Origin of the sequence: Henriciella sp. AS95, assembly GCF_038900055.1 — a bacterium.
In the GTDB taxonomy this organism is placed as follows: domain Bacteria; phylum Pseudomonadota; class Alphaproteobacteria; order Caulobacterales; family Hyphomonadaceae; genus Henriciella.
In genome coordinates this window covers 3,732,892-3,785,351 of sequence record NZ_JBBMQM010000001.1, presented here as the reverse complement: position 1 = coordinate 3,785,351, position 52,460 = coordinate 3,732,892, and the positions used below count along the sequence as shown (strand labels likewise).

The 52,460-nt window shown below is 58.2% G+C and carries 49 protein-coding genes (1 of these 49 running past the window's edge); 26 read left to right on the top strand and 23 right to left on the bottom strand.

The window, feature by feature from the left end:
• Positions 1–101 precede the first annotated feature (101 nt).
• Both WNY37_RS18320 and WNY37_RS18315 read right to left on the bottom strand, forming a co-directional pair.
• The gene (locus WNY37_RS18320) at positions 102–1,283 is read right to left on the bottom strand and encodes a glycosyltransferase family 4 protein (RefSeq protein ID WP_342974852.1); all 1,182 of its coding nucleotides are present in this window, start codon (positions 1,281–1,283) and stop codon (positions 102–104) included.
• Positions 1,283–3,751, bottom strand: a complete 2,469-nt coding sequence (locus WNY37_RS18315) for a glycosyltransferase (RefSeq protein WP_342974851.1) — start codon at positions 3,749–3,751, stop codon at positions 1,283–1,285. The genes WNY37_RS18320 and WNY37_RS18315 overlap by 1 nt, the downstream gene beginning before the upstream one ends.
• Before the next feature lie 181 nt (positions 3,752–3,932).
• On the opposite strand from WNY37_RS18315, the gene WNY37_RS18310 reads away from it, so the two are divergent.
• From WNY37_RS18310 to WNY37_RS18290, 5 genes are all read left to right on the top strand, one after another.
• Positions 3,933–4,778 (top strand): sulfotransferase family 2 domain-containing protein, encoded by an 846-nt coding sequence (locus tag WNY37_RS18310; protein WP_342974850.1) that lies wholly within the window; start codon positions 3,933–3,935, stop codon positions 4,776–4,778.
• A gap of 24 nt (positions 4,779–4,802) precedes the next feature.
• Positions 4,803–5,648: an ABC transporter permease gene (locus tag WNY37_RS18305; RefSeq protein ID WP_342974849.1), complete on the top strand. Its 846-nt coding sequence runs from the start codon at positions 4,803–4,805 to the stop codon at positions 5,646–5,648.
• A 2-nt stretch (positions 5,649–5,650) separates the two neighbouring features.
• On the top strand, positions 5,651–6,448 hold the full coding sequence (locus tag WNY37_RS18300) for an ABC transporter ATP-binding protein (RefSeq protein ID WP_342974848.1): 798 nt from the start codon (positions 5,651–5,653) through the stop codon (positions 6,446–6,448).
• Between the two features lie 156 nt (positions 6,449–6,604).
• A complete protein-coding gene (locus WNY37_RS18295; protein ID WP_342974847.1) occupies positions 6,605–9,796 on the top strand; it encodes a glycosyltransferase in 3,192 nt (1,063 codons plus the stop codon).
• A 76-nt stretch (positions 9,797–9,872) separates the two neighbouring features.
• Positions 9,873–10,604 (top strand): hypothetical protein, encoded by a 732-nt coding sequence (locus WNY37_RS18290; protein ID WP_342974846.1) that lies wholly within the window; start codon positions 9,873–9,875, stop codon positions 10,602–10,604.
• A gap of 28 nt (positions 10,605–10,632) precedes the next feature.
• Here WNY37_RS18290 and WNY37_RS18285 read toward each other — a convergent pair whose 3' ends face one another.
• Positions 10,633–10,872, bottom strand: a complete 240-nt coding sequence (locus WNY37_RS18285; protein ID WP_342974845.1) for a hypothetical protein — start codon at positions 10,870–10,872, stop codon at positions 10,633–10,635.
• 212 nt (positions 10,873–11,084) lie between these two features.
• Here WNY37_RS18285 and WNY37_RS18280 point away from each other — a divergent pair, with 212 nt between their 5' ends.
• From WNY37_RS18280 to WNY37_RS18270, 3 genes are all read left to right on the top strand, one after another.
• Positions 11,085–11,660 (top strand): glycosyltransferase, encoded by a 576-nt coding sequence (locus WNY37_RS18280; RefSeq protein WP_342974844.1) that lies wholly within the window; start codon positions 11,085–11,087, stop codon positions 11,658–11,660.
• Positions 11,661–11,735: 75 nt separating this feature from the next.
• Positions 11,736–12,632: a sulfotransferase gene (locus tag WNY37_RS18275; RefSeq protein WP_342974843.1), complete on the top strand. Its 897-nt coding sequence runs from the start codon at positions 11,736–11,738 to the stop codon at positions 12,630–12,632.
• Between the two features lie 27 nt (positions 12,633–12,659).
• Positions 12,660–14,060: a hypothetical protein gene (locus WNY37_RS18270; RefSeq protein ID WP_342974842.1), complete on the top strand. Its 1,401-nt coding sequence runs from the start codon at positions 12,660–12,662 to the stop codon at positions 14,058–14,060.
• Positions 14,061–14,096: 36 nt separating this feature from the next.
• Here the strand turns inward: WNY37_RS18270 and WNY37_RS18265 are convergent, their stop codons facing one another.
• Both WNY37_RS18265 and WNY37_RS18260 read right to left on the bottom strand, forming a co-directional pair.
• Positions 14,097–14,717 (bottom strand): sulfotransferase family 2 domain-containing protein, encoded by a 621-nt coding sequence (locus WNY37_RS18265; protein ID WP_342974841.1) that lies wholly within the window; start codon positions 14,715–14,717, stop codon positions 14,097–14,099.
• 154 nt (positions 14,718–14,871) lie between these two features.
• Positions 14,872–16,221 (bottom strand): DUF2793 domain-containing protein, encoded by a 1,350-nt coding sequence (locus tag WNY37_RS18260; RefSeq protein ID WP_342974840.1) that lies wholly within the window; start codon positions 16,219–16,221, stop codon positions 14,872–14,874.
• A gap of 268 nt (positions 16,222–16,489) precedes the next feature.
• On the opposite strand from WNY37_RS18260, the gene WNY37_RS18255 reads away from it, so the two are divergent.
• Together WNY37_RS18255 and WNY37_RS18250 are read left to right on the top strand one after the other, a co-directional pair.
• Positions 16,490–19,105: a glycosyltransferase family 4 protein gene (locus WNY37_RS18255; protein ID WP_342974839.1), complete on the top strand. Its 2,616-nt coding sequence runs from the start codon at positions 16,490–16,492 to the stop codon at positions 19,103–19,105.
• Between the two features lie 57 nt (positions 19,106–19,162).
• Positions 19,163–20,605 carry a tetratricopeptide repeat protein gene (locus WNY37_RS18250; protein ID WP_342974838.1) on the top strand — a complete coding sequence of 481 codons (1,443 nt, stop codon included), beginning with the start codon at positions 19,163–19,165 and terminating at the stop codon, positions 20,603–20,605.
• A gap of 123 nt (positions 20,606–20,728) precedes the next feature.
• Here the strand turns inward: WNY37_RS18250 and WNY37_RS18245 are convergent, their stop codons facing one another.
• The 3 genes from WNY37_RS18245 to WNY37_RS18235 all read right to left on the bottom strand — a co-directional run bounded on the left by WNY37_RS18245 (position 20,729) and on the right by WNY37_RS18235 (position 23,897).
• Positions 20,729–21,685, bottom strand: coding sequence for an FKBP-type peptidyl-prolyl cis-trans isomerase (locus WNY37_RS18245; RefSeq protein ID WP_342974837.1), 957 nt, complete (start codon positions 21,683–21,685; stop codon positions 20,729–20,731).
• Positions 21,686–21,726: 41 nt separating this feature from the next.
• The gene (locus WNY37_RS18240; protein ID WP_342974836.1) at positions 21,727–22,596 is read right to left on the bottom strand and encodes an FKBP-type peptidyl-prolyl cis-trans isomerase; all 870 of its coding nucleotides are present in this window, start codon (positions 22,594–22,596) and stop codon (positions 21,727–21,729) included.
• An 86-nt stretch (positions 22,597–22,682) separates the two neighbouring features.
• A complete protein-coding gene (locus WNY37_RS18235; RefSeq protein ID WP_342974835.1) occupies positions 22,683–23,897 on the bottom strand; it encodes a threonine ammonia-lyase in 1,215 nt (404 codons plus the stop codon).
• A gap of 157 nt (positions 23,898–24,054) precedes the next feature.
• On the opposite strand from WNY37_RS18235, the gene kdsA reads away from it, so the two are divergent.
• Positions 24,055–24,909: a 3-deoxy-8-phosphooctulonate synthase gene (kdsA, locus tag WNY37_RS18230; protein WP_342974834.1), complete on the top strand. Its 855-nt coding sequence runs from the start codon at positions 24,055–24,057 to the stop codon at positions 24,907–24,909.
• 187 nt (positions 24,910–25,096) lie between these two features.
• On the opposite strand, the gene WNY37_RS18225 is transcribed toward kdsA, so the two are convergent.
• Together WNY37_RS18225 and WNY37_RS18220 are read right to left on the bottom strand one after the other, a co-directional pair.
• On the bottom strand, positions 25,097–26,953 hold the full coding sequence (locus WNY37_RS18225) for an ABC transporter ATP-binding protein (protein WP_342974833.1): 1,857 nt from the start codon (positions 26,951–26,953) through the stop codon (positions 25,097–25,099).
• Positions 26,954–27,035: 82 nt separating this feature from the next.
• Positions 27,036–28,034 (bottom strand): Gfo/Idh/MocA family oxidoreductase, encoded by a 999-nt coding sequence (locus tag WNY37_RS18220; protein ID WP_342974832.1) that lies wholly within the window; start codon positions 28,032–28,034, stop codon positions 27,036–27,038.
• Between the two features lie 150 nt (positions 28,035–28,184).
• Here WNY37_RS18220 and WNY37_RS18215 point away from each other — a divergent pair, with 150 nt between their 5' ends.
• The 5 genes from WNY37_RS18215 to WNY37_RS18195 all read left to right on the top strand — a co-directional run bounded on the left by WNY37_RS18215 (position 28,185) and on the right by WNY37_RS18195 (position 34,206).
• Positions 28,185–29,318: an iron-containing alcohol dehydrogenase gene (locus WNY37_RS18215; RefSeq protein WP_342974831.1), complete on the top strand. Its 1,134-nt coding sequence runs from the start codon at positions 28,185–28,187 to the stop codon at positions 29,316–29,318.
• 47 nt (positions 29,319–29,365) lie between these two features.
• Positions 29,366–30,535 carry a mannose-1-phosphate guanylyltransferase gene (locus WNY37_RS18210; RefSeq protein ID WP_342974830.1) on the top strand — a complete coding sequence of 390 codons (1,170 nt, stop codon included), beginning with the start codon at positions 29,366–29,368 and terminating at the stop codon, positions 30,533–30,535.
• Between the two features lie 71 nt (positions 30,536–30,606).
• The gene (locus tag WNY37_RS18205; RefSeq protein WP_342974829.1) at positions 30,607–31,503 is read left to right on the top strand and encodes an RnfABCDGE type electron transport complex subunit D; all 897 of its coding nucleotides are present in this window, start codon (positions 30,607–30,609) and stop codon (positions 31,501–31,503) included.
• Positions 31,445–32,830 carry a DUF2330 domain-containing protein gene (locus WNY37_RS18200; RefSeq protein ID WP_342974828.1) on the top strand — a complete coding sequence of 462 codons (1,386 nt, stop codon included), beginning with the start codon at positions 31,445–31,447 and terminating at the stop codon, positions 32,828–32,830. Before WNY37_RS18205 ends, WNY37_RS18200 begins: the two co-directional genes overlap by 59 nt.
• A gap of 98 nt (positions 32,831–32,928) precedes the next feature.
• On the top strand, positions 32,929–34,206 hold the full coding sequence (locus WNY37_RS18195) for a hypothetical protein (RefSeq protein ID WP_342974827.1): 1,278 nt from the start codon (positions 32,929–32,931) through the stop codon (positions 34,204–34,206).
• Between the two features lie 6 nt (positions 34,207–34,212).
• Here WNY37_RS18195 and mutM read toward each other — a convergent pair whose 3' ends face one another.
• Positions 34,213–35,061 carry a bifunctional DNA-formamidopyrimidine glycosylase/DNA-(apurinic or apyrimidinic site) lyase gene (mutM, locus tag WNY37_RS18190; protein WP_342974826.1) on the bottom strand — a complete coding sequence of 283 codons (849 nt, stop codon included), beginning with the start codon at positions 35,059–35,061 and terminating at the stop codon, positions 34,213–34,215.
• A 49-nt stretch (positions 35,062–35,110) separates the two neighbouring features.
• On the opposite strand from mutM, the gene ubiE reads away from it, so the two are divergent.
• Positions 35,111–35,899 (top strand): bifunctional demethylmenaquinone methyltransferase/2-methoxy-6-polyprenyl-1,4-benzoquinol methylase UbiE, encoded by a 789-nt coding sequence (ubiE, locus tag WNY37_RS18185; RefSeq protein WP_342974825.1) that lies wholly within the window; start codon positions 35,111–35,113, stop codon positions 35,897–35,899.
• Between the two features lie 5 nt (positions 35,900–35,904).
• Here ubiE and WNY37_RS18180 read toward each other — a convergent pair whose 3' ends face one another.
• A complete protein-coding gene (locus WNY37_RS18180; RefSeq protein ID WP_342974824.1) occupies positions 35,905–36,093 on the bottom strand; it encodes a hypothetical protein in 189 nt (62 codons plus the stop codon).
• A gap of 71 nt (positions 36,094–36,164) precedes the next feature.
• Between WNY37_RS18180 and ubiB the strand changes: the two genes are divergently transcribed.
• From ubiB to WNY37_RS18150, 6 genes are all read left to right on the top strand, one after another.
• A complete protein-coding gene (ubiB, locus tag WNY37_RS18175) occupies positions 36,165–37,697 on the top strand; it encodes a 2-polyprenylphenol 6-hydroxylase (protein WP_342974823.1) in 1,533 nt (510 codons plus the stop codon).
• 86 nt (positions 37,698–37,783) lie between these two features.
• Entirely contained in the window at positions 37,784–38,311 is a 528-nt protein-coding gene (locus WNY37_RS18170; protein WP_342974822.1) for a hypothetical protein, read from the top strand.
• 146 nt (positions 38,312–38,457) lie between these two features.
• A complete protein-coding gene (coaBC, locus tag WNY37_RS18165) occupies positions 38,458–39,690 on the top strand; it encodes a bifunctional phosphopantothenoylcysteine decarboxylase/phosphopantothenate--cysteine ligase CoaBC (RefSeq protein WP_342974821.1) in 1,233 nt (410 codons plus the stop codon).
• A gap of 248 nt (positions 39,691–39,938) precedes the next feature.
• Positions 39,939–40,130, top strand: coding sequence for a hypothetical protein (locus WNY37_RS18160; RefSeq protein ID WP_342974820.1), 192 nt, complete (start codon positions 39,939–39,941; stop codon positions 40,128–40,130).
• Positions 40,131–40,188: 58 nt separating this feature from the next.
• Positions 40,189–40,644, top strand: a complete 456-nt coding sequence (gene dut, locus WNY37_RS18155) for a dUTP diphosphatase (RefSeq protein WP_342974819.1) — start codon at positions 40,189–40,191, stop codon at positions 40,642–40,644.
• A 73-nt stretch (positions 40,645–40,717) separates the two neighbouring features.
• A complete protein-coding gene (locus tag WNY37_RS18150) occupies positions 40,718–40,960 on the top strand; it encodes a hypothetical protein (protein WP_342974818.1) in 243 nt (80 codons plus the stop codon).
• On the opposite strand, the gene WNY37_RS18145 is transcribed toward WNY37_RS18150, so the two are convergent.
• Positions 40,957–42,306, bottom strand: coding sequence for an AAA family ATPase (locus WNY37_RS18145; RefSeq protein WP_342974817.1), 1,350 nt, complete (start codon positions 42,304–42,306; stop codon positions 40,957–40,959). The two genes, WNY37_RS18150 and WNY37_RS18145, sit on opposite strands and share 4 nt — an antisense overlap.
• Before the next feature lie 41 nt (positions 42,307–42,347).
• On the opposite strand from WNY37_RS18145, the gene WNY37_RS18140 reads away from it, so the two are divergent.
• Both WNY37_RS18140 and WNY37_RS18135 read left to right on the top strand, forming a co-directional pair.
• Positions 42,348–43,088 carry a HesA/MoeB/ThiF family protein gene (locus WNY37_RS18140; protein WP_342974816.1) on the top strand — a complete coding sequence of 247 codons (741 nt, stop codon included), beginning with the start codon at positions 42,348–42,350 and terminating at the stop codon, positions 43,086–43,088.
• A gap of 68 nt (positions 43,089–43,156) precedes the next feature.
• The gene (locus WNY37_RS18135) at positions 43,157–44,206 is read left to right on the top strand and encodes an alpha/beta hydrolase (protein ID WP_342974815.1); all 1,050 of its coding nucleotides are present in this window, start codon (positions 43,157–43,159) and stop codon (positions 44,204–44,206) included.
• A gap of 80 nt (positions 44,207–44,286) precedes the next feature.
• Here the strand turns inward: WNY37_RS18135 and WNY37_RS18130 are convergent, their stop codons facing one another.
• From WNY37_RS18130 to WNY37_RS18085, 10 genes are all read right to left on the bottom strand, one after another.
• A complete protein-coding gene (locus WNY37_RS18130; RefSeq protein ID WP_342974814.1) occupies positions 44,287–44,760 on the bottom strand; it encodes a PTS sugar transporter subunit IIA in 474 nt (157 codons plus the stop codon).
• Positions 44,761–44,776: 16 nt separating this feature from the next.
• Positions 44,777–45,370, bottom strand: coding sequence for a ribosome-associated translation inhibitor RaiA (raiA, locus tag WNY37_RS18125; RefSeq protein WP_342974813.1), 594 nt, complete (start codon positions 45,368–45,370; stop codon positions 44,777–44,779).
• A 107-nt stretch (positions 45,371–45,477) separates the two neighbouring features.
• Complete coding sequence (gene rpoN, locus WNY37_RS18120) at positions 45,478–46,989, bottom strand: RNA polymerase factor sigma-54 (protein ID WP_342974812.1); 1,512 nt, start codon at positions 46,987–46,989, stop codon at positions 45,478–45,480.
• 5 nt (positions 46,990–46,994) lie between these two features.
• A complete protein-coding gene (gene lptB / locus WNY37_RS18115; protein WP_342974811.1) occupies positions 46,995–47,729 on the bottom strand; it encodes an LPS export ABC transporter ATP-binding protein in 735 nt (244 codons plus the stop codon).
• 87 nt (positions 47,730–47,816) lie between these two features.
• A complete protein-coding gene (locus WNY37_RS18110) occupies positions 47,817–48,335 on the bottom strand; it encodes an LptA/OstA family protein (protein ID WP_342974810.1) in 519 nt (172 codons plus the stop codon).
• Positions 48,325–49,029 (bottom strand): LPS export ABC transporter periplasmic protein LptC, encoded by a 705-nt coding sequence (gene lptC, locus WNY37_RS18105; protein WP_342974809.1) that lies wholly within the window; start codon positions 49,027–49,029, stop codon positions 48,325–48,327. The genes WNY37_RS18110 and lptC overlap by 11 nt, the downstream gene beginning before the upstream one ends.
• Positions 49,030–49,122: 93 nt before the next feature.
• Positions 49,123–49,737, bottom strand: coding sequence for a ribonuclease D (locus tag WNY37_RS18100; RefSeq protein WP_342974808.1), 615 nt, complete (start codon positions 49,735–49,737; stop codon positions 49,123–49,125).
• Positions 49,738–49,818: 81 nt separating this feature from the next.
• Complete coding sequence (locus WNY37_RS18095; protein ID WP_342974807.1) at positions 49,819–50,445, bottom strand: hypothetical protein; 627 nt, start codon at positions 50,443–50,445, stop codon at positions 49,819–49,821.
• A gap of 2 nt (positions 50,446–50,447) precedes the next feature.
• Positions 50,448–50,954: a DUF6468 domain-containing protein gene (locus tag WNY37_RS18090; protein WP_342974806.1), complete on the bottom strand. Its 507-nt coding sequence runs from the start codon at positions 50,952–50,954 to the stop codon at positions 50,448–50,450.
• Positions 50,951–51,454 carry a flagellar basal body-associated FliL family protein gene (locus WNY37_RS18085; protein WP_342974805.1) on the bottom strand — a complete coding sequence of 168 codons (504 nt, stop codon included), beginning with the start codon at positions 51,452–51,454 and terminating at the stop codon, positions 50,951–50,953. Before WNY37_RS18085 ends, WNY37_RS18090 begins: the two co-directional genes overlap by 4 nt.
• Before the next feature lie 132 nt (positions 51,455–51,586).
• On the opposite strand from WNY37_RS18085, the gene fliF reads away from it, so the two are divergent.
• Positions 51,587–52,460: the 5' portion of a flagellar basal-body MS-ring/collar protein FliF gene (gene fliF, locus WNY37_RS18080; protein ID WP_342974804.1), read on the top strand. It continues 650 nt past the right edge of the window; only the first 874 of its 1,524 coding nucleotides appear in the window; the start codon lies at positions 51,587–51,589; its stop codon lies beyond the right edge, outside the window.

Genomic DNA, 52,460 nt, shown 5'->3' with positions numbered 1-52,460 from the left:
CGACCACCCCCTAACCCCGCACCACGACACCCTCTCAAACAATACAGACTGGGCAAGCTGAGAAAATAGTCGGGGTTTGGCGCGGAACGGGGCGCTCTTTATTATTGCGCGCCGAGAACCTCTTCATAGAGGGTCAGCAGCTGGTCTGCCTGTTCCTGCGTGGTTCGGATCTCGGGACGCTCAGGCGGGTTGGAATATTTCTCGTATTCGCGACTGAGCTTGGCTAGCACCCGGTCAAAATCCTGAGCCTGGCCAGGGTCGAACACGTGCCCGTTTTTGCCCTCGATCACATCTTCGGCGGCGGCGCCGCGATTTGAGGCAATAAGCCAGCAGCCTGATTGCAGGGCTTCCCGCGCGACGAGTCCGAAGCTTTCCGGCCAGATCGATGGGACAATGACCGCATTCAGGCGCTGATACAGCTTGGCGACTTCTGCCTGCGGTATGAACCCGATCCGCTCGACCTCGGTTGCACCCCAGTACTCGGCATAGGACTCGTTCTGGCGCAGCGCATGGTCGACGACGATCAGCTTTATCTGATCGTGGTTGCCGCGCATGAAAGCTGCGCGCATCTGATGGTAGCCCTTGTAATGGGCGATGCCCGCCAGATATCCGATCATCAGTTTTTCCGACGGCTTCTTCTTGAGCGCCCTCATCGGCCGGCTGCCATTGGGAATGGCGATGACACCCTTCAGCCCGGCATGCTGTTCAATGACCTGCTGGAATGTTTCCGAGACAGTCAGAATTCGAGCGGCGCCGTCGAGGGCCTGCCAGAGAGCCTGTTGACGTTTGACGGCGTCCGAGCCGAACACGGCCTCGGTCTTGTCCGGGTCGCGATAGTCATACGTCTCGATGTCACCCGCCTCGTTGACGAGAAACTGACGGTCAGAAATCCACCATCCATCATGCATGGTGATGACGTAGGGAATAGCGCGGTCCCGCGCCACCAGAGCAATACCGCTCGTCAGGCGCTGGACGCAATGAAAGTGAATGATGTCCGGCTGGACCTGGTCGAGCACGGCGTCAATCCGCGCCCGCATTTTCTCGTCATCTAGAAGGAAATCGACATTAGGGTCCTGCGTTGCGGTCACCGCATAGACCGGACCTTCAGGCGTGCTGTAGCTGCGCATCATGTGTTCGATGGTGCCGCCCTGCAGCGAACAGAACACGCTGACGTCCTGAACGCGGCGATCCTTGTGGAAGTCACGGACATTGTCCGCCACAACGCGTGTCGCGCCGCCGATCATTTGCGGCGCATAGAAAACGTTTACGACGAGAATGCGCATCAGGCGACGACGGCCTTTCGCTGACGGGTTGGTTTCTTTTCGGCGAACAGGGCTTCTAGGTTCGACTTCAACTGGCCTGCCATTTGAGGCACGGAGTAAGTTTCCAGCGCCTGTTCGCGCGCCATGTTACCGATGCTTTGTCGCAAAGCTGCATCATCGACGAGGGTTAGCAGCCTGGCGACCCATTCATCGCGCGTATTGGCGATCATGCCATTTTCACCATCGGTGATGATCTCTGCCATCGTTGCGGTCCCGCTGACGACGGAAGGGATGCCGAGCATGGCCGCTTCGAGCCATTTGATCTCGCTTTTGCAGTCGGTAAGAAGGCTTTTCTTGAGCACCGCGACATTGATGTCGGCCTCTGAGAGCGTCTTCCAATATGCCGATACATCCCAGATCGGCTCGGCTTGAACGACGCGATCAGGGAACCTCTGTGTGAGTTGAGGCGCATCAACATGGCCCAGCGTATGGAGCTCCACATTTGGTCTCTGCTCCAGCACGCTGGCAATTGCGTCAAAGAAGACCTCCTGCAGGAAATCCTTATGGGCCTTCGTACCTGACCCATAGAATATTCGAATCCTGTCGCGGTTACCGCGTCCGCGGGCAGAGCGGTGCTCCGCAGCCTTTATGGCGTCATGGTGCTTTGAAGAGAGGGCATTGCGATGCGTGATGACGTGCGATGAACGAACATATCGCGCCAGCTCCTGAGCGAGCGGTGGTGTCGAGGCCAGTCCGTATTCGCACAGCCGGGCAACGCCGCCATTATAGGATGTCGTCAGTTGCAGTCCCGCATACTCTTCTTTGGAGAGAGACCGGTCATAGCTTTCATATGGCTCGGGAAAATGTTCAGGGTCGATCAGGAAATCGTCTATTTCATAGATGGTCGGCCGTCCCATCTTATTGGCGAGCCATACGACTTTCAAAACGTCGAAATGCGCTGGGACACGGTAAAACAGCCAGGCATCAAAAAGGCCAACCTGTTCGAAAGCCTCACGGCTTTCGGTTCGGAAATCAAACATTTCGACGTCGATACCAGCCTCTTTCAATTGCTCGATCTTCTGGTCGACCCGGTAGAGGCGGCATTGCGGCAAGAAAAGGTCTGCGAGGAATCCGATACGCATCGCCCGTCGCTGCAGAGGAGGCTGAAACCTGCGCGGTTTTTTGGGAAGTTCGGACCAGCCAAAGGGTTTTAGTGAGAGATAAGTGTCCTGGATCGCTGCATCGAGCTTGCTCAAGGCCTCATTCATGCGCCCACCCTTGGCCCATTGCTCTGCCGATTGGCGCTCCTGGGTGAAGATGGCGCGCTGCAGGCTTTCGACCTCGGACTCAACCCAGACACTGTCTTTTTCGATGGCCGCAGCCTCGTCAAGATAGGTTAGAGCCTGCCCCAGATTTCCGGTCCGTCGTTGCAAGTCTCCGCGGTGATAGGCAAGCCAGAACCGCTCAATGGGAACGCCGCTCTTAACGCCTTCAAGCAAGCGGGATGCGCCCCAGATGCGATTGAGATTCTTGTAATGACTGACCGCAATCAGCCGAAGCCGTGATGACTCATGTCCCAGCACCAGCATTTTCTCACTGAGGTCGAGAGCCAGCTGAGGATTGGTCCGGTTGATGTGAACGATCGCATCGACGACAGCAGATATGGTTCCCTGAGGCATGTCAAAACCGAATCGTCCTTCAGGAATGCCGGATTTCAGAAAGTGCAGCATCAACTGCGACGAGGACCAGCTCAAGGGTAGGTCCGGATAGGTATTCCGATAGGCCTCATGCGGAAAATCGCGAAGCAGCCGCGTCGCTGTCACGCCAACTGTCTTGAGCATGTGGGCTTCGCTTAAAAATCTTCCGGCGGCATATCCGTTTTCAAGCCAACGAAGGTAAAGGTTGGCATCGTCCAGTTTCTGAGTGTCCGGATACAGGCTCCGATGAAACGGCGGATCCGGTACGAGATGGAAATCGAGAGGATCCAGGCTTTGGTATCCTTTCTCAATCACATGTTCGACAACCTCGGATGCCTTATCCAGTGAGCAGCCCGAGCGGTTCAAGGCGTTGAAGGCTGCAAGATTGACCATGTCCTCAAGCGTGAGAACAGGCGCCTTGCCTCGATTGAAAACGCCGCCCAACCGATTTGCTTTGTTTGCTGCAGCATTTGGTGTAATCGTTTTGCGGACCGCAGACTTCAGGCGCCGAAACAGGGACGATGATTGGCGATGTAGCTGATAAGCCTGATGAAGCTGAGTGCGATCAGGGATTGAGCCAACGAGTTCGACCACGATGGACTGCATCTCAGCGCCGGTCATTCTGGGGCTGGGGGCACGTCCCTCCGAGAATCCGAACAGCAGGTAGTGGCCGAGCGGTTCGCTTCCGGCTTCAGAGACATCGTTGTTGGCTTTCAGGTAGTAGTCTGCATCGAAGTGCTCTTGAACGCAGGCGATCAGGCGCTTCTCTGGCAGTTCTGCATCGAGCGACAAACCCACACTCTCCAATTTCAGCCTCAACCCTGCGACAACTAGACCGTAGCGTCTTGCAGACGCAAGGTGGATTATGAGATTGGCGGCGACCGAATTGGGCGTTGTTCAGCTTGCAGGCAATCAGTTGCGCTTGCGCCCGGCGGTAGATAGAAAATCCCGTGTTTCAGAGTGGAGAGTTGGTTTGCGTATCGCACGGAGGTTGCTGAAGACACGGGACGAATCTGACTCGCTTTCCGTAGCCGCGCTGAACTACCGAATTCCACTATTCCATCCTGACTTTCCAGCGATCATCATGTGGTCTCAGAAGTCTGCGTGCACGATTGCCGTAAAGTGGTTTTTCTACCATCTAGGGCTTCTCGATGAGGCGCTTGAGCATCATCGCTGGATCCACAATTACGAGAATGATGTCTTCAAGGCGCGGCCGCGCTACCTTGAAGACTGTCGAGACGCGATCCGCGCTGGTATGCCGGTGATCAAGCTCGTGCGAAATCCATATGAGCGCGCTTTCAGCGGCTATTTGGAGACGTGCAACCGGCGCGTTGTGACGAATGACGATCATTGGTCGACGCAAGTAAGAATGTCAGTGCTCGAATACCTCACCGGTGACCGGCAGGACATGGAATACGCCTATTCGTTTCTTCAGTTCTGTGAATGGCTGGCCCAGCAGGACGCTTCCGGTCTGGATCCGCATATCTCGCCGCAGTACCAGGCGCTTGAGCGCTCGATAAATCTCACGGCTCTGCGTATTGATGATACGGGAAATGCCTTTTTGCGAATTGAGGAGATGTTCGCCCTGCCGTCGACGGCAAAGGTGAAGGGGCTGCACAATTCGCCGCACCATCACAGCAAAGTTCAGAAGAACGACGCCGAAATCCTGCGCCTCATGAGGCTCGGAGTACCCATTCACAAAGACAGGGCGTTCAAGGTTTTTGATGCGACTGCCTCGGCAATTGCGCAAAGCGATGCAGCCGAAAGCCTGCGGACTCTTTACCGCCATGACTTCGATGCGTACGGCTACCCAGTCTAGCATCGCTGCAAATTGAGAACGACCATGGACTCATCCGTTCCTCTCGAAAAATCTGCTGAGAAGCGTCGAAGGCTTCTCAAACGAGACACCACCGCCATCGGTGATCTGATGGCGGGCCTCCGTCTGCATGAGCTGTGGCGTGCACTCGCCTGGGAAAATGTCATTCAGAGGTATCGACGCGCCGCGCTCGGTGTTGGGTGGATCGCCATTTCCTTCATGCTGATGATCGCAGTTTTTGTTCTGGTGTTCGGGCGTTCGTCGCCTGTTCGAACCGAGTTCGAATACATGGTTTACCTGGCGACCGGACTGACAGCTTTCGGCTTTGTTTCAGGGATGGTTTCGGGTGGAGCCTCCATCTTCGCCAGTGGAGGAGGGTGGATAAAGTCTTCCAGAGCTCCACTGAGCGTCCTGATATACACGCACATAACGGGCGCGTTCTTCGAAATGTTTATCAATGCTCTGGTGCTTGTTCCGCTGATAATGATGCAAGGCGTACCGAGCGTTGAGCATCTCCTCATGGTGGTGGTGGCGTTGGCAATATTTGCGCTCAATGGCGTGTGGTGCTGCATGTTATTGGGGTCGCTCGGCGCCTGGTCGTCTGACTTCCAGAATTTGCTGCCTGCGATCATGAGGATTGCCTTCTTCGCAACGCCGGTCTTCTGGGATTACGAAGTCGTGCAGGGGCGGCGGCTCCTGCTTGCCCACTACAATCCCTTCACCCACTTTATTGAAGTATTCCGTCTGCCGCTGATGGGAGAGTCACCCAGTTTGACGAACTGGACAGTCGTGATTCTCGTGACGATTGGGGGCTGGATCGCTGGTCTGATCGCCTTTTCAATGTCCAAGCGTCGCTTGGCGGCGTGGGTGTAGGCATGACAAGTATCAAGCTCGATAATGTCAGCTTTTCGTATCCTGTTCGCCTCACCATGGGGGGGCGTCTGAAGCCCGGTGAATTGCCGGAAGACCCGCGTATGAAACTTGGTCGCAACGGTCGGCTGAAGAAGTTTCAGGTGCTCAGCGACATATCGCTGGACCTCGCCGAGGGCGACAAGCTGGCAATCATCGGCCGGAATGGATCAGGCAAATCCACTTTGCTTCGATTGCTTCACAGCATCTTTCAGCCGGAGCAGGGCACGGTTGTGATCGATGGAATGACCGATGCCTTGTTTGAGCTGTCTATCGGCACCCGGCAGACCGCGACGGGCTATCAGAATATCATCCTTGGCGGATTGATGCGTGGGTTCACGAAAGAGGAAATTCGTGAATACATGCCAGCCATTGTTGAGTTCAGCGGCTTGGGAGAATTCATCTATCTACCGATGAGCACCTATTCTGCGGGCATGAAAGCGCGACTGCTGTTTTCCCTGGCGACGGCGTTTGAACCCGAAATACTTCTCCTCGACGAATGGGTGTCTGCCGGCGATGCGGATTTCCGGGAGAAAGCCAAGGCGCGAATGCGTGAGCACGCAGACAAGGCGGGCATTCTGGTCCTGGCCTCGCATTCCACGCGCCTTTTGCGTGCAAATTGCAACAAGGCGCTCTGGCTCGAAAAGGGCCGTGTCGTGCGATTTGGTGAACTTGAAGAAGTCTTTGAAGAGTTTGATGCTGTCGTCCAGCAAGGCACTCAGCAATTGCCCGATCTGGATGACGACGTGCAGGATCTTGCGTAGGCATGCGGCGTCGGCCCCGATGCTTTGTGCGGCAAGAAACCGTTTCCGTTCGTCCCGAGCGCCCGAATGGCGGGTTTGCCTTTGGCCGGTCTGGACCGCGGTCACCGTCCCGCCTAAGGGAATACCTGTGAGCGAAATCCATGGAGCGAGATGTAGATGAATTTTTCCAAGATTAGCGGTCTGCTGGAGTTGGTCATGCTGGACTGCAAGGTCTTCGCTCGCGTCGACAGTTCGCAGTTGGCTCAGCCTCTCGAACTTGCGGTCGGGGATGTCTCGTTACCCTTCGAGCCGGTTGGAAACGCCGCGCAGGTGGACAATTTCTCTTGGCCGGTCCGACTGATCAGCGAGAGTATCAGTGAAAATGTGGCGGCGCACCGTGATGGGCACGAAGTCGAAAACGGTGTTGAATGTCACGTCAATCACCTGTTCGATTGGGCGTTGAGCGGCGGCGACACAATGCAGCTGATGATCACCGAGAGGGATCGTCCGCTGACCATCAATTTTGGAGCCCCGCTGAAAGTAGACCCCAGCGACCGCCGCCACTTCTTCAGTGCTCATGTCGCTGCGCACCGCGCCAGATGTACGCTCGTCGTTGAAATGACCGATGTCGGTTCTGGAAAAACCAAAACCCATCGGGTCGTTATCGATCCGACGAAGCGGGGCGGACAGCTGAAAGCTGGATATCTCGCCGTCAACATTCCGTTCGCTCCGGGTGATGCCGGTTCGCTGGTGCAGGTTACGACGGACTATGAGGCCTATCTGGAAGACGGAACGGGCAGTGAGCCCTGGCTCTTTATCGCCGATGCGCAGGTGTCTACGACGCCGAATTCCAAAGAACAGGTCCTGTCGCCTGTCCAGTTGATAGAGTCCGACGCTTCGGCCAGCGACGAGTGGCTCGTGGCCTACATGCCGACCATCCTGACCATGGCGGATGACGTGTGGATCGGGGCTGGAGCAGACAAACAGCGACTCAATCTCGGTGCAGACACGACCGTCGAGATCACCGAAAACCATGGCCATATGGTTGCAATTCGCGCAGATGATCCTGGCGTCTTTGCCTTGTTGGTTGATGGTCAGCCAGCGATGCGGCTCACCCTCACCACCGAAGCGAATTTCTTCAGCATTCCGCGCGCATTTCTCAATGGCGCGATACGCCAACTGGCGATTGCGGATAAGTCTGGCACCGTCCGCTTTCGCGAATCCCAACATCTGATGTCATGGATCCTGACGCCTGCGGAAATCTTGCAGCGCGAAACCAATCCGCCGTTTCCGACATCCATTTTTCCTCAGTCAGCTTTACGGTTTGACAGCCTGAAGGCGCATATCGCCAACAACCCGAAAAGCGCTGATCTGGAACAGCTGGGCTATGTAATGTCCGTGCTTGAGGGCGGCTACGAACGTGTCCAGCTGAAACCTCTTAAATTTCCCAAGGTCTCCAATCCCGAAGTGTCGGTGATCATTCCTGCGCACAACAAGGTTGAAGTGACCTACTTTGCCCTCTGTTCCTTGCTCGCCGCCTACAATGAAACGACTTTCGAGGTCATTGTCGTTGACGATGGCTCTACGGATGAAACTGTTGAGCTGGAGACAATCGTCTCCGGCATCAAGGTCATTCACAATTCAGAGCCTTTGAGGTTTATTCGGGCTTGTAACAAAGGCGCGGAAGCCGCGCGCGGCAAATACATCGTCCTGCTGAACAATGATGTTGAAGTGACGCACACTTGGCTGGATGAGCTGCGCGCCGCTTTTGATCGCTTCCCGAATGCGGGACTGGTTGGGTCCAAACTTCTCTACCCGAATGGAGACCTGCAGGATGCCGGCGGAATCATCTGGGGGTCGGGCAATCCCTGGAATTTTGGCAATCGAGCCAACGCTAACGAACCGCGTTACTCATATGCACGCCAGGCAGACTATCTTTCGGGCGCAGCCATGATGGTTCCGAAGAAAATCTGGGACAAGGTCGACGGCCTGTCGAACTATCTGGAACCTATGTATTTCGAGGACACTGATTTCGCCTTCAAGGTCCGGGAAGCCGGTTATCAGACCTGGTTTGTTCCATCGTCGATTGTCTATCACTATGAGGGCATGACGAGTGGAACTGATACATCGTCTGGGTTCAAACGCTTTCAGGAAGTCAATCGCCCCAAATTCAAGCGGCGTTGGGCGCGGGAGTTCGCAAATTTCGGTCAGGAAGGCGTCCGGCCCGATCTGGAAAAAGATCGTGGAATCGTCGGCCGCGTCCTGTTCGTGGACTATTCGACGCCGCTTCCCGATAAGGACGCTGGATCGTACGCAGCGATCCAGGAAATCAAGCTCGTCCAGTCTCTGGGCTACAAGGTCAGTTTCCTGCCCATGAACATGGCTGTGCTCGGAAACTATACAACCGAGCTGCAGAAGATGGGCGTGGAGGTTATCTACGCACCGTTCTTCATGAGCCCATCGGAGTATCTGCAACAGCATGCCGCAGATTTCGACGCGTTCTATCTTACGCGCTATTATGTTGCTCGTGAGGTGATCCCACACATTCGCCGGCATGCTCCAACCGCACGCATACTCTTCAACAATGCCGACCTGCACTTCCTGCGGGAGTTGCGCACCGCCCGCGCAGAAAACGATTCAGTGAGACGCGAAGCGGCAAAGCAGATCCGAGATGAGGAAATGAGCATCATCGACCAGGTCGATGTTGTGCTGTCCTATAATGAGGTTGAGCACTCCGTTATCGAGGCTTACGCCGAAAGCGACGTGAAAGTCCTCAAATGTCCGTGGACGGTCGAAATCGCGGAAGACATCCCGCCGGTTGAGGGGCGCAAGGGGCTTTCCTTCCTTGGAAGTTTCAGACACCACCCCAATGCGGAAGGCATTGAATGGTTTGCCCGCACGATCATGCCGCGGCTCTCTTCAAGCCAGCCCGAAACGACGCTTTCGATTTATGGTTCGTCGATGTCGAGCCAGATCAAGGCGCTTGCTTGCGAAAATATCGAACCCGTCGGTTTTGTAGAGCACGTGCGCGATGCCTTCGACCCGCACCGGATTTTCGTGGCGCCGTTATTGTCCGGTGCAGGCCTTAAGGGCAAGGTGATGAGCGCGATGTCTCATGGCATTCCTTGTGTTCTTTCGCCTGTCGCCGCTGAAGGCATTGGGCTACGCAATGGCTACGATTGTCTCATTGCCGAAAGTGAAGAAGATTGGTGCACCGCCATCGAAAAGCTCAATTCCGACGACGCGCTCTGGAACACAATTTCTCAAAATTCGCTGAGATATCTGGAAGAAACGTATTCCTTTGAGAAAGGCCGGAAACAGATGTTGGCGGCATTCGAAACGGCTGACTTATATCTCTCTGTTCTTTGATGAATTATAACTATAACGAGAAAATGCCCGATGCTACCATGCCGAAAGAGCTGGGTGGGCAATGTGGAGGTCTATAATGAACAGAAAAGTCGTTCTGCACTACCATCTCTTCAAGAATGCCGGCACGTCAGTTGATCGAACACTTCAGAAAAATTTTGGAGATCGCTGGCTGACGAAGGAGTTTCCAAATCAGGGCGGAAATAACAGTCCTCTCGTCGCTGAGTGGATCGCATCAACCCCCGAGGGCGTCGCTTATTCTTCGCACACAATGCTGGGCCCTATCCCTGAGGTTGAGAGGGTCGACATCATCCCTGTTATCCTGCTGCGCGATCCGATTGATCGCATCAAGTCTGCCTACAAATTTGAGCAGAAGCAGGATGCCGACACCTGGGGGGCGCAACTGGCCAAGGAGCATGATTTTGGCGGTTATGTTCGCGCGCGCCTTGATCGGAAGGGCGACCGCCAATGCCGCGACTTCCAGACCGAACGGATTGCATCCCTGAAACCGGGCGACGGCTCGGAAATCGACCGTGCCGTTGCCGCTCTGGAAGCCATTCATTCGGCTGGAACAGTTGGACTGGTCGAGCGATTCGATAGTTTCATGGTGCGCCTGACGGACCGCCTGCAGCCCTTCTATGAGGACTTTCAGGGCGAGGCTGTTCGCGCGAACGTTTCCTCGAAATCGGCAAGCGCGCCGCTTGATCCGAGCCTCTCAGCTCTGCTGCTGGACGCGAACAAACAGGATTTCAAACTCATGAAAAGGGCGAGGGAGCTGATCCGTCTGGAGACGGTCGCCAGCGGCGAGTAAGCTGGCGCCGGGCACTGTCGTCATCAAGTCAGTCATCGCTCGTTGCCGGGGTGGCGCCCGGCAGCTGAATATTAATGGCGCGCATATCTGCAAACGTTTCCCTGACAATGTCCTTCCGGAACTCTGCAGGATTGAATGCTAATCCCTGGCGCCTCAGGAACTTCACGAGCTTTTCGATATGCATCAGCGACGGTCCCTGTCCGGGCATCCGGCCAGCATAATCGTGGATCGGCGATTTCTGATGTCCCAGAATATCGAGGATATGCATTGACGAGCCGGCTTCGACGACAATTTCCTCCGCATTCGAAAGAAGCCGGATCTGTTGTCGGTTAGTGAGTGTGGACGCATTGTTGCGGATGCGATATTCCCTCTGGAAATTGCTATTTCAGGAATTCTATTTTGTCGGAGATACCGAGCACACCCTTAAAACTATTCCAGTTTTGGAACACAGAGAGCGCTCCCGATGAGGTTGAGTCTCTGATGTCGACATGGGCCAATGAAAGCGCATTCGAATACGCTCGATTCAATTCTGAATCAGCGGCGGAGTTCATCGAAACTCACTTCGACAGCCGCACCCTGGCTGCGTATCGCAAGTGTGCAATCCCTGCCATGCAAGCTGATTTCTTTCGCTATTGCGCCTTATGGGTCCACGGTGGTGTCTACGTCGATGCTGACACCGGAAACAGTGGCAAGCTTCCTGAGCTTATCAGCGGTCGGAAAATCGGCTTGTTGATGACGCGCCAAACACGCATCGCAAATGACTTTCTGTTCGTCCGGCAGCCACATGCAGAGCTCTATGAAAAATCAGTCGAACAAGCTGTTGAAAACGTTGAGAACGAGATATCCAACAACGTCTGGATGGTGACGGGCCCCGGAATCATGACCCACATGCATGAAGATCCTGAGCGCAGTTCGATTTTTGAGGGCTATGACATGGAGCCTGCGAGTCTCGTGCGCCAGTATGTGCTGTTTCGCAATGATCTAGAGTATAAGAGCGGCGACCAAGACTGGCGCAAGAACCTGAAAGAAGGCGGCGAGTCCATCTTTGTCAGCTGAATTTGAAGTCGATGTCGGACGAATGCAGGTTCCAGACCGCCGCATTGCCGAGCCAATGCGCATAAGGAGTGAGATTTGAGTCGAGCACGCGATCTAAAGCGGGTCATGAGAGCGCTTCATTCAGGTGATCTGGAATTGGCACAACAGTTGACCGATTCATTGATCCAAGAGCATGAAGTCAGTTCGCCTGATAACATCCACGAGATTCCCTTTGACGCTTCGGTCGATGTCGAATCGTCGACACGTGATCAGGGATATGTCTTCGTAAGTGGTGCTCCCCGCAGCGGCACAACGGCACTCGGGAAACTTCTCAGCCTTCATCCCAAGATTTCAATGTTCATTGAGCTGTATTCGTCCCGGTTTGGATACAGACCAGGGATGTTTGACCCGAAGGAAATCAAGCGGTTTCATGAAATGGGCGTACTTAAATCGCTCGATCAGCATCGAAACCCGGCGGTTTTTGATGCAATGACAGACGACGCCATTGTTGGTGACAAGCGCCCCAATTTCATGGACTCCGCTGCGCTCACGCTAAACCACTTCAAAAACCAAAAGCTATTTGTTGTTCACGTCGTGCGAGATCCGTTCGAGGTGGCACATTCTTATATCGAGCGAGCGCGAAATGGCACATGGCCGGCAGACCGCGATCACACGGTCGCGGTTAAGGAACTCAACCAGAACAACAAGACGGCCCTTAGCTTGTCCAGGTTTGGCTTGGCGGGGCAAAACCAACATCTAATTGTGCTGAATTACGCGACTTTCTGGAGCGACGTCGAAAATCTGGTCGCATTGTTTGACAAGCTTGGCCTCGACAGCAGCGCCATACCTCACAGAGACTTGGAGCAATTTTGCAAAAGCTCCATCAAGGTGAGTGAAAAACCTCGAGAATTGACGCAGCTTGAGCAGAATGAAATAGAAAGCCAGTTCGACTTTGAGACCTATGAGGCACTTTTGGCGGAGTGTACTTTTTGACGAACTCGCGAGGGCACTAGCGTCTTTATGGCTGCTCCTGACTTGAAGCTATCACAATTCCAGATTGACGATGCAGACCCCTTTTCGCGCGACATACGAGAACTGAACGAATTCGTTTCGCCGGGTGTACTTCGGCGATACCAGCTCGCCATATGGAATGAAGGCCTGTTCGAACTCCAAACGCCGTTTCAGGCAGCGCCATTGGCGATCACTCGGTCGATCGGAGCGAAGCGAAACGAACTTTGGCTCGGCGGGCAACTTCAGGACGGAAAGGAAGTCTGGCTACTGACGGGGTTGGTGCATGAGGGGTTTCCGATTGTTGCGGCTGTGGTCATCGAGGCGCCTGAAAGTTCCAGCTTTGACTATGTCGCCTTGAAGAAATCGCCCGCAATTAAATCAGGACCGCCAACTGAAAAGCTGGTGCGGTTTCGCGATCTCAGGCAAACGATTTCTATCGATTGGAGCAGGTCGGTCGAACCAGAACTTGCCATCGGTCATACGAACTTTGCTCACTTCTGCTGGAACGAGTTGCCGGCACTTGCCAACATCTTGGAAGATAGCGGTAATCCCTCACCGGCCTGTCATAAGGTCCGTGTCGAGCATTCCACGCTGGCTCCGATGCCCGAAATTTTCCCCGAACTGAATTCCCAGCAATTCTTCTTTGTGGGTGAAAGCGCTAATTTCGGACGAGACGATTCTCTTATATTCCGGGCTGGCTCCTCTGTGCTGGACAAGCGGGCCAAAAGACGGATTCAGAGGGTTGTAAGGTCGGCCGATCTGGCGCCTGAGGTGAAAGAGCTTGGGCAGCGGATCGAGCGAGACGCTCTCACCACCGTGTGGATCACATTGCGGTTCAAGAATCGCACATCAACGAACCAGTTCGAGTTCATCGTTCATCTGGTCAAGGCGCTGTTGAACGGATTTGACGACCTGCTGATCGTTCTGAATGGATTTTCCATTCCTGAAGGTGCTCTTCAACCTCCCTCAGAAGCCACCGCTGAACATCCTCAGGTTTTGAACTGTCGAGCGTTTTATTCTGATCTGATGGAGCGCATTCCTGACAATGCAAAGCACCGCGTCGTTGATCTGAGTGGCGTTTCTGTAAAGGACGCAATTTACCTTGCGGGGTTCTCGTCCTTCTACATCGCGCACCCTGGAACCATTCAGCATAAAGTCGGGTGGTTCTGGGAAAAAAGTGGCGTCCTTGTTGAGCCTCAACGTGGCGAGAGAATCGCGAACTGGTATGCAAAAAACGTTGAAGACAGCATCAAGCCTTATTGTGTCGACCCAAAATTCTTCGACGTTCACCCTTCAGGCGATGATTTGGACCGAAATGCATTCTACGAGATCATCGATGTGGATGGGTTAGTACAGCAGATCTTGTCGCTGGCAGAGCCTCATTTGCTTGATGGTCGCAGCAAAGCGTAAGACTGAGAACAACGACTATTGGCGGTTCATATGTCGTCAGCCTGTTGCATAGGAAAACAAGTCATAATCTGACTGATAAAAATCCTCGATCAGACGCCTCGTTTGCGGCGACACATCAAATGATTTTCCCTTTACGGTTTTGTTAGCTCTGCCTTGTGGGTTGGCCTTCACTTGAACCGCTCCGCCAAGTGCAAGCGTTATTTTGTCGGCCCAATTCTCGTCGTATCCATCCTCCTGCTTGAATACGGCAGCGTCGGACAGCAAGAATTCGGACTGAGGTCGGATGTGGTTGTCGTAACTAAAAGGATTGCTACGGTATAATCTAAAACACTTCTCTACGAACTGATCGAAATGTGTGGCGCTCTGTATCGCCGGGTCGCCGTTTCTCATCCGATATTCGCTGAGCATGCGTTTTAGGGGATGCCTGACGGTGACAAAAATATAGTCGAACAATTCGATCTTAAGTATCGTTCGCAGCACCTCCGCATGGAAATGTTGAGGTGAGCACCTGCGTAGACCATTGAGTACATCATCCGGTTTATGGATCAAGGCGTGCCGGAAGCCGCTTCGCCGCAGCGAAATGTTAACGTTGGTCCCGCCGGTTTTTGGCACATGGACATAGAGAATCTTTTTATCGTCCTTCACAAAGACTGGCATTCACATCCTTCCTTCACAGCTCAATCCGCGTCCCGGCCCGGCAAGTGATGCGGTGTGCGCTGGCGCCGGTCAAACAGCTCGCGCAATTGAGTAAATTGGCGCGCGCGATGCAATAGCGGGTCCGACATTTGATCCGGGCTCTGGAGAATGCTGCCTACACTAGAAGGCCCAGAACCGTCGCAATGCTGATGCCGACGTCGCCCGTTATGGCGGTTTCGCGCAGGCAGACGAGATTGGAGTCGGATACGGGCGAAGGCAGATCGCACGCCAGGAGAAGCTGGCTGCTTGGTGAGGGGGCCCCGTCATAGCCTCTTACGCTAATGAAGGTTCCGCCCCCGCCATTGGGTGACACCTCAAGCGCGCTCTCGCCTGAGCTGCCCGGTAATGCCGCGACCTTGAGTGACACTCCTGCCTGGGGGAAGACCGCGCCGAACAGCGACTGCATCATCGGGCTTATGTCGATCGCAATGACGTTTCCCGGCGTCTGCGAGGTCGGATCGCCCAGCTGTATGGTTTCGCCAGCCGTCCAGGTCGCAACGGATGCCGCATTCAGCACGTCGATGCTATCTGCCGCGGACGACGCGGTGACCCAAGCCGGCTCGGCAGGGGACTTGCTGACGTTCCAGATGCGCAGCATCGAGACGCCAGCCATCTTGGAGTGCGTAAAAATCGTGTCAGCATCAGTCGTGGTTAGCGTCAGCGTGTTCGCCGAAACGGCGGATAATGAATAGGTGCGAGGATTCTCGGCCCGGTCGGGATTGATACGATAGATGGAAGAGATTCCGTCTCCACCCGCGATCGGCAGCAGCGACCGGATCGGGGCGCCAGTCAGTTGATGGATCAGGCCCTGCGGAAAACTGGCCGTGCCTGTGCTGGCGCTGAACCGTGCGGCATCAAGAAAACCCGCCCCATCAGCGCTGACCTTGAGGGCAAGATTGTCTTCTCCCACCAGCCCAATCTCTGCGCGCCCGCTCCAGTCCGTCTGTAGAAGCAGCGAGGCTGTATGGGCCGATGAAGACTTGTTGATGATCTTCCGGGCGTCGCCCGACCCAGGTGTGAGATCGTCATGACTGAGAAGCTCGGCGTCAGATTTGACGCAGAAGCGATTCGTCGCATTCGGCACGGTGTTCACGCCCAGCTGCGAAACGCGAAACGTCTCATTGTCTCGAACCCAATCCGAACCGTCGAAACAGGCGCGCGTTGTCTCATCGACAATGCGGAAATCCCAGCCGACGCCTGGTGTCAGAAATTGCCAGGCGCCGTCCTGAAATGCAGCGATCATGTTGGTATCGTGAAGGCTCCACGCATCGCCACTGGCCTCGGGCGGCAAAATGTACTGATCGCCCTCTGACGGCGAAACCGGCTGTGTTGCGATGGACGCTGATATCACCGACCCCTGAACCAGGACGTCGAGCCGCGCCAGCGATTCATTAAGCGTCACGTGTTTCTGGGCCTGGTTCGGCATAAGATACGGTAGATTTAAGCGGGTCGTCGAGTCGGACATGAGCAGCATTCCTGGCCTGAGCTGTGTGGGGAGCAGGATTATCTGCGGGGCCAGTTATCGGTCGGACCAAATTTCTGAGATCGCTGTATTAAGCAGTCAAAGTTCGAACTAAAGGTGCAGGATCGCACGCGAGGTGATAGACCTTCTGCACAGGATAAATTATCGCTTGCTCATCAAGTGTGCCCAGTCAGGCGCGTGTCAGCGAGCAGTATTGGGCGATAATGGCGATGCAGAACGAGACATTTGTTCGAGGTAGAGTTCGACCCGCATGACAGAATGTGCCTATTTCACGATCTGCTCGGCGAATTATCTCGCATATGCAAAGACCCTGCACGCCTCGTTGCAGGCTGCTGATCCTGCGGCAGCAAAGAATTTTTTCATCGTCCTCGTTGATGAGCGCCTCGACCCCGAAATTGAAAACGCATTGCCCTGCAAGGTTGTGTACGCGGAAGACCTCGGCATTGAGGCCTTCTGGGACATGGCGTTCCGCTATTCGGTCATGGAGCTGAATACGGCTGTGAAGCCGGCCGCAATTCTCCACTTCATGGACCGTGGGTTTGGCCGGGTGATGTACCTCGATCCGGACCTCTACATCATAAAGCCGCTGAAACATGTGCACGAGGCGCACAATGCCGGCAGTCAGGTCGTGCTGACGCCTCATTCGATGCAGCCTCTGGAAGACAGCTTCGACCCTGATGATGTGCGATTGATGCGCACAGGCGCGTACAATCTTGGTTTCGCGTCGTTTGCCGATTATCCGGCCTCTCGAGCCCTGCTTGAATGGTGGCATCGCAGAATGCTTGTCGATTGCAGGGTCGATCTGGAAAACGGTCTGTTCGTCGACCAGAAGTTTATGGATCTCGCGCCGTCCTATGGAGAGGACGTCCATATTCTGCGCCATCCCGGCTACAATGTTGCGTACTGGAACCTCGCCTCCCGGCCCGTGTCGAAGCAAAACTCGACCTGGAAAGTCGGTCGCCACGCGCTGCACTTCTTCCATTTTAGCGGTGTCGTGCCGGGAAATCCTAACGTCTTTTCCAAACACCAGAACCGCTTTGGCGTTGACGATATTGGTCCTCTAAAGGGGCTGTTGGACGAATATCTTGAGCAGCTGGATAAGCAGGGTCACGACGTTTTCAGCACGATGCCATATGGCTTTGGCGCCTATGAGAACGGCCAGCCTGTCCCCGACATCGCGCGCCGCGTCTACGGGGCTAATGAGCCAAGTTCCACGCGCAGCCGGGAAGACTTGTTCAATCCGAACTTCAGCTTTCTGGACGAGCCAGCCCGGGATGTCCCAAGCGGCCGAATGCCTGTGACAAGGGTGATGAGCCAGATCTGGAAAGAACGCCCCGACCTGCACCGCTCTTTTCATCTGGCCGATGACAATGGCCGCGAAGCCTTTTGTCGCTGGTTCATCCATTCTGCGAGAAGCGAATATAATCTGCCGCCGGAAGCCTATACATCGGTTGCTCGCGCAACAGGGGTGCTGGACAAGCAGCGACACCAGGGCCCGTCGAAATTCCTGTCCCGCAGGTGGCTGGCCAATACGTTGATGGAGCGTAGCACCTGGCTCAGGGGCGCGTATCGGAAGCTGCCGCACGATGTGCGGGTCAACATCCGCGAGTTTGTGATGCGGACAGCATCCGGGCACGGGACCAAAGGCGCCCAGTTGAGTGGGCCGACCAGTTTCGACGCAAGCCTGCCGGCAGGCGTAGGCATCTATGGCTATTTGAGTGCTGTGAGCGGCGTCGGAGAAGGGGCCCGTCGGATGACCGACATTGTGGCCGCGGCTGATATCGACACGTCGAGACATGTGCTGATTGCGCCGGGGCACGCCTCTGAGTCTGTGCCGCTCGACAATAATGCGCAGATGACGGCGTCACCGTTCAACACTCTGATATTTCACATCAATGCCGACCAGATGCCGCGCGAAATGGATCGTCTTCCGGCGAACTGGCTGCGCGGGCGATACAGAATTGGATATTGGGCGTGGGAACTTGCAGAATTCCCGAAAGCCTGGCTTCGCTCACTGGATTATGTCCACGAAGTCTGGGTTCCGTCCAAATTCGTGCAGAACGCCGTGCAGAAGAAAACGGACAAGCCCGTTGTCGTCATCCCGCATCCTATTCCTCACCGACGCGATTCCGGTGAAAGCCGGACAAGCTTCGGACTGCCCAATGATCAGTTCCTGTTCTTGTGTTCTTTCGACCTGAAATCCTTCGTTTCGCGCAAGAACCCGATGGCGGCCTATGAAGCCTTCTGCAAGGCGTTTCCGGACACTGGCCCTGAGTCGGGCGCTCGCCTCGTCGTGAAGCTGCATGGCGGTCTGGATGACGGCGAGAACGGACGCGAACTGGTTACCCAACTCGCGAATGACCGCCGGATAATTCTCATTGATGTGCCACTCAGCAATGAGCGCTACGCGGCCCTGCAGCGTCTGTGTGATTGCTACATTTCTCTCCACCGCTCTGAAGGTTTCGGAATGAATATCGCCGAGTGCATGCAGCTCGGCAAACCTGTCATCGCCACAAATTATTCGGGGAACCGCGATTATCTTGGCGATGAAATCGGTTATCCGGTTCGCTACCAGCTGGTCCCGGTACGCCCCGGCGATTATCCGGAGTCAGGTGGACAGGTTTGGGCAGAGCCTGATCTTGACCATGCATCGGAGCTGATGCGCCATGTCTTCGAGCATCAGGAACAGGCCGCTGAGAAGGGAACAGCCGCTCGCGCCTTTATGCTGGACCGGTACGCCGTCAGCACCATCGCCCGTACGGTCCACCAGCAATTTGAGCGCATCCAGAAGATGCACTTTCGAGCCCAAGTTGAGGAACGCGCGAGCGAGACCATGCCCAACGCATCGACCCATCGCAGTAGCTAGGGCGAGAGAAATTGGTATTCTGTGCGAAGCAGATAGCGGTACGGCGCTGGACATCTGATGAATGAAACCCCGTCACAACAGCCGCGTCAGGTTATCTTCGTGCTCGGAATGCACCGGTCCGGCACATCTGCTCTTACGCGAGTTCTGAACCTGCTCGGATATTCGCTTCCGGAAAACCTGCTGCCGGCGAATGATGCCAATCGTAAGGGGTTCTGGGAGCCCTTGGACATGATGCGCTTGAACCAGCGCATCCTCGATGCAGCTGATCGGCTCTGGTACGATCCGAAGCCGGTGGACCTGAAGGGGCTGATGTCCAGTCAGTCTGACGAGTTCATTCAACAGGCGGCCGAATTTCTGGACGCCGAGACCAGCCACGCGGTGCCTTCCGTCCTCAAGGATCCACGATTGTCCCGAACGCTGCCGATCTGGCTAAGAGGTGCCGAGCAGGTGGGCATCACCCCGATGGCCCTCATGGCCCGAAGGAACCCTGTGGAGGTCGCCGCCTCACTGCAGGCGCGAGACGGGATGGATCTGCAGCACGGCATGCATCTGTGGCTGAGCTATATGCTGGAATCGGAAATCAATTGCCGGGATGTGTCACGCTATCTGATTGAGTTTGATGATTTGATTGAGGACTGGCGAGGAACGCTGGATGAGGCTGCCGCGGCCCTCAAGCTCAAACCACCGAGCCATGCTGGTGAGACGGGCGCCTTGATTGATGGTTTTCTCGACCCCGGTGAGCGCCACTTCGAAAACGACACGTCTGGCAACACACTCGACCTTGAAGGCGGCCTGCCACTTGCGGCGCTCGATGCTCAATTTTGTTCAGATCACAGCCTGTCGCAGATAGCGGCATATGACGACATTCGAGCGCGCTGGGCATCTTTCTGGGCGTCGAAGTCGCCCGGAGGTGGTCGATCAACCTATGCCTTGAAACTGCCAGAGGGATTTTTGAGAGAGAGCCGGTTCAGTCGCGATGCTGGTGATGATCAGAACGAATTGTCTTCCCTCCAGGCCGGCGTTGGACAATTTCCAGAGCATGCAGACTTGCGAATTGCGCTGGGCCGCACCCTTATGCGTAACAAGCGAGCGGACGAGGCAGTTGAGCATATTCGCAGGGCTGTCGAGCTGGTTCCGGACAGAGCAGGTTTTCAGATTTCTCTGGCACAAGCGCTTTCCGCCTCAGGAGATGTGGAGGCCGGCCTGCAGGCTGCGCTCCAGGCCAGCCATATCGCACCGGACAATCCGGCCATCGTCACGCAGCTCGGCATGCAATACGTGCGCAATGGGCGGTTCGCCGATGCCCAACGGTCCTTCGAGCGCGCGATTGAGCTCAAAGCTGACCATGCCCCGGCCCATCACGGCTTGAGTCTCGCCGCCGAGCGGCAGGGTCATCTGGCGGAAGCCCTCGAAGCGGCGACGATCGCAGCGAAGCTTTCGCCGGACAATGCCGGGCTCAACGTTCGCCTCGAAAATCTTCGGAGACGGTTGGCAGACTGATGAAGCAAATTTTCTGTCCTGTTGGCCACAGCCTTCATCCTTCAAGGCCGGTTTCGCCAAGAACCTGATAGGCGCGGTGATTGTCCGTGAATGGTCATTGCCGGGCTTCAGACAGCGCAATGACTAACGGGGATTCACCGCAATAAGATTGACCAGATAGATCAGATCCGCATTGGGCGGAATGATACCGTCAACGCCTTCCTTGCCGTAGCCAATGGCTGAGGGCACCCGGCCGATCCAGACGGCGCCGGGCTTCATCAGGCTTATCATCTGGGCAAATCCGGGGATCATGTCGCCGGCTTTGACGACCAGTGGCTGGTCCTGTTGCCAGGTCGATCCGATGACAGCACCGGTATCCTCAAGGCGGGCCTCATAGTCGATCGCAACCGTGTCCTTGGCGTACACCTTGCCGGCGCTCTGATCGCCTGCATCGATCACGAAGTATGAAAGCCCCGATTTCAGACGAACGACGCCTTCGCGTGATGCGTCCCATGGCAGGAATTCATTCCAGAACGCCCCTGTGGCACCTGCAGAAGCCGGTTTTGAGTTGGCGTCTTCCATCTCATCGGGGTTGAGAAAGCCGTCCAGGCGGATCTTGAAGACGAGATCGCTGCGCGGCGGGATGGCATCACCGCGCCCGGCTGCGCCATAGGCCAGCTGATAGGGAATGAACACGACCCACTCATCGCCTGTGCTCATACGCTTCAGTGTCTCGGTCCAGCCCTGGATCACGTCTTCGATATTGAAGACCGCCGGTTCTCCACGCGCATAAGAGCTGTCAATGCGCGTGCCATCGGCCGCAAGATAGCCCTCATAGGCGACGATGACCGTCGCGTCGGCTTCAGGGGAGCCTTTGCCTTCCGGGCCAGCGACAAGCTCAATCCACTGGATCCCACTCGCGCTGGTCTGCACGTCCGGGCAGGCCGAAGGGAAGGGCGGGATGAACGGGCCAGAGCCCGGCTTGATGCCATGACAGCTGGCCTTGGCTGAACCGATTGCCGGCATTTTCGGCATGGACTGGCAGCCGGCCAAGGCGAGCACGACAGCGGCTAGTCCGACCTGACGAATGATACCTGGCATGCCGCCCCCTCGATACGCTTTCAGCCTTGTGGACGCAGAGCTTATTCCGTTGGCAGCACATCAATCAACTCAACCTCGAAGTCGAGGTCGGTGTTCGGTGGAATGGCATTGCCGGCCCCTCTCGCGCCATAGGCAAGGTCGGACGGGATGTGGACCAGCCAGCGGTCTCCCGGTTTCATCATGGACAGGGCTTCCTGCCAGCCGGGGATGACGCCATTGGTCTCGAACATGATCGGTTCGCCGCGCTGATACGCGCTGTCGAAGACTTCTCCGCCCTCAGCGAAGCGGCCTTCATACAGGACAACGACCGTATCATTTGGGGCCGGGCTTGTACCATCTGCGTCGCCGCTCTCCAGGACGACATATTCAAGGCCCGAATCGGTTTTCTGGACGTCTTCATTCGACGAGTCCCAAGGCGTCAGCCGGTCCCAGGCCGCATCATCTGCGGGTTTGGGCTGAAAGACCTTCATCAGCTCGATCCGGAAGACCAGGTCATCGCCCGGCTTGATGACGCCGCCGGGGCGCGGGCTCTGGCCATAGCCAAGTTCGCTCGGGATGAAGAAGATGTACTCGTCGCCCTCTGACATCAGTTGAAGGCCCTGCGTCCAGCCGGGAATAACCTGCTTGAGACCAAACATGGCCGGGCGGCCGGTGCCGAAATTGCCGTCGAATTTGGTGCCATCAGTCAGGCGGCCATCATAGAAGACCTGCACCACATCATCGATGCTGGGCGATGCACCATCTTCCGGGCCTTCCTTGACGACATAGTATTTGATGCCGGACTCGGTGGACTGAAGGCCCTCCATATCCGCGTCCCACGGAAAGAAGGAATCGAAGTCGGTCGAGGAAGACGGACCTCCGCAACTGACGAGTCCAAGGGCGGCGAGCGGGGCAATGATATATTTGAGCATTGGAAGTCTGGCTCCTGTCGGGGACATCAGGGAATGCGCTGAAATCTAGGCGCTGAGCGCGACCAAGTCACCTTGTCTCGTGCAGACTAGTTCTGCCGCGGCGGATAGCCGGCCTGCGCCAGCGCGTCGATGATCTCCTGCGTGTGCTGGGCATCGCGGGTTTCCATCAGGATATCGAACTCCGCGCCCTTGGCGGGCACATCGAGCGCGATCCGGTTGTGGGCCACTTCCATGATGTTCGCGCCATTGTCGCCGATAATCTTGGAAACCAGTCCAAGCAGGCCTGGACGGTCGTCACCAATGATCCGGATATTGGCGAGGCGCTTCTCGCGCACCAGCGCACGTGTCAGCACCGAAGCAAGCAAACGCGTATCGATATTGCCGCCGCACAGGATGAGTCCGACTTTCTTGCCGGCAAACTTCGACGGATGCGCCAGAAGCGCGGCAAGCCCGGCAGCGCCGGCCCCCTCTGCGACGGTCTTCTCAACGTCGACAAAAAGGGTGATCGCCCTTTCGATATGCTCCTCTTCGACAAGGACGATATCGTCGACAAGCGCCTCGACAACTTTCTGCGTCAGGTGCCCAGGTTGTTTGACCGAGATGCCTTCAGCGATCGACGCGCCGCCCTTTGCCGGCTGGCCGCCCTTCACGGCCGCATGCATGCTCGCATACATCGACGCCTGAACGCCGATAACCTTGATGTCGGGATTGTGAGCCTTGGCCACGGTCGCCATACCAGAGATCAGGCCGCCGCCACCGATTGGCACCACGAGCATGTCAAAATCCGGCTGGTCTTCGAACATTTCCAATGCTGCCGTGCCCTGACCAGCCATGATGAGAGGATCATCAAACGGGTGGATCCAGGTGAGCCCTTCGCGCTGGCGCACCATCTCGGCATGCTCTTTCGCTTCGTCAAAGGTCGTGCCTTCCAGCAGGACACGGGCCCCGAAGGCGCGGGTGTGTTCGACCTTGTTGAACGGTGTGGTCACCGGCATTGCGATGGTTACCGGGATGCCCAGGCGCCGCCCATGATAGGCCACGCCCTGCGCATGATTTCCGGCTGATGCGGCGATCACGCCGACCTTTTTTTCTTCTTCCGTCAGCCGCGCAAGCTTGTTCAGCGCGCCGCGTTCCTTGAAGGCGGCTGTGAACTGCATGTTCTCGAATTTCACCCAGACATCAGCGCCGGTAATCGCCGAGAGCGTGCGGGAGCGACGCATGGGTGTGCGCTCAATCTGCCCCTCGAGTATCCGGGCAGCATCCTTCACATCGTCTAGGCTTATCGGCAGCTTGTCGCTCATCGTCTGGCCATCCTGTCAAATCGTGCTCGCCCCTCCTATTCAGCCCTGATTGAGAGAGCAAGCGACGAGACGTTATTTCAGCCATGCTCTCAATCAGGCTTGCCCCGCGCGGACGTGTTGTCTATCCGCGAAGCCTCGCAATGACAGGATGAAAACGATGACCCGCCTCAGCCTTGCCGCCCACAATCTCTCTATCGGCACAGGTGAGCCGCTTGTCGTCATGGCGGGCATGAATGTGCTGGAAAGCCGCGATCTTGCGATGAAGATCTGCGAGCACCTCAAAACCGTCTGTGAGCGCCTCGACCTGCCTTATATTTTCAAGGCAAGCTTCGACAAGGCGAACCGGTCGTCCATCACCTCTTATCGCGGCCCGGGCCTCGATGAGGGCTTGCGCATCCTGTCCGATGTAAAGGCTGAGTTCGGTGTCCCCGTCATCACCGATTACCATACCGCCGAGCAGGCCGAGCTCGTCGCGGACATTGCCGAAGTCATCCAGGTTCCGGCTTTCCTCGTTCGACAGACAGACCTTGTGGTCGCCGGCGCCGAAGCCGTCATGGATACCGGTGGGTGGCTGCACGTGAAGAAGGCGCAGTTCCTGGCCCCGTGGGATTGCAAGAACATCGTCAGCAAGATTGGCGAAGTCACCGGCCCGAACAATCCGACGATCCTGTGCGAGCGCGGTGCGAGCTTCGGCTACAACAATCTCGTCGTCGACATGCTCGGCATTCCGGCCATGAAAGCACTTGGCGTTCCGGTCACGATCGACGCGACGCATGCTGTACAGCTTCCCGGCGCTGACCCGCGCACGGCCGGTGGCTCAACGGGCGGCCGCCGCGACGGCGTGCCGATCATCGCAAAGTCCGCTGTGGCCGCTGGCGCAGACGGCGTGTTCCTCGAATTCCACCCCGACCCGGACAAGGCGCTTTGCGACGGCCCAAGCTGCCTGCCACTCGATGGCGCCGAGGCGCTGCTGGCTGAGCTGAAAGCCATCCACGGCATCGTGAACCCTTAAAGGTTCCCCCCGAACCTGCTCAGAGGGTAGGCGGTCTGGCCTCGTGGTTCGACTTCGCTCACCATGTCGGCCTTATGCGACGTCAAATTTAGCCCGACATGGTGAGCGAAGTCGAACCATGGCGGGCGATAAGCGCAAACAGTTGAATTGTTGTCCGCTCCCCTCTGAAGAGGGGCAGGGTGAAGCGCTAAGCGTCCACCACCTCTTTCGCCTTCAGTTCCGGAACATCCTCATAGGCATCATGCTCTGCCACGAGATGGCCGGGCGCGACCTCGATCAGCTTCGGATTGTACTGCTCGGCGTCGGGGTCATCGACAATGACTGACTTCATGAAACGGAGCGGTGCGCGGCTGTCGAGCGGGGAGGGCAGGTCGCCTTTCAGCTTCACACGCTCGCGCGCGCGTTCCAGTTTCGGATCCGGTGTCGGCACGGCAGAGATGAGCGCCTTGGTGTAAGGGTGTCGCGCATCTTCATAGATCGCCGTGCGGTCCGCGATTTCCACCACCTTGCCGAGATAGAGCACCATGACCCGGTGGCTGACCTCGCGCACGACGGACAGGTCGTGGCTGATGAAGATCATGGCGAGGCCGAATTCCTTCTGAAGGTCAATCAGCAGGTCCACAACCTGCGCCTGCACCGACACATCAAGCGCGGAAACCGCCTCGTCGCAGATGAGCAGCTTGGGCCGCAAGATCATCGCGCGGGCAATGCCGACGCGCTGGTTCTGGCCGCCTGACAGCTCGTGCGGATAGCGGTTGATGAGATGAGTTTCCAGCCCCACACGCGGCAGGAATTCGCGTACCAGCTTCTCGCGCGCCGCCTTGTCGAGCTCTGGCTTGTGCACCGTCAGCGGCTCTGCGATCGACTGGCCGATGGTCATGCGTGGGTCGAGCGATGCGAGCGGGTCCTGGAAGACGATCTGCAGGTCGTCGCGCATGCCATTCATGGTGTGCCGATCGGCCTGCGTGATATCGCGGCCCATGAAAGCAACGGTTCCGGCCGTTGACGGGACGAGCTTCAGCACGGCCCGCGCCAGCGTAGACTTGCCGCAACCGGACTCGCCGACAACACCCAGCGTCTCGCCGGGGCGAAGGTCGAACGACACGCCATCAACAGCCTTCAGCATCTTGGTCTTGCCGAACAGCCCGCCGCCAACATTGATCGGGAATTGAACTTTCACGTCGCGGGCTTCGACAAGCGGCTCGATACTGGTCGCCGGTTCGGGGCCGAGCATGGGGCGGCCCTCGCGGTTTGGCTGGTCGATGCGCGGCACGGCGTTGAGCAGCATTTTCGTGTATTCGTGCTGCGGATTGTAGAAGATCTCGTCATTCGTGCCGGTCTCGACGATCTCGCCATGTTTCATGACCACGACGCGGTCACACATGCGGGCAACCACGCCCATATCGTGCGTGATGAGAACGATGCCTGTGTCTGTGTCGCGCTTGAGGTCATCCATCAGGTCGAGCACCTGCGCCTGAACCGTCACATCGAGCGCCGTGGTCGGCTCATCGGCGAGCAGCAGTTTTGGTCCGCAAAGCATCGCAATGGCCACCATCACACGCTGGCGCATGCCGCCGGACAGCTCATGCGGGAACTGGTCCAGACGGCGGCGGGCTTCCGGAATGCGGACCTGCTCAAGCCAGTCGACGCAGCGCTTGATCGCTTCCTCGCCCTTCATGTTCTTGTGAAGCGCCAGCACTTCGCGCATCTGCGCGCCCACCGTGAGGTGCGGCGTGAGCGATGTCAGCGGATCCTGAAAGATCATCGACATTTCGGCGCCGCGGATCTTGCGAAGCGTGCTGGCCTTTGCGCCGACCATCTCGGTGCCGTTAAACTTGATCGAGCCCGTCACTTTACCATTGTCGGCGATGAGGCCCATGGCGGCGAGGGCCGACTGGCTTTTCCCGGAGCCGGACTCGCCAACAATGCCGAGACATTCGCCTGGTGCGATGTCAAAGCTCGTGCCTTTCACCGCGTGAACCGTGCCATCCGGCGTATCGAAATCGATCTTCAGGTCTCGCACAGAGAGGATGGGTTGGGTCAACGGGGCGGCCTCGCGCTTTCTCTATTCTCAACTGCAGGACTATCGGCCCAATCAGGGCCGCACTGTCAACAAGCAGCGCCAGTTAGCGGTATCGAAGATGGCGGAGGCCGGCGGCTTCATAGATCGCGTCGAGCCCGGCTTGCTGGTCAATGATGACCTGTCCTTCGGTCGCCAGTGGCTGGCCCGTTTTCAACGCATCGACGATCGCGGCCAGTTGCCAGGTATAGGTCGAAATCGGGCTGATGGGTCGTAACTGGTCGACTTCGCTGCCATCGGCGCGGCGCATGCTGAGCGTACTGCCAGCGTGCGGCGCAAGCGGGTTCTTGAAATAGATGAGGCCGTCCGTGCCGGCGATGGTCATATCGGCATTGAACGGCGTGCCCTGCGCCATGCTCGTTGTCAGATGCACCCAGGCCTTGCCGTGTTGCAACCGCGCCAGGAGCGTCTGGTCCACGCCGCGCCGGGTCGTTTCAGCCTTCGCATCGACCACTGTGAGGTCTGAGCCCAGCAAATGCAGCGCCCAGCTCAGCGGGTAGCAGCCAAGATCCATCATGGCACCGCCGCCTGTTTCCGGGAATTGGCGGATTTCGTCGTCCGTGTCGCGGATCTGGACGCTGAAGTCCGCATCGATGCGAGTGACGTCGCCAATCCGGCCTTCATTCAGCCAGTCCATACAGACCGCGAAGGCCGGGTGGTAGCGATAGTGAAACGCCTCGATCAGGCGTTTGTCCGCCTTGTCGGCCGCCGCCAGCATGGCTTTCGCTTCCTCAACATTCATCGCAAACGGTTTCTCGCACAGGACGTGCTTGCCGGCTTCGAGCGCCTTGATCGTCCATTCGGCGTGAAGGTTGATGGGCAGCGGATTGTAAACCAGGTCGATGTCCGGACTGGCGATCAGTTCGTCATAATCGGCGTACGCTTTTTCGATGCCATGCTGATCGGCAAAGGTCTGCGCCTTCTCCCGGTTGCGTGCGGCGACGCCGGCCAGGCTGACGCCCCCGACGACGCGCGCCGGATCACAGACTGCTTTTGGGGCAATGCGGGCAGCGCCCAGAATTCCGATGCGAAGGTCAGTCGGCATAACGCCTCCTTGATGGTGGGTTCGAGCAAACAAAGCTGATCGCCTGAGGGATCACAAGGCCAGAATGACGCGGGCTCTGCGCTTGCAATCGGTGCCGGGGCGGGGCTAGTTGCCGATAGTTGAATAAATTGACCCAATTGCGAGACACCCATGCCCGTACTGACATTCATGAATACCTGCTTTTTCGACAATGGCGTATTGGAGCGCCTTCCGAAAGTGCTGGGCAGAAGCGGGGCGTCAAAGCCTTTCATTATTACCGATCCGGGCATCAAGGCGGTGGGTATTCTGGATCGGGTGCTCGAAGCCCTTCAGGCTGAGCCGGCAGGCATTTTCTCCGACACGGTGGCCAACCCGACCGAAGACCAGGTCATCGAAGTCACAGACCTCTACAAGCAGGCTGGCGCGGACAGCATCATCGCGCTCGGCGGCGGCTCCAGCATGGACCTGTCCAAAGCTGTCGGCCTGCTCGCCAGTCATGGCGGGCCGCTGGAGAAATATGCGGCCATGTCTGATGGGTCAAAACACATCAAGAAGCTGCCACCCGTGATCGCGATCCCGACAACAGCAGGCACGGGGTCTGAAGTGTCGGTTGGCATGATCGTGACCATGAACAATGGCCGCAAGGAAACCTTCGCGTCGCCAAACCTTATTCCGCCCATCGCAATCTGCGACCCGGAGCTCACGCTCGGCCTGCCAAAAATGATGACGGCAGCCACCGGTATGGATGCTGTCACGCACTGCATTGAGGCTGTTCTCGTGCCATCATCCAACCCCCCGGCTGAAGGCATCGGCTATGATGGCCTCACCCGAGCCATCAGAGATGGCTGGCTGCGCCGCGCGGTCGCTGACGGCTCTGATCTCGAAGCGCGCTGGAACATGATGATGGCGTCTTATGAGGGCGCACTTGCCTTTGTTAAGGGCCTCGGCTCTGTCCATGCGCTCTCTCACGCTGCTGGCCGGCTGCATGAAAAGAAGCTTCACCACGGCACGCTGAATGCGATTTTCCTGCCGCATCTCCTGCGCTTCAATGACGGCGCTGCTGACAAGAAGTATGAGCGTCTGCGCTTTGCCATGGGCCTCGCGGAAGGCGCTGATCTTGCCGACGCCATCGAGCGGCTGAATGACGAGATCGGTATTCCACAAACGCTGAAGGAGATCGGTCTGGAAGCGTCCGACGGCCCCGGCATCGTCGAGAACGCCCTCGCCGACCTCGCCCATGCGGGTAATGCGCGTGAAGCGACCCAGGCCGACTACGAGAAAATCTACGAAACTGCCCTCGGTTAGGCTTCGGTGGCTGTCGGACCTGCCAGGGCTGATGGTCTGGCACTGGCGTGGCTGCTGGCCTGGGACTTGCGTGCCTGCGCGTCGATGCGGGCGCGTTTGACCGCGAGTGGGGGCAAAGTGTAAGCCCGCATGCCAATACGGGTCATTTGAAAGGGCATTGGGACGTGTCTGAAACAGTCGTCAAACCGGTCATCTTGTGCGGCGGCGGCGGCACCCGCCTCTGGCCGATGTCCAATCCGTCAACGCCAAAGCAATTCCTGCAGCTGACAGGGACTCTTTCGATGCTGGAAGAAACGGCGGAGCGTGTCAGCACATCATCTGTTCGAACGCTGCGTTTCTCTGACTTGCTGGCTGTTGGTTCCAAACGACATGAAGCCATGCTGCGTGAGCATCTGACCGATGCGAAGCTGTTGCTGGAGCCGTTTGGGCGAAACTCGGCAGCGGCTGTCATCGCATCCGCACTCGTCAGCCAACCCGATGATCTGCTGCTTATCCTGCCCTCCGATCATCACATCGCTTTCCCTGAAAAATTCCATGAGGCCATCGCGATTGGGACTAGCCATGCCGAAGCGGGACACGTGATTACATTTGGCATAACGCCAACCTTCCCAAGCACCGGTTATGGCTACATCGAACTGGAATCGGGTAACGCGCCAATCCGTAAGGCTGAACGGTTCGTCGAAAAGCCTGATAAGGCGACCGCCTGCGAATACATCAGGACTGAACGCTATGTCTGGAATGCCGGCATTTTCCTGTTCAAGGCGAGCGCAATGATTGAAGCATTCGCAGCCCATGCCCCCGACATTCTGACTGCGGTCAAAGCGTCGCTGCCAGCCAATCCGGCCGACGCGATAAATGCTGGCGCGCTCACGCTGGATCCAGAAAATTTCGACTCCTGCCCGAGTATTTCCGTCGACTATGCGATCATGGAGAAGGTGAAACCAATTTATGGCGTTCCGGTCGACATGGGATGGAGCGACGTCGGAGATTACAAGGCGCTCTGGGACCTGCTGCCAAAAGATGACAGCGGCAATGTTCTTGTCGGTCCGGTCACGGCAGTCGATTGCGAGAATTGCTATATCCGGTCTGAAAGTGACCCTGTTTCGGTCGCAGGCCTCAAGGGGGCGGTTGTTGTGGCAATGGACGGGCGAACCATGATTTGCGACATGGAAGACGCCCAGAAAGTCAAAGCGCTCGCTCAGTTGGCTCAGGGATAGCTCGCCCGGGCAGATTTCAATTCACTGCCGCAATTTGTCCGCTTTTCGTGTATTGTCTGTCACATATGGATGTGAGGGACGCACCTGTCAGGCTGTTCGGCGCGATCAATTCTGATGCGCGCCACTGGCAGATTCTGGCGCTTTCCGGCCTTTTCCTGATCTCCATCCTGACCACTGATTACGGCGCCAGGCCGATTCACTTTGTCTCCGCCTTCGCTGGCACAATGACCGCACAGATTATCGGCACAGCCATTGTCGGCGGCAGATTCGAATGGAAGTCGGCGGCGATCACATCCCTGTCGCTGACCATTCTGCTGCGCGCCGTCGCGCCCTGGATGTGGTTTGTCGCGGGTCTGATCGGGATCGGCCTGAAATTCGCGGTTCGTTACAATGGCAAGCACATCTTCAACCCGGCCTGTATCGCCATTGTCGCCATGTGCCTCATCTTTGACCGTGACGTCTGGGTTTCACCGGGCCAATGGGGGCACGCTCCTCTGCTGCTTGGCTGGGCGGCGGCGGCTGCGGCGTTGGTCCTGTCCAGCGCCAGGCGGCTCGACATTGCGCTGTCTTTCTTCGCCACCTTCGCGGCCATCCTGATCGGCCGCGCGCTCTGGCTTGGCGACCCGATGTCGATCCCGATGCACCAGCTGTCGACCGGCACGCTTCTGGTCTTCACCTTCTTCATGATCACCGATCCGCGCTCGACCCCGGATTCGCGTCTGGGGCGCATCCTGTTCGCTGCGCTCATAGCGATCCTGTCGGCCTGGTTCATCATCGTGCCGAACGTACTCGCCGCGCCGATCATGGCGCTGGCCGCGCTTTCATTTCTGACACCTGTTTTTGACCGGCTGCTGCCCGCAGACCGGTTCCAATGGGGCAAACCATCAATGTCCAAGGAGGGACGCATCCATGAAACTCAGACACCTGGCCGGGGCGGCAATGCTCGGCCTCAGCTCGCTCGCCTTTAGCGCGCCGGCGTCAGCCTTTTGCGGCTTCTTTGTCGCCAAGGCCGATACCGACCTGTTCAATGATGCCTCTAAAGTGGCGCTGGTGCGCGACGGCGACCGGACCGTCATCACCATGGCCTCGAATTTCCGGGGCGACGTGGAAGAGTTTGCCATGGTCATCCCGGTTGTGGATGTGCCGGAGGAAGAGCAGATCAACGTCGCCAATCCCGGCCTGATCGATCATCTCGACCAGTACACCGCGCCCCGCCTTGTCGAGTATCATGACGAGAATCCGTGCGACAGGCTCCGCTACCGCGAGACGATGGCGATGTCTGCAGGGCCGATGCCCGCCCCGGCGCCCGCCGCGATGGAAGAAGCCGAAGACCTCGGCGTCACCATCGAAGCCGAATACGAAGTCGGCGAGTACGACATCCTGATCCTCTCGGCCGAAGAGTCCGATGGCCTGATCACCTGGCTGAACCAGAATGGCTACAAGATCCCGGACGGGGCCGAGGAAGTTGTTGGCTCTTACCTCAAGCAGGACATGAAATTCTTCGTGGCCAAGGTGAACCTGGAACGCCATGACGGCTCGGCCTTCCTGCGCCCCATCCAGGTCGCCTATGAGCATGAGGACTTCATGCTGCCGATCCGGCTTGGCACGGTGAATGCCGACGGCAAGCAGGAGCTGTTCGTCTTCGCCATGACCCGCAAGGGCCGCGTCGAGACGCTGAACTACAAGACCGTGAAACTGCCGTCCGACATGGATGTCCCGATCTTCGTCAAGGATGAGTTTGGCGACTTCTACAAGGACATGTTCGCCCACCAGGTCGAGAAGGAGAACGGCAAGGCCGTCTTCACCGAATATGCCTGGGATATGAGCTGGTGCGACCCATGCGCGGCCGAGCCGCTCTCGCGCTCTGAGCTTCGTGAGCTTGGCGTCATGTGGCTCGATGAAGGCGGTCAGCAGCCTGACACCCGTCCCGGTTTCGGCCCTGGCCCGCAGCCTGTTGATGTCTTCGTGACCCGCCTGCATGTGCGCTATGATGGCGAGACCTTTCCGGAAGACCTCACCTTCCAGGTCACTGGCGACAAGCAGAATTATCAGGGTCGCTATGTCCTTCGCCATCCCTGGCGCGGCGACTTCGACCAGTGCGAGGAAGCGCGAGACTATGCCAATACCCTTGTCTCCCGCTGGGATCAGGAAGCGGAAAACCTCGCCAAGCTGACCGGTTGGGACGAGGCCGACATCAAGCAGAAAATGGCTGATGGCGGCTATTCAGCCTCAGCCATCGATGTCGAACTGAAACCGAAAAAGCCCTGGTGGCAGAAGCTCTGGGGCAAGGGCTGAGCGCTTAGTCCCCGTAATGAATCATACCTGAAGGCTGGTTCTGCCCGTTGGCATATGCTCTTATTGTATGCCTGATACGGGTTTGGGGGCCTTCAGGTATGCGTTACGGGCTTGGGATATGCCTCGCCGTTCTCGTTCTATCGGGATGCGGCGGCAGTGGCGGCGGGGGCTCGAGCAATCCATCGCCGGTCAATCGTTCGCCGCAATTTACCTCGCCGGCCTCGGCCACGGTCGAAGAAAATACGGCCGGCGTGATCCTTACAGCGCGAGCGTCAGATGCCGATGGCGACCCTGTCCGGTTCTCCATCTCGGGCGGTGCTGACGCTGCCGCGTTCGACCTTGGCGCGACAAGCGGAAATCTTCGCTTTTCCTCACCTCCGGATTTCGAAAGCCCGGCAGACAGTGACGGGAACAACGTATACGCGCTCACGCTGCAGGCATCTGATGACGCCGGCGGAACAGCCTCGCAATCTGTCACCGTCACGGTCACCGATGTCGATGAGAGCAGCGCCGGTGTTCGCTATCGCGACCGCGTCTTCTCCAATGTGACCACGCAGCGCAATTTGCCATTCGCAAATGTAGACGGGCAAACCCTCCGAATGGATGTCTTCAGCCCGCAAAACGATACCGCGACGGACCGGCCGGTCATGATTCTTGCCTTCCCCGGCGGCTTCGTGGAAGGCGAGCGGAGCGACATGGAAGAGGTTGCGGTGGACTTTGCGCAAAGGGGCTATGTCAGCGCCACCATCGACTACCGTCTCCTCAGCTCTATTCCAGCGAGCCGCGCCGAGCTTGTCGAAGAGGTTTACGCCGCCACGCACGACCTCTTCGCCGCCGTCCGCTATTTCCGGGCCGATGCAATTGGCGCGAACAGTTTTGGAATACGTGAAGATGCTATCCTGGTGGGCGGAGCATCGGCCGGTGCCGTAATGGGCGCGCTGGCGGCGGTGCTCGACCCGGACGACAGTATCAGCGATGCCTCCGCGAGGGCTTATCTGAGCGCGAATGGAGGCGTCTACGGAGACGTCGGCGAGAATGACGGGGTGAGTTCGACCGTCCAGGGCGCCTTTGTAATCTCTGGAGGCGTGACCGACATTGATCTGATCGATGCGGAGTCTGCCCCAATTTATGCGAGCCACGAAGAACTTGATCCTGAAATTCCATGCGGCAGTGGACAGGAAGGTGTGTTTTTCACAGGTCTCAGCGTCTGGGGCTCATGCGCCATGCGGCCGGAATTTGATGCGCTAGGCATTCCGTTTGGACTTTTCGTTGTCGATGGCGCGGTGAGCCACCTTGGATATTCCGATCAGCAGATCGAGGACATCACGCAGGAAGCCGCAGACCTGTTCTTTTCGAATATTATTTCCGGCGACTAGGCGCCCCTAGCGCTGGCATGACCCGCAATAGAAACTGGAGCGTCCCGATTGAACGATCCGTTTGATCGGTGCACCGCACGTCCGGCAGGGCTGGCCTTCACGGTCATAGACGCTGAAGCTGTGCTGGAAATAGCCCAGTTCTCCTGTCGCGGCCTTGAAGTCGCTGATCGAGGATCCGCCTGCCTCAATCGCCTCTGCGATGACCTGGTTGATCGCCTGCGTGAGCCGGGCGGCGCGTTCACCCGGCACCGTATTGGCGCGCCGGCGCGGGCTTATTCGGGACCGATAGAGCGCTTCGCAGACATAGATATTGCCCAGGCCTGCTATTGTGCGCTGGTCCAGCAGGACTGATTTGATCGGACCCGTTTTGCCGCGCAGCGCTTCATTCAGCCAGGCATGCGAAAAGCCGTTCGTTAGTGGTTCAGGCCCAAAACCGGCGAGCCGCGGATAGGTCTCCATATCGGCGAGTGGCCAGAGCTCCATGAAGCCGAACCGGCGCGGATCATTATAGGTCACCGTCTGGTCGCCCTCCATGCGGAAGACGACATGATCATGCTTGGGGTTGGGCGCGACCTCGTGGTGAAAGTCACCCGGCCGCGTGCCGTCCGTGATGGTGAAGCGGCCCGACATGCCAAGATGCATGATCAGCGCCTCACCGGATGACAGCTCTGCCACCAGAAATTTTGCCCGGCGCCCGAGCCGTTCTATCCGGACGCCAGACAGGCGCTCCGCAAAGCCCGCAGGCATCGGAAACCGCAGGTCCGGGCGGTTCAACTGGACCGCCTCAATCGTCTTTCCATCCATCACTGGGGAAAGGCCGCGGCGAACTGTCTCGACTTCGGGTAATTCAGGCATGGTAACCGCATATAGTGTTTAGATTTTCATGCCACTATGGTTGCCGCGCATGACAGACCAGACAGATACAGAAAAGACCGTCAGCTTCGGCTTTGAAGAGGTCACACCGGACGAGAAGGTGGCGCGCGTCAAGGGCGTCTTCCGCTCGGTCGCGAGCCGCTATGACGTGATGAACGACCTCATGTCTGCAGGCGTTCACCGCCTGTGGAAGCATGACACGATTGCGAAGCTGAACCCGCAACCCGGCGAGAAACTGCTCGATGTCGCCGGCGGCACCGGTGATCTGGCCAAGGCTTTCATCGACCGCGCCGACAAGGCAGGGCGCAGGCGCCACCGCGACGGCCTCGCCAGTGCAGTTGTCTGCGACATCAATGATGCAATGCTGGATGCAGGCCGCGCCCGCCCGGACATGGCGGCCTATGAAGGCCGGATAAACTGGGTGTGCGGTGATGCGCAGGCCCTGCCGTTCGAAGACAAGTCCATGGATGCCGTCACCATTGCTTTCGGTATCCGCAACGTGGCCGACCGTTCGGCGGCGCTCTCAGAGTTTCGCCGTGTGCTGAAGACGGGTGGCCGTCTGGCTGTCCTCGAATTCAGCCATATGACGGTGCCGATGCTGCAGAAGATGTATGACACTTACAGCTTCAGCGTCATCCCGCGCCTTGGCGAACTCGTCGCGTCAGACCGCGAGAGCTATCAGTATCTGGTCGAGTCCATAAGAAAATTCCCGAAACAGGACCTGTTCCGGGAAGAAGTAAGGGCCGCCGGATTCTCCGGCGTGTCTGTCACCAATTTCTCTGGTGGAATTGCGGCCCTCCACTATGGGTGGGCGGTATGACCGACTTATTCGTCGGGCGTATTGACCGTCATGCCGTCTTCGCTGACGGAGACGGACAGGTCGGCATCGCCGCCGCCGCCATTCGAGGCGGGCTGGCCAGCGAAGTACCAGATGCCAAAACCAATCACGGCCACGACCAGGGCGCCGACAATGAAATAGAGCGCGCCATTGCTGGATTGAGCGTTCTCGGACATATCAATTCTCCTTATTGCGGGAATGAAAACGTCTATGACGAATTCGGGTTCCGCAGGGCGTGTGGTGCTGGATGCTGAGGGCGATTTCAGACTATGGGCGCCTGATGCGGGCCGGCACGGCGCTGGTCCGCCATGATGTCATTCTGCCCGTCGAATATCAGAATCGCATGCCGTTTCCGGCCCGCTTTGCCGGCAAGACGCTGCGCTTTTTCGGAGGCCGCGCGAAAGGCCGCGAGGGCGAGCGCCTGGCCAAAGCGCTGGAAAAGCTTGGCCCGGCCTATATCAAGCTCGGTCAGTTCCTCGCCACGCGCCCGGATGTGTTTGGCGCAGAGGTCGCGACCGATCTCTCTCGCCTGAAGGACAAGCTGCCGCCATTTTCGATGGAGGACGCCCGCAAGGCGCTCGCGAAAGAGTTTGGTGAGCAAGACGCAGAGAGCCTGTTTGCCGGTCTGGGCGAACCCGTTGCTGCTGCCTCCCTCGCACAGGTTCACAAGCTGCAGACATCCAACGGGATGAAGGCGGTCAAGATCCTGAGGCCGGGCGTCGAAAAGCTGATTGCGCAAGAGCTACGGGCCATGAAGCGCGCCGCCCGCACCGTTGAGCGCGCTTCGGTCGAAAGCCGGCGTCTTGAGCCTGTCGCCTTCACAGAGACCGTGGCCACGGCCATGGAAAAGGAACTCGACCTTCGTCTTGAAGCAGGCGGCGCCGATCAGATGCGGGCCCTCAGTGAGAAGGATGAGTGGTTCAGCGTCCCAGCAGTCGACTGGGACCGGACCGGCCAGCGCGTACTGACAACAGACTGGGTGGACGGCGTTCCCCTGACAGATCCAAAAGCACTGGAACAGCCCGGTATCGACCGTCCCGATCTCGCCAATGCGATCACGCGTGGCTTCCTGTCTCATGCGATCGGCCACGGCGTTTTCCATGCAGACATGCATGAGGGTAACATTCTGATCGCCCCTCAGGGAAAAGTGTTCCTGGTCGACTTCGGTCTTATTGGCCGTATCGGCCTGAATGAGCGCCGTTTCCTGGCTGAAATCCTCCATGGCTTTATCCGCCGGGACTATCAGCGCGTTGCCGAAGTCCACTTTGAGGCCGGCTATGTGCCGGCAAACCAGTCGGTTGGCGAATTCGCGCAGGCCCTGCGTTCAATTGGTGAACCCATTCACGGCAAGCCAGCCGAAGAGGTTTATATGGGCCGCATCCTCCTGCAGCTCATGGACTATACCCGCACATTCGGTATGCGCCTGCGTCCAGAACTCGTACTCTTGCAGAAGACGATGGTGCAGGTTGAAGGCGTGGCGCGTGCGATTGATCCAGCCCACGACATCTGGAAAGCCGCTGAGCCTGTCGTGAGAGGCTGGATCACTGAGAATTTCGGCCCGGTCGGCGCCGCCAAGCTCGCCGCGCAAAGCGTCCGGGAGGTCGCAGACCGTCTAAAGCGGCTGCCGCAAGTCATGGACCAGTTCGAGGACTTCCTCGAATCATCTGCCAATGAACAGAGCAGGCCGCCAAAACGGTCTGGCCCGCCATGGTGGGCCTGGTTTGGCCTGGTCGTCGCTGTTGCAGGCATTGCGGGACTGACCATCAGCCAGTTCGCCTAGGACGAGAACCGACTCCCCTCATCAGGCCCGCATGATAGGTTAATCAAAACCTCACGCCCACCGGGTCTGATCTTGCGGAGTCCAGAATGAACGTCCTGCCTGCCATTGCGCTTATGAGCGCCGCTTTCATGATGGCGGCCACCGCAAACAGCCAGGCCGCTTCGCAGAGCCACGCCAGCCGCTACAGGGACGCTCAGATATCATCCGCGATCACAGCCTCCACCGTCATTCGCCGCGCTGATGATCTGCTTGGCGGCGATACGCGCATCGTCCGCGCTTTCACCTCGGACCGTCCAGCATACTCTCGGGGGAGCGCTGTTACTGAAGTGAAGGGCGTTCGCGTGTTTCGCGGCGGGGCCGAAAGCGGCACGCGTCCCTGTACATTCCGGTCTGAAGAGACGGGTGTGACCACCTATACCTCCTGCCTGACGCGTACAGGCGAGACATCCAGCGTGATGATGCGCCCCGATACGTACGAACTTGCGGGCGGCCCGACGCGGCGCGTGTCAGGCCCGGCCTTTTTCAGCGCATCGCATCAACCTTCTGTGAACCATAGCGAGTATAAATTCGGGCTCAGACCAAAAGTCGTTTTAGGACCGCTGCGCCGCTACTAGGCGTTAGCCGGGGCGAACGGGGACCGGGCGTGCAGGGGGCAAACCCGCACGCCCGGTTAATTTTTTGCAGCAGCTCTCAGAGGTGTGTCTTAGATTTCTCAACACTTTATGTGTAAGAGTGACGGCGAAATGGTGGATTTCTTCGCATGAGCAGCAAAAGCATCCTTCTCATCATTGGCGGCGGTATTGCGGCCTACAAGTCGCTGGAGCTCATCCGTGAGCTTGCGCGCCGCGATGTGAAATCCCGCTGCATCGTCACAAAGGCGGGCGCGGAGTTCGTGACCCCGCTTTCTGTTTCGGCCTTGTCAGGCGAGAAATGCTTCACCGATCTCTTCAGCCTCGATGACGAAGCCGAGATGGGTCATATCCAGCTGTCCCGGTCGGCCGATCTCGTCGTCGTTTGCCCCGCAACCGCTGACCTCCTCGCCAAGGCTGCGAACGGCCATGCAAATGATCTGGCATCCACCACGCTGATGGCGACAGACAAGCCAGTCCTGATGGTGCCCGCCATGAATGTGCGCATGTGGGAGCACGCCGCGACACGGCGCAATGTCGAGACGCTCCGCCGCGATGGCGTTCAGGTGATGGAGCCCGACGAGGGCGCGATGGCCTGCGGCGAGTTCGGTCCGGGGCGCCTGCCTGACGTGATGGCCATTGCCGATGCCGTTGAGGACCAGTTGAACGCGCTGACGGGGCCTAAGCCGCTGGAAGGCCAGCACATCCTCATCACGGCCGGCCCGACCCGCGAGCCACTCGACCCGGTCCGCTATCTCTCCAATCATTCTTCCGGCAAGCAGGGCTATGCGATTGCGGCATCGGTTGCTCGCCTCGGTGCCCGCGTCACGCTGGTCTCCGGCCCGGTCGATCTTGCAGCGCCGAGAGGCGTCGACATGGTGAACGTGGAGACCGCCCGCGACATGCTGAAGGCTTGCGAGGAAGCGCTTCCCGCCGACGCTTTCATCTCCGTCGCGGCCGTTGCCGACTGGCGGCCATCCATCTCGGCCAACAAGAAGCTGAAGCTGAAAGATGAGGGCAAGACCTTGCCGGCGCTCGCCCTCGCCGAGAACCCCGACATTCTCGCCACCATCTCCCGCAAACGGAAGAACCGGCCCGGCCTGGTTATTGGTTTCGCGGCTGAAACCCATGATGTCGAAGCGCTGGCTCAGGCCAAGATGAAGCGTAAGGGCTGCGACTGGATCGTGGCCAATGATGTCTCCGGTGACGTGATGGGCGGCGCCGAGAATGAAGTGTCTCTCGTCACCCGCGACAGCGTCGAGCACTGGCCGCGCATGGACAAGATGGCCGTTGCGCGCAAGCTCGCAGACCGCATTGCGGTTGCGCTCGGCAACGCTGACGATCAGCAGCTGGCGGCCGAGTAAACCCACCGTCTTCCTGGGGCCTTCGCGCTGTCAGACCTCTCAGCACAAGCGCCAACAAGTCCGGGCGGCGACGCATCTCGCCACCGCGCCACGGTTTGTGTCCAGTGTCTCCATATTCCTGGCCATTTCTTTTTGAATGCTCGCAGCTCGGAACCGGAAATACCTGTCTCCGTTGTAATGGGGAACGTAACACTTTGTTTGCAGCCCCACGCCAGAATGGATGCTCGCGGGCCAATTGGAAGAAGACCATGAGACTGATTGTTGGATATTTTGCATTCATAGCCCTGGCCATGGCTGGCCTGTATTCGTTTGCGAGCGCGCGGGCCGAGGCCGAGCAACCGGTCGAAACACAAGCCAAGGCGTCCGCTGAGCAGATGCAGTCTGAACAGGTTGACGATATTCAGCACTCCGCGCCATCCCCAGATTTTTTCGTGGTCTGATCGCTGAGGCCGCAGATGCGAGTTGACTCCGCATCGCGACTCCCGCGCATTAGCGCGCATGACTGACATCAAAGTTGCCGTTAAGGCGCTCCCACATTTTGAAGGCCTGCCGCTGCCTGCCTATGAGACAGACGGGGCCGCCGGCATGGATATCCGCGCGGCTTACCCTGAGGGTGAGCCTTACGAGCTGAAGCCCGGCGAGCGCACCATGGTGCCAACCGGTCTTTCTGTTGCGATCCCGCAGGGCTTTGAAATCCAGATGCGCCCACGCTCCGGACTCGCCGCCAAGCATGGCCTGACCTGCCTCAACAGCCCCGGCACGATCGACAGCGATTATCGCGGGGAGCTGAAGGTCATTCTGATCAACCACTCAAACGAGACTTTCACGATCTCGCGCGGTGAACGCATTGGTCAGATGGTGCTCGCACCGGTGACGCGGATCGTCTGGCAGGAAGTGGACAGCCTCGATGAAACTGTCCGCGGCGAGGGTGGATTCGGCTCAACCGGGCGATAATTCCGATTTCTCTTGAATTGCGGCCTGAATGCACCTATTATCGAATTACGATAAATAACTAGCCGAGGGTCCAATGTTCGATATCAGCAATCCGTTTTCGATGATCGTTCTCATCGTCCTGATTTGTGTGGGCGCAGGCGTGGTCAACAACTATCTGAAGATGAAAGCGAACAGCACAGACGACGCTGCTAGTGAGGAAGAGCTCTTTCGCCTCCGCAAGGATGTCGAACGGCTGACTGAACGCGTTCGTGTCCTGGAAACCATCGCGACCGACAAGGACCAGCACCTGCGCGACGAAATCCGCCGCCTCGCCTAGAGAAGCTGCGTTTCATCCTTCGCGAATTTCGCGAGCAGGTAAGCGTCGTTTTCTTCGATCGTCTCAAGCTTGCCAAAAGCGAAAGCATTACGATCCATGACGAGGTCACGCGGCCGCAGCGCACGTGATATCTCCAGGCCCTCCAGAGACCGCGCCCGCGAGAAGGCCACATAAGCCTGCCCGTGCGCGAACATGCCCCGGTCAAAGTCAATGAACACCTTGTCGAGCGTCAGGCCCTGCGCCTTGTGTATCGTGACCGCGTAGGCGAGCCTCAACGGCACCTGCTTGAATGTCCCCACGACCTCACGCGAGACCTTTTTCGTCTCCGGGTCGAGCTCGTATTTGTATTTTTCCCACGCCGCTGGCTCAATCTCATAGATGTGGCCGTCCAGTTCGACCCGCACATTGTCACCCTTGAAGCTGTCGACCGTCGCCAGGGATCCGTTCACCCAACGCCCCTCCGGATCATTCTTGATCAGCATCACCCGTGCGCCTTCCTTCAGCTCAAGGTCGGCTTCGGTTGGATAGGACTTCTCGTCGAACGTGCCCTGAATCTTGGCGGCCAGGGAATGCGGCTTGCCCGGAAGCTCTTCGAGCCGTGCCTGGTTGATGCGAAAGGCGTTGGCATTGTTCGGCGTCAGCACGACATGCGTCTCGCTTGCCTCCACGGCGCTTCGGGACGACACGACAGACTGCAGCAGCCTTTCATCGGTCGGCAGCAGCCGTCCCTGCCGCATCGCGCCAAGCAGGGCGAGGAAGCGCGGGTCTTCCTGCCGGAAGACATGTTTCAGCGCGAGCAGGGCAAATTCGGCATCCTTGAAGCCGGGCGCATTGAAGAAATAGTGCCCGCCATATCGCTCATGCAGGATTTCCGCCTCCGGCCCGCGCGCCACAGGCGGCAGCTGGTGCAGGTCGCCAGACAGGATCATCCGCACACCGCCGAAAGGCCGTTTGGAGCCGCGATTGAGCTGCAGGCTCTTGTCGATCGCATCAAGCATGTCCGAGCGGACCATCGATATCTCGTCGATGATCATCGTCTCGATCGCCTTGATCAGGCGCACACCGCGCAGACGTTTGACGTCGGTCGGCTCAATCAGGCGCGGCGGGAATTTGAAGAAGGAGTGGATAGTCTGCCCACCCGCATTCATGGCCGCAACACCCGTCGGGGCGAGCACCACCGTATTCTCGCCCGCTTCGGCCAGAAAGCGGCGCAGCATCGTGGTTTTACCGGTCCCGGCGCGTCCTGTCAGGAACAGATTGCCCTGCGCACCAGCGCCATTCGCGACCCAGTTTGCGGGCGCGGCATAGACGGTGTCGGGAACTTTGGTCGTTGGCGAGTCACTCATTGTCTGTAGCCTTAGCCGCATCCGCCCTGCTAAGCCACAGCATGGCTTTGACACCGCAGCAGCTCGAGCGCCACAAGCGCCACATTCTCCTGAAGGAGATTGGCGGGCCCGGCGTCCAGAAGCTCCTCGATGCGCGCATTTCAATTATCGGGGCAGGGGCGCTCGGCGGCCCTTGCGCGATGTATCTGGCAGCTGCCGGTGTCGGCGAGATCGAGATCTGGGACAATGACGTCGTCGACCGCTCCAACCTCCAGCGGCAGGTGCAGTTCACCGAAGAAGACATCGGCCAGTCCAAGGTCGCGCGCCTCGCCCAGCGCCTGAAGGCGGCCGCGCCAGATGTCCGCGTGCTTGAAAGACAGCAGCGCTGGAGCGAGGCTTACAAACTCGCTGGCTCCATCCTCATTGACGCCACTGACAATTTCGAGACGCGATTCGTGCTGAACCGCGCCGCGCATGCGCTTGGCCGCTACCTTGTTTCAGGCGCCGCGACGCGATGGTCGGGGCAGATCTCCGTCTTTGCATCCGGCGTTCAGCCGGGCGCGCCCTGCTATCAGTGTTTTGTCCCTGAAACGCCGCCAGATGCTGAAGCCTGCGAAGATGCAGGCGTTGTTGGACCGGTCACCGGCATCGTTGCATCGCACATGGCGCTGGAGACGCTGAAGCTGATCACAGGGGCCGGCCGGCCGCTGATCGGCCAGATTGGCATCATTGATGGGCTGGGCGGAATTTCCCGTACCGTCAAACTTAATCCGGACACGGATTGTCCCGTCTGCGGGGGCTGAAACTTTTCTTTGACTTGCCCGGCGATTGACGTTTTTACGACACAGGGTGGCGTTCGAGGTGAGGATACATGTTGCGTAAACTGGCTGCGATTTTGCTCTCGATTGTCGCCATCCTGGCGGCCGGCTGGTTGGCCCTGAGGCGACCGGATATTTCCTACGACACGCTTGAAACAGCATACGCGCTGCCAACGTCGAATTTCGAAACCGTCGAAGACGCGAAGATCCATTTTACCGATGCCGGTCCGCGCGATGCGCCGGTCGTCATCCTGCTGCACGGCTTTGCGTCTTCGGCTCACACCTGGTCACACTGGCAGGCCAGGCTTGATGACACTTACAGGGTCATTGCCGTCGATCTTCCAGGCCATGGCCTCTCGCGGGTGCCCGACACGGACAAGGTCAGCCGCGAATACTATGTGGACACCGTAAGCGCGCTTGCCGATGAGCTCGGCCTCGAAACGTTCGCCATTGCCGGATCATCCATGGGCGGCGGCGTCGCGTGGAACGTCGCCCTCGCGCATCCTGATCGGGTCGATGCGCTTGTTCTCGTCGATGCGTCCGGCTGGCCAATGTCTGCCGAAGACAAGAAGTCCGCGCCCCTGGTTTTCAAACTCTTGCGCTTCTCTCTGGTTCGAGCCTTGATCAAGGACCTCGATGTGTCGCGTCTGATCGAGGACGGCCTGAAAGACAGCTTTACAGATCGCACCCTGGTCACGCCGGAAATGGTCGACCGCTACAGCGCCTTTTCTCGCGCCCCGGGCCACCGCGCGGCGCTCTTGCAGCTGTCTGCAGACGCGCCCGCCAGCCAGACGGCCACGAGAGAGCAGCTCGCCGCGATCTCCGTACCAACCCTGATCCTGTGGGGAGAGGACGATAAGGTGATCCCTGTTTCTCACGCGCGACGGTTCGACGAAGCGATCGCAAAATCGGTGCTGATCACCTATCCGGGCACCGGCCACCTGCCACAGGAAGAGCGGGCGGAAGAAAGCGCAAGCGACGTGCTCGCCTTCCTCGATCGCCAGGTCTCTTCGCTGACACCGGAATTTGTTGAGGGCGAGTCGGAAGCGACCGCCGAAGACGCCGCGGACCTCGGAGCGGGCGGCGGGGCGCGCCAGCGCTAGGTGTCTTGCGCAACGCTGCCTGTCTCAGCTATCTGGCTGCGCAGGCAGAGCATCATTTAATTTGAATAAGGGGTGCCCCCTCAGGCCGCCGAAGCGTTGGCCGCTTCCGGGCAGAGGATCGCGCGCATCTTCACGGCGCTGTCAGCTTTGCGCAGGGCTTCGCGAAGATCAGGCTGGCGCAATGTCCGGCTGACTTGTGCGAGCGCCCGCAAATGGTCGGCGCCGGACCCGACCGGCGCAATCAGCATGAAGATGAGGTCGCAGGGACGGTCATCGACAGCGTCGAAATCCACGCCGCTCTGCAGGCGGACGAAGCCACCGATCGGATGCGGCAGTTTCTCGATCCGTGCATGGGGGATTGCGACGCCTTCTCCGACCCCGGTTGAGCCGAGCCGTTCGCGTTCCATGACGGCGTCAAAGATATCGCGCGCATCAAGACCCGTGCGTTCCGCCAGGGCGGACGCCAGAGTGGTGAGGGCCTGTTTGCGCGTCTCCGCTGACACAGGATCAAGGATTACGCCTTCCCCAAGAAGGCTCGTCAGATCAGTTGCCATTGCTCGCCAGGTTTCTTCAGGAGGTTTTGCTATCGATTGCCGGGTCGACCCAGCCTATATTTCCGTCCGGTCGTCGGTAGACCATATTCAGCCCTGCGTGTTTAGCATTGCGAAACATAAGGGCTGGTGAATCAGCAAGTTCGAGTTGGAGAACCGCCTCAGAGACCGTCATTGTGCGAATTTGTGAGGCAGATTCTGCTACAATTACGGGCGCTTCACCATCTTCACCCGTGTCTTCGCCCGCTTCGTCCTCGCCAGAGCTTTTCAGCACGAACGCCGAGGCTGGCTCGCTCGGGAACGGGTCCCGGCCATTCTTGTGGTGGTCCTTCAGCCGGCGCTTGTACCGGCGCACGCGCTTCTCGATCTTGCCGAGGGCTTCTTCGAGCGCGACATAAGGATCGCTCGCCTTGCCGGAAGACTGAAGGATGATGCCGGAAGGCAGGTGAATGTTACAGTCAATTTCCGTCTCATGCCCATTCGGGCTGACGGTGACATGACCATCAAAATCGCGGTCGAAATATTTGGTGACCGCAGCCTCAAGACCCGTCTCGATGCGGCTACGCAGCGCATCGCCGAGGTCCATTTTCCGTCCTGCAATTTGTATCTGCACGGAACTCTCCGTCTACGAGTGACCACTATAACGCCCCGATTACGGAAAGCGAGACCGCGGCGTCCTAAAAATCACAGCTCAGGGAGTCAATCGCCTGTCAGCAGGGCCTATGCGCTGGCTCTCAATTTCCGCCGACGCTGCACACTCGACGGAATCCCGAGGCTTTCGCGATATTTTGCGACAGTCCGCCGCGCGATCTCGATACCGAATTCGGTGAGAATTTCGACGATCTGATCGTCCGACAGAACCTTGTCACCCTCATCATCGACCAGCTGCTTGATCCGGTAGCGTACTGCCTCGGCGGAGTGTGCTTCGCCGCCGCCCGTCCCTGGAATCGAGGCAGAAAAGAAATATTTGAGTTCAAACAGGCCGCGGGGCGTCCCCATATATTTGTTCGAGGTGACCCGGCTTACGGTTGATTCGTGCATCTCGATCGCGTCGGCCACCTGCTTCAGGTTCAGTGGACGCAAATGTGCCACGCCGTGCGCGAAGAAAGCGTCCTGCTGGCGGACAATCTCGCTGGCGACCTTCAGGATCGTACGCGCGCGCTGGTCGAGAGATTTGATCAGCCATGATGCGTTCTGCGCGCAATCAGTGATGAATTCCTTTTCCTTTTCGCGCATCGGAAGGGTAGAGACTTCGGCATAATACGCCTTGTCCATCAACACTTTCGGCAGCGTGTCGGAATTGAGTTCGACGGCAAACATGCCGTTTGGCATCTCGCGCACGAAGACATCTGGCGCAACGGCAATCGACGGCCCGCTCGAAAACGCACCGCCGGGACGCGGTGTCAGTGTTCGAAGCTCTGCCATCATGTCGGCGATGTCTTCCTTGTCGACGCCGCAAACCTCACAGAGGCCCTTGATGTCGACCTTCGCGACGAGATCCAGGTTTTCGAGCAAGGCCTGCATGGCCGGGTCGTACCGATCGCGCTCTTTCAGCTGCAAGGCGAGACATTCTTCGACGGTGCGGGCCATGACGCCGGTCGGTTCGAACCCCTGGCAGACGGTCAGGACAGCCTCGACATTCGCCGGATCGGCGCCAAGCACAGCTGCGACTTCTTCAAGCTCGATCTTGCAATAGCCGGCATCATCGGTCTCATCGACCAGGCGTGACCCGATCAGCTGGTCAGCCTGGGACAGGCCCGACATTTTCAGCTGGTCATGAAGGTGCTCCTGCAGCGACTTTTCAGAGGTCAGCGAGCCTTCGAAATCATAATCGTCGCCCGAAAAGCTTCCGCCACTGCCGGCTTGCGACCAGTCGGTCTTGGCAGACGGGCCTGACAGTTCATTGGCTGTCTGGCCGCTGTCGGAATTGGTGCCGCTTTCATAAAGATCGTCTTTTGATGCATCCATGGCATCGCGCGCTTCGTTCAGCGCGGACGAATCGTCGAGGGTCAGTTCCTCGCGTTTGGACTTTGGCTCAATTTCTTCTGGAGAATATTCTTCGCGGTCTCCGGCTTCGCCGCGCTCGAGCAGCGGATTGCGCTCGATCTCGGCTTCGACGAATTCGGCAAGTTCAATATTCGAGAGCTGCAGCAGCTTGATCGCTTGCTGCAACTGAGGGGTCATCACCAGGGACTGGCCCTGGCGCATATCGAGGCGTTGTGAAATGGCCATAACCGTTACGCAGCAAACCGTTCGCCCAGATAGACCCGCCGCACATCCTCGTTGGCGAGCACTTCCTGTGGCGCGCCTTCGAAAAGCGTGCCGCCATCATAAATGATGGATGCCCTGTCAACGATCTGGAGCGTCTCGCGCACCTGGTGGTCCGTGATCAGCACGCCTAGGCCGCGCTGTTTCAGATAACCAACCAGATCGGAAATATCCGACACGGCGAGGGGGTCGATACCGGTAAACGGTTCGTCCAGAAGCATGAAACTCGGTCTGGATGCGAGGGCACGGGCAATCTCCACACGGCGGCGTTCACCGCCGGAAAGAGACGTTGCAGACTGCTTGCGCAGGTGCGTGATGTGCAGCTCGTCCAGAAGGGCATCGACTTCAGCCAGCCGCGCCGTCTTGTCCTTTTCGACAAGTTCGACGACGGAAAGAATATTCTCTTCCACGCTCATGCCTCGAAAGATCGAGGCTTCCTGAGGAAGATAGCCGACACCCAGGCGGGCACGCTGGTACATGGGAAGATGGGTCACGTCTGCACCGTCGATCGAAATCGATCCGGCATCCGCGCCAATCAGGCCCATAATCATGTAAAAGCAGGTCGTCTTGCCGGCCCCGTTCGGACCGAGCAGACCCACCACTTCACCGCGCTGGAGAGACAGGGAGACGTCTTTCACGACCTGACGCTTGCCAAAAGACTTGGCGAGCCCGGTCACAATAAGGCCGCTGGCCGAATCCGTCATTCCTGTGGTCCTCCCATATTGCGCGTTGTGCGCCGCCCGCCATGAGAGCTAAGGCAATAGACTTAATATCCGTTTAGACCGGCCTGCTTAATTTGAAGCATTATCCGGTTGGTTCGGATTAATATTCATCTGGACCTGACCGGACCCGCCATCAAGTACCGTGCGGCCTTCTTCGAGATTCATAACCAGTCTCTGGCCGGTCGCGACGTCTTCACCGCGGATGAGAACAACGTCGCCGGTCAGCGTGATGGTATCGGAGGCGGCATTGTAGATGCCCTTGGTGCCAGTGGCTTTGAGATCCGGCGTGACATAGAAAACTTCGCCGACAGCTTCCATGGACTCGATGTCGCCGAAGCCTGTCAGGCCATTGGTCTGGGTTTCGCCCGACCCGGCATAATTGATCGTCACACGATTGGCGCGAAGGCGCGCTGTGCCCTGCATGATATCCACATTGTCGATCAGCACGACTTTGCGTTGCTTCTCCAGCACCTCGCTCTTGTCGGCATTGACCTTGATCGGGCCACCTTCGCCGGAGACCTGGGCGATTGCGGCCGGTGCTGCAACGACCGTCAAGGCGGCCATTGCCGCAAATACTCTATTCTTCACCACCACGCTCCTCATCACTGGCATCGCTGCCGGGACTGGTTTCTGTTGTTTCGTCCGCTGTTTCGCGTCCTCCCGGGAAGATGGTCATCTCCACCCGGCCGCTCAGCAGCACCCGATCCCCCTCATCGATGACCTCATACGTGTCTGATCGAACATCGCCAAGAGGCCCTGTTCCGTTGAGCGGGTCAATGCCTTCGACGCGTCCTTCTTCAACAAACATCTTCGCAGATGTGGAGTTGAACTCATACCCCTTCGCATTGACGAGGCGGACATCCTCGTAAAGCGCCAGGGTCTGGTCGTCCTGATTGTAGAGGCCCGCCGGCGCCGTCACCACGGTGCCATCCTCGCTGACCATTTTGGGGCTTGAGAGATCGATCTGGTCACCGCCGCCGCGCCGTCTTTGCGCTGTGCTCGCTGTGATTACGAATGAGCGGCCAGCGACATCGCGCCCGGTGAAGCGCGGATTGACCATGGTCACAACTTCGTCGCCCGACAGTTTTTCGATCGAGCCGGCTGAGCTTGTCACAGCATTCGCGGCAAGGTGGCCGATCATGATACCGGCAGCGATCGCGGCGCAGGCCGTAAAAGCAAGCCGCATGATCGCAACCATAGATGAGCGGCGGCGCGCCTGCTCCAGCGTCACTTGACGCTTGGGCTCCCAAAGGCTGAGGGCTTTCTCGGTGTCGGCGGTCACGTCCATGCTTTTGAATTTATAGACAGATTGCGGCTATTTGATAGCGCACACTGCATGACTTTCAGGTGAACCAGATGCGCGTTCCGCGCCCGGTCAGCTATGTGCGAAGATGTCGGTTTCCGGCCAGCCTTCAAGGTCGAGTTCGGCGCGAACGGGAAGAAAATCAAAACAGGCTTGTGCCAGCTCCATGCGGCCTTCGCGTTTCAGCATTGTCTCCAGGCCTGATTTGATCTCGTGCAGATAAAGGACGTCATTGGCGCAATATTGCAGCTGCGCGTCGGTCAGGTCCGGTGCGCCCCAGTCGGAGGATTGCTGGGCTTTCGACATATCGGCCCCGGCAATCTCGCGCGAAACGTCCTTGAGGCCGTGACGATCAGTATAGGTGCGGCACAGTTTCGAGGCGATCTTGGTGCACCAGATCGGCGCGCAATCAATGCCCAGCCAATGCTTCATCATCGCGACGTCGAAACGCGCGAAGTGAAAGATTTTCAGCTTCGACGTATCGGCCATCAACGCCTTCAGGTTCGGGCAATCGAATGACCGGTCGAGCTGAATGACATGCGCGGTGCCATCACCGGCCGAGAGTTGCACAACACACAGGGCGTCGCGTTGAAGGTTGAGCCCCATGGCTTCGGTGTCGACGGCGATCTCGTCGCCAAACTGGACACCGGCGGGCAGGTCGCCCTTATGCAGAGTAATATTGTTCATGCAATCGGGCATACCGCGTTGGCGTTAATACGCAATTGTCGCCGTGCAACAGTTTCGCCGCTTCATGCAATGATTGCTGGTTTATTGCGGCGTTGAGGCCGAGCGGATGTCACCATTCTTGCTGGCGAGTTTCACACTGACAACATAGGCCTTGTCGGTATTCATCCCGGCAAGGATAAGGCCCGCCTGGTCGGACGGCATCAACCGCAGGAAGCCTGCGGCAAAGCCAGGGTCCATCTGGTTAAAGATCCCGGCAGCCTGATCCGGTTTCATCGCTGAGTACATTTGCGCCAGGTGCTCGATGTCACCATCGGCGCTCGTCGCCATCGATTTCCAGCGATCATCAATCGTCGTTTTCAGCGCTGCAAGCTCGGCGGCCTGGCGCTCGAGCTCCTGTGACCGCGTGCGCAGTGCAAACTCCTGTTCCTGCAGCGCGTCGGCGCGCGCTTTCAGGGCTTCCTGGTCGCTCGCCAGCGCTTCGGCTGCCGTGCCCGTCAGGCAGATTCTGTCATCGCTGGCTGCGTCGTCATCTGACAGAGAATAAGCGGCCGCCACGGTCTCGCCATGGACGTCAGCGTCTGAGGCATGCTCCTCAACTGTCTCTTCGGCGGAGGCCAGCGTACTGGGCAACACCCGGGTCAGCCCGCCAATGGTGAAGAGCGCGCCAAGCGTAATCAGGACATGCGTGCGGGTTCCAGCGCCAGCCACTTTTACCTCCTCCCGCCAGATGCGGGCATGATGTCATCTTCGAAAAGGAACTCAGCATCGCGTTCGCTGGCCGACAACCGGCTCTTCTGGATCTTGATGTCCTGCAGCAGTTGCTTCATTTCGCGCATCTCTGCGCGTGAGCGTTGCAGCAGCATCTTCAGTTCGGATGTGACTTCCGCTTTCACCGCATCCGCCTGCCGGCCGAGCGTACCCCCGGATGCATCGATCGAAGCCTGAAGCTTGCTGAGACGCTCACAGGACTTTTCGGCGTCGTGCATGATCTGGGTCAGCCGCTCGCTGAGTTCGCCAGCCTGCGCGCGCGTCTCTCTTGTCGCCGATGAGACAGCCGCAACCGACTTGTTCATGGCCATGATGGTCGCGCCAAGGCCGTCGCGCGTATTCTGCAGCGCCTTCAGCCGGCGGCTGAGGATGATGCAGTAGGCGCAGGCCGCGAAGGACACCAGAAACAGGGCGATGTCGGTCGGCTGTATGGCGAGCTGTTCAATCATCTCAATAGAAATTCCGTAATCAGGACACCTTTGGACACGTCCCCACCAAGGACCAGTTCGGCGCGCCGGCCAAGCTGTTCACGCATGCGTGGATAAAAGCCGGCTGTTTCAAAGTCGCTCAGTTCGACAGAGCGCAAATAAGTGATGAAGGCATCGGCGAGCATTGGCTCTGCTTTGCGGATCGTATCGCCATTGCCCTTCGGGGTGACGATGGACGTGTTGATCTTGACGAACCGCGTGGCCGGCTCATTGCCAATCGTGACGAGCAGTTCTTCAAGCTCGACATATTCCTGGTCGCCAGTCGCCAGAGGGGTCGCTTGCGGCGTGCCGTTCGTGGCCACCGTGCAGACAGGTGATTCGGCTGTAACGCTCGGCGCCATGAAGAAAACCACGGCGAATGAGCAGGCAGCCGAAACCACGGCCAGAATCGCCCAATTCACAATGTTTCCGCCGGATTTCGGCTCTGGCGCCTTGTCGTCTGCTGCGGTTTCCTCCGCCATCAGCCCCTCATTACAGTAACTGCATCCTCCCTGCTGCTTTAGTAACTTCCCAGTAAAGGAAGCGTTAACAATTTCGGCTGAAAAATTAATCATTCCCAGCGAGGGGTGATTTGTGCGGGGCCATCGTTAACCATGAAGTTTTTGGATAATCTGAAGTCGCTGTCGCTCGGGCGGCAGATTGCGCTGGGCGTTGCCGTCCTCGCTGTGATCTTCACCATGAACTTTCTGGTGCGCGGCGCCATGACCGAGCCCAAGGCGCTGCTTTATTCCGGCCTCCAGCCGACCCATGCTGGCGAGATTATCGACGAACTCGACAAGCGCGGCATCGATTACGAAATTCGCGGTGAAGCGATTTTCATTCCGCAGAGCAAGCGTGATGAAGTGCGCTTTGACCTTGCCCGTCAGGGCCTGCCCGAACAGTCTGTTCAGGGCTATGAACTGCTCGACGACGTCAACGGATTTTCCGTCACGTCGGAGATGTACAATGCCGCCTACTGGCGCGCCAAGGAAGGCGAGCTGACGCGGACCATTCTGGCGGTGCCCGGCGTTTCGGCTGCCCGCGTCCACATCGGCGCAAATCTGCGCTCCGGTTTCTCGCGCTCTTCGCCGGCGCAGACTGCATCGGTCACCCTGACCACGACGCATGACCTGACCGCCGACCAGGCCGAAGCGATCCAGTACATGGTGTCGCTCGCCATTTCCGGGATGAATGCCGAAGACGTCGCGGTCATCGACCCTGAAAAGGGCATGCTCGCCGGTCCGAATGTCGACAAGATGGAAATGCCGTCGGTCGTCGCAAACTCCGAGTCGATGGCGCTTGAACAGAAAATCATGCGTCTGCTCGAAGCCCGCGTTGGCCCCGGCAATGCACGTGTTTCTGTGAGTGTCGACGTTAACCGTCAGCGCCAGATGATCTCGGAAAAGACGATCGATCCGCAGTCCCGCGTCATTCGTAGCCGGACCAGCAATGATGTTAGCGAGACCAATTCGGCGCAGAATGGCGGTG

Bases quoted from the DNA above. Each gene is read 5' to 3' on its own strand.
- WNY37_RS18320 (WP_342974852.1), bottom strand. From the start codon at position 1,283: ATGCGCATTCTCGTCGTAAACGTTTTCTATGCGCCGCAAATGATCGGC.
- WNY37_RS18305 (WP_342974849.1), top strand. From the start codon at position 4,803: ATGGACTCATCCGTTCCTCTCGAAAAATCTGCTGAGAAGCGTCGAAGG.
- WNY37_RS18300 (WP_342974848.1), top strand. From the start codon at position 5,651: ATGACAAGTATCAAGCTCGATAATGTCAGCTTTTCGTATCCTGTTCGC.
- WNY37_RS18295 (WP_342974847.1), top strand. From the start codon at position 6,605: ATGAATTTTTCCAAGATTAGCGGTCTGCTGGAGTTGGTCATGCTGGAC.
- WNY37_RS18290 (WP_342974846.1), top strand. From the start codon at position 9,873: ATGAACAGAAAAGTCGTTCTGCACTACCATCTCTTCAAGAATGCCGGC.
- WNY37_RS18285 (WP_342974845.1), bottom strand. From the start codon at position 10,872: ATGCATATCCTCGATATTCTGGGACATCAGAAATCGCCGATCCACGAT.
- WNY37_RS18280 (WP_342974844.1), top strand. From the start codon at position 11,085: ATGTCGACATGGGCCAATGAAAGCGCATTCGAATACGCTCGATTCAAT.
- WNY37_RS18270 (WP_342974842.1), top strand. From the start codon at position 12,660: ATGGCTGCTCCTGACTTGAAGCTATCACAATTCCAGATTGACGATGCA.
- WNY37_RS18265 (WP_342974841.1), bottom strand. From the start codon at position 14,717: ATGCCAGTCTTTGTGAAGGACGATAAAAAGATTCTCTATGTCCATGTG.
- WNY37_RS18260 (WP_342974840.1), bottom strand. From the start codon at position 16,221: ATGTCCGACTCGACGACCCGCTTAAATCTACCGTATCTTATGCCGAAC.
- WNY37_RS18255 (WP_342974839.1), top strand. From the start codon at position 16,490: ATGACAGAATGTGCCTATTTCACGATCTGCTCGGCGAATTATCTCGCA.
- WNY37_RS18250 (WP_342974838.1), top strand. From the start codon at position 19,163: ATGAATGAAACCCCGTCACAACAGCCGCGTCAGGTTATCTTCGTGCTC.
- WNY37_RS18245 (WP_342974837.1), bottom strand. From the start codon at position 21,685: ATGCCAGGTATCATTCGTCAGGTCGGACTAGCCGCTGTCGTGCTCGCC.
- WNY37_RS18240 (WP_342974836.1), bottom strand. From the start codon at position 22,596: ATGCTCAAATATATCATTGCCCCGCTCGCCGCCCTTGGACTCGTCAGT.
- WNY37_RS18235 (WP_342974835.1), bottom strand. From the start codon at position 23,897: ATGAGCGACAAGCTGCCGATAAGCCTAGACGATGTGAAGGATGCTGCC.
- kdsA (WP_342974834.1), top strand. From the start codon at position 24,055: ATGACCCGCCTCAGCCTTGCCGCCCACAATCTCTCTATCGGCACAGGT.
- WNY37_RS18220 (WP_342974832.1), bottom strand. From the start codon at position 28,034: ATGCCGACTGACCTTCGCATCGGAATTCTGGGCGCTGCCCGCATTGCC.
- WNY37_RS18215 (WP_342974831.1), top strand. From the start codon at position 28,185: ATGCCCGTACTGACATTCATGAATACCTGCTTTTTCGACAATGGCGTA.
- WNY37_RS18200 (WP_342974828.1), top strand. From the start codon at position 31,445: ATGAAACTCAGACACCTGGCCGGGGCGGCAATGCTCGGCCTCAGCTCG.
- WNY37_RS18195 (WP_342974827.1), top strand. From the start codon at position 32,929: ATGCGTTACGGGCTTGGGATATGCCTCGCCGTTCTCGTTCTATCGGGA.
- mutM (WP_342974826.1), bottom strand. From the start codon at position 35,061: ATGCCTGAATTACCCGAAGTCGAGACAGTTCGCCGCGGCCTTTCCCCA.
- ubiE (WP_342974825.1), top strand. From the start codon at position 35,111: ATGACAGACCAGACAGATACAGAAAAGACCGTCAGCTTCGGCTTTGAA.
- WNY37_RS18180 (WP_342974824.1), bottom strand. From the start codon at position 36,093: ATGTCCGAGAACGCTCAATCCAGCAATGGCGCGCTCTATTTCATTGTC.
- ubiB (WP_342974823.1), top strand. From the start codon at position 36,165: ATGCTGAGGGCGATTTCAGACTATGGGCGCCTGATGCGGGCCGGCACG.
- WNY37_RS18170 (WP_342974822.1), top strand. From the start codon at position 37,784: ATGAACGTCCTGCCTGCCATTGCGCTTATGAGCGCCGCTTTCATGATG.
- coaBC (WP_342974821.1), top strand. From the start codon at position 38,458: ATGAGCAGCAAAAGCATCCTTCTCATCATTGGCGGCGGTATTGCGGCC.
- WNY37_RS18160 (WP_342974820.1), top strand. From the start codon at position 39,939: ATGAGACTGATTGTTGGATATTTTGCATTCATAGCCCTGGCCATGGCT.
- dut (WP_342974819.1), top strand. From the start codon at position 40,189: ATGACTGACATCAAAGTTGCCGTTAAGGCGCTCCCACATTTTGAAGGC.
- WNY37_RS18150 (WP_342974818.1), top strand. From the start codon at position 40,718: ATGTTCGATATCAGCAATCCGTTTTCGATGATCGTTCTCATCGTCCTG.
- WNY37_RS18145 (WP_342974817.1), bottom strand. From the start codon at position 42,306: ATGAGTGACTCGCCAACGACCAAAGTTCCCGACACCGTCTATGCCGCG.
- WNY37_RS18140 (WP_342974816.1), top strand. From the start codon at position 42,348: ATGGCTTTGACACCGCAGCAGCTCGAGCGCCACAAGCGCCACATTCTC.
- WNY37_RS18135 (WP_342974815.1), top strand. From the start codon at position 43,157: ATGTTGCGTAAACTGGCTGCGATTTTGCTCTCGATTGTCGCCATCCTG.
- WNY37_RS18130 (WP_342974814.1), bottom strand. From the start codon at position 44,760: ATGGCAACTGATCTGACGAGCCTTCTTGGGGAAGGCGTAATCCTTGAT.
- rpoN (WP_342974812.1), bottom strand. From the start codon at position 46,989: ATGGCCATTTCACAACGCCTCGATATGCGCCAGGGCCAGTCCCTGGTG.
- lptB (WP_342974811.1), bottom strand. From the start codon at position 47,729: ATGACGGATTCGGCCAGCGGCCTTATTGTGACCGGGCTCGCCAAGTCT.
- WNY37_RS18100 (WP_342974808.1), bottom strand. From the start codon at position 49,737: ATGAACAATATTACTCTGCATAAGGGCGACCTGCCCGCCGGTGTCCAG.
- WNY37_RS18090 (WP_342974806.1), bottom strand. From the start codon at position 50,954: ATGATTGAACAGCTCGCCATACAGCCGACCGACATCGCCCTGTTTCTG.
- WNY37_RS18085 (WP_342974805.1), bottom strand. From the start codon at position 51,454: ATGGCGGAGGAAACCGCAGCAGACGACAAGGCGCCAGAGCCGAAATCC.